Source organism: Candidatus Sulfurimonas marisnigri, from assembly GCF_015265475.1.
GTDB classification, from domain to species: Bacteria; Campylobacterota; Campylobacteria; order Campylobacterales; family Sulfurimonadaceae; genus Sulfurimonas; species Sulfurimonas marisnigri.
Genome location: NZ_CP054493.1, coordinates 749,251 through 806,921 on the forward strand (window position 1 = coordinate 749,251; position 57,671 = coordinate 806,921).

62 protein-coding genes and 2 tRNA genes (2 of these 64 only partly in view) are annotated in these 57,671 nt (G+C 31.8%); 31 read left to right on the forward strand and 33 right to left on the reverse strand.

The features are described 5' to 3' along the window. Positions 1-665: the 3' portion of a CobW family GTP-binding protein gene (locus HUE87_RS03790; RefSeq protein ID WP_194367410.1), read on the forward strand. Its footprint begins 307 nt before the window's first position; the window shows 665 of its 972 coding nt (coding positions 308-972); its start codon lies beyond the left edge, outside the window; the stop codon is at positions 663-665. A 405-nt stretch (positions 666-1,070) separates the two neighbouring features. Here HUE87_RS03790 and HUE87_RS03795 read toward each other — a convergent pair. Continuing rightward, positions 1,071-1,145 (reverse strand) — tRNA-Glu (locus HUE87_RS03795). 15 nt (positions 1,146-1,160) lie between these two features. Beyond that, positions 1,161-1,236, reverse strand: a tRNA-Lys gene (locus tag HUE87_RS03800). A gap of 237 nt (positions 1,237-1,473) precedes the next feature. On the opposite strand from HUE87_RS03800, the gene HUE87_RS03805 reads away from it, so the two are divergent. From HUE87_RS03805 to HUE87_RS03885, 17 genes are all read left to right on the forward strand, one after another. Further along, on the forward strand, positions 1,474-2,313 hold the full coding sequence (locus tag HUE87_RS03805; RefSeq protein ID WP_194367411.1) for a VWA domain-containing protein: 840 nt from the start codon (positions 1,474-1,476) through the stop codon (positions 2,311-2,313). Next, positions 2,310-3,734 carry a VWA domain-containing protein gene (locus HUE87_RS03810; protein WP_194367412.1) on the forward strand — a complete coding sequence of 475 codons (1,425 nt, stop codon included), beginning with the start codon at positions 2,310-2,312 and terminating at the stop codon, positions 3,732-3,734. The genes HUE87_RS03805 and HUE87_RS03810 overlap by 4 nt, the downstream gene beginning before the upstream one ends. Beyond that, on the forward strand, positions 3,715-4,818 hold the full coding sequence (locus HUE87_RS03815; RefSeq protein WP_194367413.1) for a BatD family protein: 1,104 nt from the start codon (positions 3,715-3,717) through the stop codon (positions 4,816-4,818). Before HUE87_RS03810 ends, HUE87_RS03815 begins: the two co-directional genes overlap by 20 nt. Before the next feature lie 51 nt (positions 4,819-4,869). Beyond that, positions 4,870-5,880: a hypothetical protein gene (locus HUE87_RS03820; protein WP_194367414.1), complete on the forward strand. Its 1,011-nt coding sequence runs from the start codon at positions 4,870-4,872 to the stop codon at positions 5,878-5,880. A 27-nt stretch (positions 5,881-5,907) separates the two neighbouring features. After that, positions 5,908-6,783 (forward strand): LPP20 family lipoprotein, encoded by an 876-nt coding sequence (locus tag HUE87_RS03825; protein WP_194367415.1) that lies wholly within the window; start codon positions 5,908-5,910, stop codon positions 6,781-6,783. Between the two features lie 24 nt (positions 6,784-6,807). Then, positions 6,808-8,223 carry a COG3014 family protein gene (locus HUE87_RS03830; RefSeq protein ID WP_194367416.1) on the forward strand — a complete coding sequence of 472 codons (1,416 nt, stop codon included), beginning with the start codon at positions 6,808-6,810 and terminating at the stop codon, positions 8,221-8,223. Between the two features lie 52 nt (positions 8,224-8,275). Next, positions 8,276-10,486, forward strand: a complete 2,211-nt coding sequence (locus tag HUE87_RS03835) for a sensor histidine kinase (protein ID WP_194367417.1) — start codon at positions 8,276-8,278, stop codon at positions 10,484-10,486. An 81-nt stretch (positions 10,487-10,567) separates the two neighbouring features. Then, positions 10,568-10,975 carry a YcfL family putative periplasmic lipoprotein gene (locus HUE87_RS03840; RefSeq protein WP_194367418.1) on the forward strand — a complete coding sequence of 136 codons (408 nt, stop codon included), beginning with the start codon at positions 10,568-10,570 and terminating at the stop codon, positions 10,973-10,975. Beyond that, positions 10,948-11,565: a penicillin-binding protein activator LpoB gene (lpoB, locus tag HUE87_RS03845; protein WP_194367419.1), complete on the forward strand. Its 618-nt coding sequence runs from the start codon at positions 10,948-10,950 to the stop codon at positions 11,563-11,565. Before HUE87_RS03840 ends, lpoB begins: the two co-directional genes overlap by 28 nt. A gap of 28 nt (positions 11,566-11,593) precedes the next feature. Then, a complete protein-coding gene (locus HUE87_RS03850) occupies positions 11,594-12,592 on the forward strand; it encodes a DUF6340 family protein (RefSeq protein ID WP_194367420.1) in 999 nt (332 codons plus the stop codon). Further along, entirely contained in the window at positions 12,589-13,599 is a 1,011-nt protein-coding gene (locus HUE87_RS03855) for an LPP20 family lipoprotein (RefSeq protein ID WP_194367421.1), read from the forward strand. Before HUE87_RS03850 ends, HUE87_RS03855 begins: the two co-directional genes overlap by 4 nt. A 77-nt stretch (positions 13,600-13,676) precedes the next feature. Next, a complete protein-coding gene (locus HUE87_RS03860) occupies positions 13,677-14,624 on the forward strand; it encodes an AAA family ATPase (protein ID WP_194367422.1) in 948 nt (315 codons plus the stop codon). Between the two features lie 7 nt (positions 14,625-14,631). Further along, the gene (locus HUE87_RS03865; RefSeq protein WP_229855216.1) at positions 14,632-15,483 is read left to right on the forward strand and encodes a DUF58 domain-containing protein; all 852 of its coding nucleotides are present in this window, start codon (positions 14,632-14,634) and stop codon (positions 15,481-15,483) included. Further along, entirely contained in the window at positions 15,484-15,897 is a 414-nt protein-coding gene (locus HUE87_RS03870; protein WP_194367423.1) for a hypothetical protein, read from the forward strand. After that, positions 15,890-16,819, forward strand: coding sequence for a VWA domain-containing protein (locus HUE87_RS03875; protein ID WP_194367424.1), 930 nt, complete (start codon positions 15,890-15,892; stop codon positions 16,817-16,819). Before HUE87_RS03870 ends, HUE87_RS03875 begins: the two co-directional genes overlap by 8 nt. Beyond that, positions 16,816-18,711: a VWA domain-containing protein gene (locus HUE87_RS03880; RefSeq protein WP_194367425.1), complete on the forward strand. Its 1,896-nt coding sequence runs from the start codon at positions 16,816-16,818 to the stop codon at positions 18,709-18,711. The genes HUE87_RS03875 and HUE87_RS03880 overlap by 4 nt, the downstream gene beginning before the upstream one ends. A 24-nt stretch (positions 18,712-18,735) precedes the next feature. Further along, positions 18,736-20,148, forward strand: coding sequence for a BatD family protein (locus HUE87_RS03885; RefSeq protein ID WP_194367426.1), 1,413 nt, complete (start codon positions 18,736-18,738; stop codon positions 20,146-20,148). On the opposite strand, the gene HUE87_RS03890 is transcribed toward HUE87_RS03885, so the two are convergent. Next, positions 20,145-20,975: a prephenate dehydrogenase gene (locus HUE87_RS03890; RefSeq protein ID WP_194367427.1), complete on the reverse strand. Its 831-nt coding sequence runs from the start codon at positions 20,973-20,975 to the stop codon at positions 20,145-20,147. The genes HUE87_RS03885 and HUE87_RS03890 overlap by 4 nt on opposite strands. Before the next feature lie 100 nt (positions 20,976-21,075). Between HUE87_RS03890 and bamA the strand changes: the two genes are divergently transcribed. Further along, on the forward strand, positions 21,076-23,346 hold the full coding sequence (gene bamA / locus HUE87_RS03895; protein ID WP_194367428.1) for an outer membrane protein assembly factor BamA: 2,271 nt from the start codon (positions 21,076-21,078) through the stop codon (positions 23,344-23,346). Here the strand turns inward: bamA and HUE87_RS03900 are convergent. The 15 genes from HUE87_RS03900 to HUE87_RS03970 all read right to left on the reverse strand — a co-directional run bounded on the left by HUE87_RS03900 (position 23,343) and on the right by HUE87_RS03970 (position 35,838). After that, positions 23,343-23,762: a hypothetical protein gene (locus tag HUE87_RS03900; RefSeq protein ID WP_194367429.1), complete on the reverse strand. Its 420-nt coding sequence runs from the start codon at positions 23,760-23,762 to the stop codon at positions 23,343-23,345. The two genes, bamA and HUE87_RS03900, sit on opposite strands and share 4 nt — an antisense overlap. A gap of 13 nt (positions 23,763-23,775) precedes the next feature. Beyond that, positions 23,776-24,432, reverse strand: coding sequence for a type II secretion system protein (locus HUE87_RS03905; RefSeq protein ID WP_194367430.1), 657 nt, complete (start codon positions 24,430-24,432; stop codon positions 23,776-23,778). After that, positions 24,432-25,481, reverse strand: coding sequence for a type II secretion system F family protein (locus tag HUE87_RS03910; protein WP_194367431.1), 1,050 nt, complete (start codon positions 25,479-25,481; stop codon positions 24,432-24,434). The genes HUE87_RS03905 and HUE87_RS03910 overlap by 1 nt, the downstream gene beginning before the upstream one ends. Then, complete coding sequence (locus HUE87_RS03915; protein ID WP_194367432.1) at positions 25,471-27,033, reverse strand: GspE/PulE family protein; 1,563 nt, start codon at positions 27,031-27,033, stop codon at positions 25,471-25,473. Before HUE87_RS03915 ends, HUE87_RS03910 begins: the two co-directional genes overlap by 11 nt. A gap of 33 nt (positions 27,034-27,066) precedes the next feature. Beyond that, positions 27,067-27,555, reverse strand: a complete 489-nt coding sequence (locus HUE87_RS03920) for a type II secretion system protein (protein ID WP_194367433.1) — start codon at positions 27,553-27,555, stop codon at positions 27,067-27,069. Continuing rightward, complete coding sequence (locus HUE87_RS03925) at positions 27,556-28,212, reverse strand: type II secretion system protein (protein WP_229855218.1); 657 nt, start codon at positions 28,210-28,212, stop codon at positions 27,556-27,558. Between the two features lie 65 nt (positions 28,213-28,277). Beyond that, entirely contained in the window at positions 28,278-28,718 is a 441-nt protein-coding gene (locus HUE87_RS03930) for a hypothetical protein (RefSeq protein WP_194367434.1), read from the reverse strand. Beyond that, complete coding sequence (locus HUE87_RS03935; RefSeq protein WP_194367435.1) at positions 28,705-29,499, reverse strand: hypothetical protein; 795 nt, start codon at positions 29,497-29,499, stop codon at positions 28,705-28,707. The genes HUE87_RS03930 and HUE87_RS03935 overlap by 14 nt, the downstream gene beginning before the upstream one ends. A 10-nt stretch (positions 29,500-29,509) precedes the next feature. After that, on the reverse strand, positions 29,510-30,955 hold the full coding sequence (locus HUE87_RS03940; protein ID WP_194367436.1) for a type II secretion system protein GspD: 1,446 nt from the start codon (positions 30,953-30,955) through the stop codon (positions 29,510-29,512). Positions 30,956-30,992: 37 nt separating this feature from the next. Next, the gene (locus tag HUE87_RS03945; RefSeq protein ID WP_194367437.1) at positions 30,993-31,394 is read right to left on the reverse strand and encodes a hypothetical protein; all 402 of its coding nucleotides are present in this window, start codon (positions 31,392-31,394) and stop codon (positions 30,993-30,995) included. Positions 31,395-31,477: 83 nt separating this feature from the next. After that, the gene (locus HUE87_RS03950; RefSeq protein ID WP_194367438.1) at positions 31,478-32,944 is read right to left on the reverse strand and encodes a Ppx/GppA phosphatase family protein; all 1,467 of its coding nucleotides are present in this window, start codon (positions 32,942-32,944) and stop codon (positions 31,478-31,480) included. Positions 32,945-32,955: 11 nt separating this feature from the next. After that, the gene (locus HUE87_RS03955; protein WP_194367439.1) at positions 32,956-33,207 is read right to left on the reverse strand and encodes a YfhL family 4Fe-4S dicluster ferredoxin; all 252 of its coding nucleotides are present in this window, start codon (positions 33,205-33,207) and stop codon (positions 32,956-32,958) included. Between the two features lie 112 nt (positions 33,208-33,319). Beyond that, the gene (locus tag HUE87_RS03960) at positions 33,320-34,621 is read right to left on the reverse strand and encodes a sensor histidine kinase (protein WP_194367440.1); all 1,302 of its coding nucleotides are present in this window, start codon (positions 34,619-34,621) and stop codon (positions 33,320-33,322) included. Positions 34,622-34,929: 308 nt separating this feature from the next. After that, a complete protein-coding gene (locus tag HUE87_RS03965; RefSeq protein WP_194367441.1) occupies positions 34,930-35,481 on the reverse strand; it encodes a hypothetical protein in 552 nt (183 codons plus the stop codon). A gap of 204 nt (positions 35,482-35,685) precedes the next feature. After that, positions 35,686-35,838 (reverse strand): hypothetical protein, encoded by a 153-nt coding sequence (locus tag HUE87_RS03970; protein WP_194367442.1) that lies wholly within the window; start codon positions 35,836-35,838, stop codon positions 35,686-35,688. Between the two features lie 200 nt (positions 35,839-36,038). Here HUE87_RS03970 and istA point away from each other — a divergent pair, with 200 nt between their 5' ends. Then, positions 36,039-37,559: an IS21 family transposase gene (istA, locus tag HUE87_RS03975; RefSeq protein WP_229855219.1), complete on the forward strand. Its 1,521-nt coding sequence runs from the start codon at positions 36,039-36,041 to the stop codon at positions 37,557-37,559. A 17-nt stretch (positions 37,560-37,576) separates the two neighbouring features. Further along, positions 37,577-38,323: an IS21-like element helper ATPase IstB gene (gene istB / locus HUE87_RS03980; protein ID WP_194367444.1), complete on the forward strand. Its 747-nt coding sequence runs from the start codon at positions 37,577-37,579 to the stop codon at positions 38,321-38,323. A 74-nt stretch (positions 38,324-38,397) separates the two neighbouring features. On the opposite strand, the gene HUE87_RS03985 is transcribed toward istB, so the two are convergent. From HUE87_RS03985 to plsY, 15 genes are all read right to left on the reverse strand, one after another. Next, positions 38,398-39,150, reverse strand: a complete 753-nt coding sequence (locus HUE87_RS03985) for a hypothetical protein (protein WP_194367445.1) — start codon at positions 39,148-39,150, stop codon at positions 38,398-38,400. Positions 39,151-39,405: 255 nt separating this feature from the next. Then, positions 39,406-39,762, reverse strand: coding sequence for a hypothetical protein (locus HUE87_RS03990; protein WP_194367446.1), 357 nt, complete (start codon positions 39,760-39,762; stop codon positions 39,406-39,408). A 222-nt stretch (positions 39,763-39,984) separates the two neighbouring features. Next, positions 39,985-40,599: a recombinase family protein gene (locus HUE87_RS03995; protein ID WP_194367447.1), complete on the reverse strand. Its 615-nt coding sequence runs from the start codon at positions 40,597-40,599 to the stop codon at positions 39,985-39,987. 117 nt (positions 40,600-40,716) lie between these two features. Next, positions 40,717-41,310 carry a Wzz/FepE/Etk N-terminal domain-containing protein gene (locus tag HUE87_RS04000; protein WP_194367448.1) on the reverse strand — a complete coding sequence of 198 codons (594 nt, stop codon included), beginning with the start codon at positions 41,308-41,310 and terminating at the stop codon, positions 40,717-40,719. A gap of 138 nt (positions 41,311-41,448) precedes the next feature. After that, complete coding sequence (locus HUE87_RS04005) at positions 41,449-41,664, reverse strand: hypothetical protein (protein ID WP_194367449.1); 216 nt, start codon at positions 41,662-41,664, stop codon at positions 41,449-41,451. Positions 41,665-41,919: 255 nt separating this feature from the next. Then, positions 41,920-42,090 (reverse strand): hypothetical protein, encoded by a 171-nt coding sequence (locus HUE87_RS04010; RefSeq protein WP_194367450.1) that lies wholly within the window; start codon positions 42,088-42,090, stop codon positions 41,920-41,922. A gap of 2 nt (positions 42,091-42,092) precedes the next feature. Continuing rightward, positions 42,093-42,404, reverse strand: a complete 312-nt coding sequence (locus HUE87_RS04015; RefSeq protein WP_194367451.1) for a hypothetical protein — start codon at positions 42,402-42,404, stop codon at positions 42,093-42,095. Beyond that, positions 42,394-42,753 carry a hypothetical protein gene (locus HUE87_RS04020; protein WP_194367452.1) on the reverse strand — a complete coding sequence of 120 codons (360 nt, stop codon included), beginning with the start codon at positions 42,751-42,753 and terminating at the stop codon, positions 42,394-42,396. Before HUE87_RS04020 ends, HUE87_RS04015 begins: the two co-directional genes overlap by 11 nt. Before the next feature lie 2 nt (positions 42,754-42,755). Beyond that, on the reverse strand, positions 42,756-43,016 hold the full coding sequence (locus HUE87_RS04025) for a hypothetical protein (protein ID WP_194367453.1): 261 nt from the start codon (positions 43,014-43,016) through the stop codon (positions 42,756-42,758). Continuing rightward, positions 43,016-43,174 (reverse strand): hypothetical protein, encoded by a 159-nt coding sequence (locus HUE87_RS04030; protein ID WP_194367454.1) that lies wholly within the window; start codon positions 43,172-43,174, stop codon positions 43,016-43,018. Before HUE87_RS04030 ends, HUE87_RS04025 begins: the two co-directional genes overlap by 1 nt. A gap of 102 nt (positions 43,175-43,276) precedes the next feature. Then, positions 43,277-43,987, reverse strand: coding sequence for a tyrosine-type recombinase/integrase (locus tag HUE87_RS04035; RefSeq protein WP_194367455.1), 711 nt, complete (start codon positions 43,985-43,987; stop codon positions 43,277-43,279). A gap of 243 nt (positions 43,988-44,230) precedes the next feature. Further along, a complete protein-coding gene (locus tag HUE87_RS04040) occupies positions 44,231-44,368 on the reverse strand; it encodes a hypothetical protein (protein ID WP_194367456.1) in 138 nt (45 codons plus the stop codon). A gap of 162 nt (positions 44,369-44,530) precedes the next feature. After that, on the reverse strand, positions 44,531-45,205 hold the full coding sequence (gene hsrA, locus HUE87_RS04045) for a homeostatic response regulator transcription factor HsrA (protein WP_194367457.1): 675 nt from the start codon (positions 45,203-45,205) through the stop codon (positions 44,531-44,533). Between the two features lie 100 nt (positions 45,206-45,305). Further along, positions 45,306-45,635, reverse strand: a complete 330-nt coding sequence (locus tag HUE87_RS04050; protein ID WP_194367458.1) for a dihydroneopterin aldolase — start codon at positions 45,633-45,635, stop codon at positions 45,306-45,308. Next, positions 45,635-46,249, reverse strand: coding sequence for a glycerol-3-phosphate 1-O-acyltransferase PlsY (plsY, locus tag HUE87_RS04055; RefSeq protein WP_194367459.1), 615 nt, complete (start codon positions 46,247-46,249; stop codon positions 45,635-45,637). The genes HUE87_RS04050 and plsY overlap by 1 nt, the downstream gene beginning before the upstream one ends. 155 nt (positions 46,250-46,404) lie before the next feature. Between plsY and HUE87_RS04060 the strand changes: the two genes are divergently transcribed. From HUE87_RS04060 to infB, 10 genes are all read left to right on the forward strand, one after another. Beyond that, on the forward strand, positions 46,405-48,666 hold the full coding sequence (locus HUE87_RS04060; RefSeq protein ID WP_194367460.1) for a TIGR03545 family protein: 2,262 nt from the start codon (positions 46,405-46,407) through the stop codon (positions 48,664-48,666). Between the two features lie 686 nt (positions 48,667-49,352). Further along, positions 49,353-50,351 (forward strand): quinolinate synthase NadA, encoded by a 999-nt coding sequence (nadA, locus tag HUE87_RS04065; RefSeq protein ID WP_194367461.1) that lies wholly within the window; start codon positions 49,353-49,355, stop codon positions 50,349-50,351. Continuing rightward, on the forward strand, positions 50,348-51,172 hold the full coding sequence (gene nadC / locus HUE87_RS04070) for a carboxylating nicotinate-nucleotide diphosphorylase (RefSeq protein ID WP_194367462.1): 825 nt from the start codon (positions 50,348-50,350) through the stop codon (positions 51,170-51,172). The genes nadA and nadC overlap by 4 nt, the downstream gene beginning before the upstream one ends. A gap of 103 nt (positions 51,173-51,275) precedes the next feature. Continuing rightward, positions 51,276-52,328, forward strand: coding sequence for a flagellar biosynthesis protein FlhB (flhB, locus tag HUE87_RS04075; RefSeq protein WP_194367463.1), 1,053 nt, complete (start codon positions 51,276-51,278; stop codon positions 52,326-52,328). Between the two features lie 28 nt (positions 52,329-52,356). Next, positions 52,357-53,295 carry a DHH family phosphoesterase gene (locus HUE87_RS04080; RefSeq protein WP_194367464.1) on the forward strand — a complete coding sequence of 313 codons (939 nt, stop codon included), beginning with the start codon at positions 52,357-52,359 and terminating at the stop codon, positions 53,293-53,295. Further along, entirely contained in the window at positions 53,296-54,663 is a 1,368-nt protein-coding gene (pgp6, locus tag HUE87_RS04085; RefSeq protein ID WP_194367465.1) for a peptidoglycan metallopeptidase Pgp6, read from the forward strand. A 2-nt stretch (positions 54,664-54,665) separates the two neighbouring features. Further along, positions 54,666-55,550, forward strand: a complete 885-nt coding sequence (gene lpxC / locus HUE87_RS04090; protein WP_194367466.1) for a UDP-3-O-acyl-N-acetylglucosamine deacetylase — start codon at positions 54,666-54,668, stop codon at positions 55,548-55,550. Further along, positions 55,543-56,004 (forward strand): hypothetical protein, encoded by a 462-nt coding sequence (locus HUE87_RS04095; RefSeq protein ID WP_194367467.1) that lies wholly within the window; start codon positions 55,543-55,545, stop codon positions 56,002-56,004. The genes lpxC and HUE87_RS04095 overlap by 8 nt, the downstream gene beginning before the upstream one ends. Positions 56,005-56,011: 7 nt before the next feature. Continuing rightward, positions 56,012-56,893, forward strand: coding sequence for a homoserine kinase (gene thrB / locus HUE87_RS04100; protein WP_194367468.1), 882 nt, complete (start codon positions 56,012-56,014; stop codon positions 56,891-56,893). Between the two features lie 288 nt (positions 56,894-57,181). Further along, positions 57,182-57,671, forward strand: partial view of a translation initiation factor IF-2 gene (infB, locus tag HUE87_RS04110; RefSeq protein ID WP_194367470.1) — the 5' end (the start) only. It continues 2,129 nt past the right edge of the window; only the first 490 of its 2,619 coding nucleotides appear in the window; it begins with the start codon at positions 57,182-57,184; its stop codon lies off the right edge, out of view.

Consider the following 57,671-nt stretch of genomic DNA (forward strand, 5'->3'; position numbering starts at 1 on the left):
TATCTTTACAAAGCCTTGGTATTGCTGTTGAAGGTGTAATTTGTGTTGTTGATTCTAAAAACATAGCTTCGTACATAGATAACTCAACTGCCAAATATCAAATTGGTGGCTCAAATATAATTGTGTTAAATAAGACTGATTTAGTGACAGATGATGAATTAGAAACTGTAAAGAAAGATCTCATTGAAATCAAAAAAGAATACAATATTAGAAATAATCTTACTGGTAAAACTATATTTGATAGATATGTAATTGACTATGCACAACAAGGCATTGTCAACAAAGAAGTTTTTGAAGGTGTGTACAAAGTTGATGAAATTATTGGATTGGCAAAAGATTATAAACATCTTGATCACACCACAAGAGATTCAATAACTCAAAAAGTAGCTTATCTAAAAGAAAATATAGATTTTAAAGATATAGATGAAGTGTTGAATTCTCTTCCAAAAAGCATATATAGAGTGAAAGGTGTCGTAAGAACAAAAGATGTTCCAAACCCTATTGTAATTAATTATTCATTTGGTAATATCTCATATGAAGAGTTGGAAGATTATAACGAACAATCAATCTTGATATTTATTGGAGAAGCAATAGACAATGATGTTAATCTGTTGAATAAAAAGTTTGATTTTTTAAATGTGCCTCAATTTAAAGTAAACAAGTAGTCCTACAAATTTCTAATTCATGTGTAACATATTTCTTATAGGTGGGTGTTAACCTACATTCAAGAGTCTATAGACAACAGCAATCCATACTTATATTACGAAGTGCTAAATAAAGAGGAGCTTAAGCCTACTCTTGACTTCTGATATTTGGATTAATTTATCATCCTTACATGTATAATTTATAATACCTTCGTATTATAACGCCAATTCAAGTAAGTTATTACCCTCCTAGGGCTCTTTAACCCTATATCCTTGTGAATAAACAATAGAAGTCATGTCTTGACATCAATTCAAATTAATTGGCGTTATATGACTGCTAGTATATTAGAAAAATGTCTAACAAGTAGTAATGTATTAAATATTTAATTTGTGAATGTAATTAAAATAGGGAGTTTAAGTATTAAGTGGTGACCCCGAGGAGAATTGAACTCCTGTAACATGGATGAAAACCATGGATCCTAACCGCTAGACGACGGGGCCACAAAATAAAAAAAATGGTGTCCTGTGATGGATTCGAACCATCGGCCACATCATTAAAAGTGACGTGCTCTACCAGCTGAGCTAACAAGACTTGTTACAAACATATTGTTTGTGGATGGGAATTATAGGCAAAAATATTTTCTAAGTCAAGAAAAAAAGTGGTGAATTTGCACATATTTTAAAATTTGTTCTTTATCGTCACAGTTTCGCTTAAAATTGTTACATTTTGGCTAAAATGTTGACAATGAATTACTATAGTTTTGAATATGCATATCTGATACTATTGTTACTCCCTCTCATATACTGTCTATATAGATGTAAAGAGTATATGAAACCAAGATTCTTTGTACATTTGCAATTTTTGTCTTCAAAAAGAAGTTTTTTAAAGCTAGAGTGGATTCTCAAGGTCATTATTTTTATACTGCTTTGTATTGCTCTGGCTTCTCCTATAGTGATAGATAAATTTAACCCACTCAACAGACACGGTAAAGATATAGTTTTGTGTATAGATGCCAGTGGTTCGATGAACTCATCAGGATTTGATTTTGAGAATGAACTTGGTGGAGGTGAACGGCTATCTAGATTTGAGATTACAAAAATAATAGCGAAAGAATTTATTCATAAAAGAGTTAGCGATAATATTGGAGTTGTCTTGTATGGTGACTTCGCTTTTATAGCTTCTCCTATAACCTACGAAAAAGAGATTGTAAGTGATATGCTTAGCTATCTCTCTCAAGGGATGGCAGGGCAAAATACTGCTATTGGTGAAGCAGTGGCTATGAGTGTGAGAGCATTTAAGCACTCAACTGCTAAAACAAAGGTGATAATACTTTTAACTGACGGCGAACATAATAGCGGAGACATTTCTCCAAAAGAAGCAATGGAGCTTGCAAAAGCGCAAAATATTAAAATCTATACAATTGGCCTTGGCAACAAGGGTGAATCTGACGAGAAGCTTTTAGAAAAAATTGCAGATGAGAGCGGAGGTAAGTTTTACACTGCTGTCTCAGCAAAAGAGCTACAGAGTGTATATGAGCAGATTGACATATTAGAGTCATCAAAAATTAAAAGCAGAGAGTATGTGCTAAAAGATTACTACTACTGGATAGTTTTGTTTTTTACTCTTCCTCTTTTGCTCTTCTTGTTGTTTAGAGAGATTGAAAAATGAGTTTTTTATCTCCTGAATATTTTTGGCTTTTGGTACTTATTCTACCTTTGTTTATAAAAAAAGATTTCAGAAACATTAGTATTACTGCATTCGGATATATTTTAACTTTTGTTTTAATAGTTTTAGCTCTCTCTAGGCCAGTTATTGAGCAGGAACCTATTAAGTCAAAGCAGGTGCTTAGTGATGTTGTAGTCGCAGTAGACTTATCTTTTTCTATGTATGCACAAGATATAGAGCCATCAAGACTTGTAAAGGCTAAAGAGATTTTAAAAGAGTTGCTTATGTCGGAGTATAAAACTCGCTTTGGAGTTTTAGGTTTTACCACAAATGCTATTGTTTTATCCCCTTTAACACAGGACAGAGAGCTTCTACTGCATCTTTTTAACTCACTTGAGGAAAAGTTCATCTCTACAAAAGGGAGCAGTGTTATGCCGGCTCTAAAGTTAGCTAGGAAAATGTCAAACTCTAAGACGATGAATGTGGTACTATTAACAGATGGTGCTGATGAGTTTGGTTATGAGAGTGAAGCTTTATATGCAAAAGAGAATTCAATGAGAGTTAATGTGTTTATGCTTGGCTCTGGCATAGGGGCAACATTGCGACTTGAAAATGGGGAACTTTTAAAAGATGAACTTGGAGATATCGTAGTAAGTAGAGAAAATAGCGCTATTAAAGAGATTTCAGATGCAACCGGTGGAGTTTACACCAAAGATTTTAGTGAACTCCTTGAAGCTATTGGTTCACAAAAAGAGAAAGATAAAGAGAGTGAAACAACAATAATTAAAAATTTAGAGCTGTTTTATTACTTTGTATTTTTGGCAATTCTTACATTTTTAGTAAGTGTGACAACTCTTAAGAAGTATGTTTTGGTAGTTTTGCTTCTAGTTGGAGTTAATCTACATGCAGATAGGTACACAAAGCTCTTTAGTGAAGCAAATGAGTTTTATAAAAACGGAAAGTATGAAAAAGCACTAGATGGTTATGATGGTGTAAAATCCCCACATGTAGAGTTTAAATCAATAGTTTATTATAATATGGGCAACACATACATAAGACTTCAAGAGTTTAAAAAAGCAAGAGAGGCATACCTAAAGTCTCTAACACTTATGTATTCTAAAGAAGCAGATGAAAATTTGGCTTATATAAAAGATGTAAGTGAAAAAAAAGAGATGAAAACAGGTCAACAAAAAACAGATAAGAAATCATCTTTGGCAAAAAAAGAGAAGAGCTCAAAAGAGCAAAAAGAGGGTGGTGGCTCAAATATGAAAGTAAGTGCAGCGGCTAGCAGCGGAGATGACGATGGCGGTAAAAAGAGTGAGTCCAAAAGTAAGATTGACTTAAATAGCGGCAAGGCAAAACTAAGCTCAAAGCAGTATGAGCTAATTAATAAAAGGGTAGTAAATGAAAATCAGCCTTGGTAGGGTTCTTTTAACACTGTTAATATTTCTACATGTAGAGCTTTTTGCTTCAACTTATGAGTGGAGTGCAACAGCAAATAAAAGTAAAGCCTATGTAAATGAAGCGATACATCTTAGTTATACATGTAGATTCAGTGATGCTGCTGAACTTTATAGTATTGAGTTTAATCCTGATGGGGAATATGAAAATTACACCATAAAACTTTTAACAAAGAGTGAAAAACTAATAAATAATAAAAAAGTAAATAGTTATGAATTTGTTGCTTTTATAAAAAAATCTGTAGATGTTAACTTTGCCTTTGACACTGTTATGAAAAAAACAAATGAAGACTCTATAAAAAATACTGTTTTAGGCCGTGACAATGCTTCTTATGAAGAGTTTACCAAAATAAAAATAAAACAAAAAAACTTACATGTAGAAGTAGTACAAACAGATATAGCTCTAGTTGGAAGCCTTGCAATTGAACTAAAAAAAGATACTCTACATGTAAAAGCATATGAGCCATACCATATGGAGATAATCATCAAGGGAGAGGGTAACTTAGATGAGATTAAACCAATTGAGTTTAAGATAGATAAAGTAAAAGTATTTGCTGGTAAAGTTATAAGAGATATCAAACTTACAAAAGATGGTTACATCGGAGTGTGGAGCCAAAAATTTGCGTTTGTTGGGAATGAAGAGTTTGTAATTCCGGCGTTGAATATAAACTATGTTAATTTGAAGCTAAAAAAAGAGGATGTTTTAGTTGTTGATGCTATTAAGGTTGAGGTTGAAAAAGGTTTTAAGAGAGAAGAGCTTTTAGATAAGATTGATGAAGATTTTAAAATCAACTATGAATATTTCTACTATATTTTTGCTTTTGTCTTAGGTTTTTTGATTTCAAAAATTAAGTTGAAAAAGCCAAAAAAACAGATGCTAGAAGATGAGGAGTTTAAAGAGAAAATAAAAAATATAGATTCCCTTGGGGAGCTTTCAGTTGTTTTGGCTTTAAAAGATAGAAAAAAATATGAAAAACTGATATTGGACATAGAAACTAAAAAGGCTACTAACATAAATAAAATCAAAAAAGAAATTGGTTTAATATAGTATTAAATGCAATTGAACTAAAATGATTTAAATTTTAATAAAGTGAAGAAAATGAAAATATTTTTAATTATAATTACTCTGCTGCTGACACAATCTTTTGCTGATAAAACGGTTATAAAAACAATAACTGTAAACCAGATGCTATATCCGAATAAAACACTCTCTGAGCTTAAAAAGATAGCTGTGCAAAAAGCAAAACTCTCAGCTGCAAAAGAGATTTTCGGGGAATTTTTACTCTCTGAGACTGTAATGGTGAATGGGAAAATCCTGGATGATGTTGTTCGTGAAAAATCTGGCGGAGTAGTCCATATAAAAGGCGAGCCGAAGTTTCAAAACGGTGAAAATTTTGGTGACTTGCAGGTAACCATAGAGGCATACGCTACAGATGAGGAGATTCAAGATATGACTCCCCAGTTTATTAAAATAGATGATTTTACATACTCTAATCCCGACATCCCAGCAAGAGATCTTAAAATCGCGGCTGAGGGTGCATTTATTGTCGAGGCAATATCATCCAAAAAACCTTCAATTGTTAGTGCATCAGTGGATGAGGCACGTAAACTAGTCCTCTCGGTTGAGATTACAAAAGCTAGTTATGATGAAGAGTCTGCAACCTATACAATGTCTGGAAGAGTAGAGTATATTCCTTCATTTTTGAGAAATGCTGATTTAGACAAGGGTAGAGAAGATATAGTAGATAGAACTAAGAATATTTTATATAGTTCTGTAGAGCGTATACAAAAAGTAAAACGCGGTTTTTATGGAGTTTGGAGTGGATTTATAATGCGTTCAAACGGCGGAAGCGGAGATGTTATGATTGAAATAACAGAGACAGGTATCGGAACAATTGACTACAACTCCTTAAATTGCGGCGGTGAACTTATTATACAAAGCAAAACTGCAAATATAGTGAAATTTAAAGAGGTTCTTACTTATGGTGAAGACAAATGTGTTAACAAACATTTTATAGATTTAAAGAAGCTAAATAATACGCAACTCCTCTTAATGCAATATAATGAAGAAAATAAAGAGGTAGCTAGAGGGACTCTTTATAGAGAATAACAGTTTTTTTAATAATTTAGGAGTTACATGTATAAAGTTTTTTTATTAATTTTAATCTATATTTTTGTGGGGTGTACTCCTTCCGTACATGTAAAGCCTAGTGAGCAACTTCCAAAATGGGTTGATAGTGATGACACTTTACGCGGTGTCGGCTCAAGCGAAGTTAATTTTCAGGGTATCTATACTCAGCGTCTTGCAGCTGTAAATCAAGCGAAAAGTGACTTAGCACATACACTAAAATCATACATCACCTCAATATACAAGAGCAGTGAAAAAGTTAATAAAGATGAAATATCTAATAAAAGTCAGAATAAGATAACAGCTTTTTCAGAAGTTTTTTTAAATGAGAGTTATCAGGTTGATGCATACTTTGATGTAGATAGGAGACTATATGTATTGGTCGAACTTTCAAAACCAAGGCTAAATACTCTTTTGGGTATAAAGGTCGAGACGATAAAAACTACTCAAACTCTTCCAAAGCTAAATACTAGAGTGTTTAATAAAGATGAACTAATGCAAAGCAGATGTTATCCTCAGGATATATTAAAAACAATTGATACAAAAGCTGACCTATACCAAAACAAACCGGTTTGGTTTTTTCGACCAAATCAAAATGGTTACGAAGGAAGTGTTGGTATTGCTGAAAAAGAGAGTTTGAAAAGTTATGAAGAGCAAAAAAAAGTTGCTGTAATCTTGGCAAAATCTGCTCTTTCAAAGCGAAAAAAAACACAAATTGCATCAGAACATGAAGCATTGGAAATCTTACATAATGATACATCAGGAGAAATCTTTGAAACATCGTCAATTGTAAGAAGTGCAAATAGATCACAACCAACGACTGTAAAAGACATATGGCTTGATCCGCAGAGTTGTGAGCTGTATGTTTGGATTGTTAATAATTAAAAAAATAAAATACAAAGTATATAAATGAAATTATTAAAACATTTACTTTTTGCTACTCTCTTGCCTCTGTTATTTGGGGGATGTGTATCTAATCTTGCAAACTCTATAGGTGTTGATTTAAGCAACTCCTCGCAGCAGGACAAAATGTATATTGCAGGTCGTTATGCAGAAGCGGCAACCCTAGCATATGAGAGTAAAGATAAAAGAGCTTCATTAGATGAGGCAAACTTACTCTCAACTCTAAAAGCAGGAAACTCATATTTTTATGCAAAAGATTATATTAACAGCATTAAGATGCTTGATGAATCAGAAGATATTATAAAATTTCACCACGAAGAGACGATTGGGGGAAGTGTGGCAGACTACATGTCACAGTTGATGCTTAATGATGCGGCAATAGATTATCACGCAACAATAAGTGAAGCGATTATGGTGAACACATATAAGTCACTAGATTATATGGCACTAGGAAAGCATGCGCAAGCTAGAGTTGAACTAAATCGCGCTATTGACCGTCAAAGACGTGCAAAAGAGACATATGCAGAGTTGATAGGTAAGCAAAAAGATGCAATCGCAGAAAAAAGGAGAGAGAAAAGAAGTGCTGGATTTGATAAAACACTCTCTAATCCAACAATTAAAAGCATAGCACAAAGAAACTACTCATCTTTGGAGCAGTTTCAGGCTTATCCTGATTTTGTGAATCCATTTACAACCTATTTAGCAGGTCTGTTTTTTGCAATAGAGGGTGACTACTCAAAATCATCATCACTTTTAAAAGAGGTGCATGGGATGGTGCCAAAAAATAAAACCGTAAAAGCTGATTTTGAGATGGTAGAAGATGCACTCTCGGGCAAGCCCATTAGTGAAAAGTATGTATGGATTATATATGAAAACGGTTTAGGAGCTGTCAAGTCTGAGTATAGAATAAATATACCAATGTTTCTCTTCTCTCCTAGATTAGTATATGCAGGGATAGCTTTGCCAAAAATGCATACAAGAGAGCAGGCAACATCAAGTATAACTGTTTTTTCTCAAGGGGAAAAAGAGCAAGAGACATCATTGGTGGCTGATATGGACAGAGTTGTATTAACTGAGTTTAACTACTCGTATAACGATATTTTAACACGGGCTGTATTCTCAGCAATATTAAAAACATATGCACAGTATAGAGCAAATGAGAAAGGTGGAGCGGTTCTTGGTATGGCAGCTGGTATTTTCCAGTCCTTAACAACACATGCTGATACTAGAGTTTGGAATTCTTTGCCAAAAAATTTCCAAATTGCAAGAGTAAAAATGCCTCTGGACGGTAAACTACTCCTTAAAGCGGGAGTGAAAAATTTAGATGTCAATCTTGACACAAATGCTAAATATGCTGTTATTTATGTTAAAATCCCAACAGTAATTTCAATACCAAGCGTTAGTATTATTAACTTTTATTAAAGTTAATAGACCGTGTTTTGATTTAATAACTAATTTTATATAAAAGATTTTTATGTCAATAAGGCCACATAGATACAAAGTCATTCTTATTTTGACTTTTATTATTTCATTTTCTATTATGTTTTTTGTAATCACAAATGACAAAAATAAAAGAATCAAAGAACATTTACGTCAAGTTATATTAACTAATCAAATGAACTATGATGTTAATTTAAGAATGTATAAAAAGTTATCGCAACAGACCTTTGATTTAATAGTTGAGCAGCCAGATGTTTTAAATATTTTACAAGAGGCTCAAAGTGCAAGTGAAACAAAAAGATCTTTATTAAGAGAAAAACTATATGATTTAACAAAAGAGAAATATGCAAAATTAGTAAAACTGGGTGTTTTACAATTTCAATTTGTTTTTCCAAATAATAAAGATTTTTTAAGAGTACATAAGCATGGAAAATTTGGGGATGATTTAACAGGTATTAGATATAGTTTTAATTATGTAAACAAGCATAAAAAACCTATAGAGGGGTTTGAGGGTGGAAGAACTACCCACGCATATAGATTTGTATATCCAGTTTTTTCAAATAAAAGCAACTATCTAGGAAGTGTGGAAATCTCTTTTTCATCCGGGGCTCTTCAAGAATCAATGGAAAAAAATCACAATACACACACCCATTTTATTGTGAATAAAAAACTATTTAATACAAACTTATGGAAACCTGAGATTTTTCAGAAATATCTACCAAGTGTTGAAAATGAAAATTACCTATATACTGTTACTTCAAACATGGATGTAAGTGAAAGAGAAAATGAAAAGAAAATAATAGATAAGTTCATGAAGAAAGATATAGAAAAAAACCTGAAACACGAAAAATCTTTTGCTCTATATCAGGAGTTTGATAATTTTGTTAAGGTTGTGACGTTTATTCCTGTAAGTCATACTGACAATAAAAGTGTGGCTGCATATTTAGTCTCACATACAACCAGTGATGATATAGCGCATCTCCTCAATGATTTTAGAAATATTAACGTGCTGTTGAGTGTTTTTTTATTGGTTTTATTTTATTTTATTTACAGGATTTTAAAATCAAATACTAATATAAAGATTGCTCAGAAGGAGACAAAATCAATCATAAATTTTTTGCCTTCAATAATGATACTAAATAGAAATAAAAATATGATAGAAGTTAATTTAAAATTTCTAATGTTTTTTAATCAACACAAAGATATAGATGATTTCTTAGAGCATTATGAGTGCATTTGTGATTTATTTGAAGAATACGATGATGAAAACTACATTCAAGAAACATACGTTAATAAAGTTTATTGGACAGATTACGTAAAAAATAATAAAGATAAAATACACAAAGCTATGATTATAAAAGATGGTAAGCAACACCACTTTACAGTTAAGGTTAGAGAAGTTATCTATAAAAATGAGACTACAGATATAGTACAACTAATTGAAATAACAAAAGAACTAGAGTTGAACAATAGTATAAAAGAGAAAGAAAAACAACTTTTTCAGCAAGCTAAAATGGCGTCAATGGGAGAGATGATAGGCAATATAGCTCATCAGTGGAGACAACCTTTAAATATAATAAGCGTTATGAATATGAAAGTAGAATTTTTGCTAGAGTTAAATGAGACTATAAATTATGATGATTATGAACCGATTTCAAAATCAATAGCAGGACAACTTGAATATATGACAAAAACTATTGATGATTTTAGAAGTTATTATAATCCAAATAAATTAAAAGAAAACTTCAGTATTAAACAAAGCATACAAGATGTTTATAATCTAATTTACCCTCAATTAAATAGCCATTCAGTAGATCTTATCATAACAGAGGATTCTGATAATGAAGAGTTAATTATATATGGTCATGCAAATGAGTTTAAGCAGGTTATTATAAATATGGTGAATAATTCAAAAGATGCTATTTTACACTGCCAAGAAAATGATAAAGATAAAGCGGGGAAAATAGAAATATCTATTAAAAAAATGAACGATGAAATTATTATTACCATTAAAGATAATGGTGGAGGGATACCTCTTGATATAATCGATAAAATATATGAACCATATTTTACAACTAAACATAAATCTAAAGGGACTGGACTTGGTCTAAATATGAGTCATCAAATTATTACTGATCATATGAATGGAACAATAGTGGTTTATAATTTAGAACACAACAAAGAAGATGCAGGTACAATTTTTATTATAACTTTACCTATAAATAAGAATAATAATATTAGTTGATGGGAAAGATAGTTTATGTTAAAATACAAATAGTAATCTTTAGGTATAAGTGTTAGCGTGATAAACTTTTAAGGAGTATTTATGAGGTCAAGCATATTAATAATTTTAGCATTAGTTGCTTTCTTTGGTTGTAGTAAATCACCGGAACCTGCTGGTACAATAGTCAAAGTTGTTAATGGATGTGGTAATAGTGATATTGTAATTACAGATATTAAAGGTAGAAAAAAGCCTGATGGTTTTATGCAGGCTCAGGTAATTGGTGAAAATAGTTCTAACAATTATCAGGCTCTGGAATATCGTGTCGTTTGGTTTGATAAAGAGGGCTTTAAGATAGATAGTATCCTTTCTATCTGGAAAAAAGCTCCAGCTTATGCAAGTCAACCTTTTTACATTAACGCAACATCACCAAGTACAAAAGCGAGAACATTTCGCCTATATATAAAAAAAGATAAGGAAATAATATGCGACGAACAATACGATGGACATTAATCTTAGGTGTAACTGGCCTCTTATTTAGTGGATGTGCAACAAAAACCACAAATATTGATATAAACAACGATAAGGGTGATGCAGTTATGGGACTTGACTACCGTGACTTTCAAGGTGCAGCTCAAGATATGATTGAGTCACTACTAGCTTCAGGAGCTGTAAATAAACCTAATGGTGAGCGTTATGTTCTTGTAGTTTCTAGAATTATCAATGACACAATGCAACATATTGACACTGATCAGTTAGTTAAAAAAATAAGGGTAGGTCTACTTCGCAGTGGTAAAGTTGTTGTAACAACAGCTGTTGGAGTAAATGGTGCTGAAGATACAATGGCCATGAAAACTAGAAAAGAGCTTCGAGTAGATGACGAGTTCAATCAAAAAACAGTTGCTGGAAAAGGGTCAATGATTGCACCTGATTTGAGCCTTTCAGGAAAAATTCTACAACGTAATATTCGTGTAGATAAATCAACACAACGTGTAGAGTACTATTTTCAAATGTCTTTAACAGACATTAAAACAGGTTTGGCTTTTTGGGAAGATGAGCGTGTTATCGGAAAACGCGGTAGCAATAAATCTGTAGCGTGGTAAAGACTTTTATGAGCTTGGCTAATAAAATATGAACTACTCCATTTTAGTAATTGCAACAGCTACACTGCTTATAAGCGGATGTGCTCAAAAGGCAACAGTTCTCGCAATACAGCCAGCGGAAGTTGACCGTATGGCAAGCACTAAAAAGGTTGCAGTGAGCGCTTTTTCACATGATATTGCAGGGCTTTCAAATAAGATTGAGGTTGAGTTGGCAGGTAAGAAAGTAGATGGGAAGAACTATTTTACAACAATTAGCCGCAGTGATATAAACAAAGTTTTAGAGGAGCAACGTCTCCAAAATTCAGGTCTTTTTGACGATTCAAGCTCTGTTAAAATGGGCAAATTGCTCGGTGCTCAGGCACTTATAAGCGGTAATGTCTCCGTAGTATCAATGAGTGATAAATATTTTTATAAAAAAAGAACAAAATGTTCGGATGATAAATGTAAAGAAACTTATGAGTACAGTGTTCGCTGTACAAAACGTGAAATGTCCATGAGTGCTCAGATGAAAATTGTTGATGTACAAAAAGGAGATATTATCTATGCCGAGACTATAAGCAGAGAAGGAACTTGGAAACGTTGCGTAGACGACAAAAAAGATCTTCCCTCAAAAGCTTATGGTTTGAATATGTTAGCTGATGAGATAAGCGGAAGTTTCGTTCAAAAGCTTGTTCCGTATTATGCAACATATAAAGTTCTCCTTCTTGATGAGCCTGATTTAGAGTACTCAGACATGCAAGAAGATGAACTTAAGTATGCTCTTGAATATATAAAGTATAAACGTTATGACAAAGCAGAAGAGCTTTTAAGCAGACTTTTGGAATCAACTTCTGATAAAAGTTATGTAGCAGCATACAATCTGGCAATAATCAAAGAAGTTCAAGGTGACCTAATGAGTGCAAAGCAACTCTGCGAACTTGCTGATTCTTTAACTATACAACCTGTGGAAGCTGTTGATTTGGCAATATTACGTATAAATCAATCAATATCGTCGCATAGACAGGCTCAAAAACAGATTCAACAATGAGAATATTTACAAATATTTTACTAGCACTGCTGGCTGTTACATTTATTGGGTGTAGTGCCGGTAAAGCGCCTCAGGCTCTACATGTAGAGAAACAACTTCCCAAGTGGTATTTAACTCCGCCCTCAAACAATGGAATCTCCCTTTACGGTGTCGGAGAGGGTATAAACAGAGAAGAATCAATAAAAAGTGCATTGGACAACCTTGTCTCGAAGCTGGGAATTACCATATCGTCTAATTATAATTCTACAACAAACACTAAAAAAGGGTACAGAGAGTATTTTACACAAGCAAGCAGTTCTGATATAAGCAGTGAAGTTAGTAAAATAAGAATTAGTAATTATGAAGTTATAGAGATACATAAACAAAACTATAAGCACTTTATAACTCTTGTGCGTTCAGATAAAAAATTATTTATAAAAAATTTGATAACAACTTTAAATCAGAGATATAAAAAGATTGAAGATAAGCAAAAACATATAATTGATATGAATATACTAAGACGATATTCTTTTTTTAAAGAGTCGCAACAAACACTCTCTCAAACACATTCAACACTTTTGGTTCTTAACTCATTAGATAAAAACTTTGATGATTCTCCTTACTTAAAAATAATACAGACTATTAATAATGATTCTGATTTATTAATTAAAAACATGAGTATCTCTTTTTCAGCTTCTAAAGAATCTAGTGCATTTGTTAATTCTATAAAATCAGTTTTAAGTGAGACTAAAATAGCTATAAAACCAAACAGCCAAAATGATAAAAACAATATTAACATTTCACTCTCACATAAATTAAACAAAGCTTTCTCTCATGGTTTTCATATTGCCAGAACATCTGTACTTATAGAGGTTAAAGATAATAAAAAAAATATTATGCACAGTGAGCAAATAGATGCGGTTGGTCACTCGCCGCAAAGTGATGATATTGCTATGTCTGATTCTATTAAAAATTTCAAAGAAGAGATAGAAAAAAGGGATGTTTTAAAGATTCTTGGAGTCAATTAAAAAAGCAGTTTAACATTGCCATCCATTTACTCCCAATTCGTTATACTTCCCTAACTTTAACACAAGGTCAAATGCTTATGATTTCTAAGATTGAGTTAATAAAAAAAGAAGTTTCTAAAGTAGTTGTAGGACAAGAGAAAATGATAGACTCTCTTCTTATAGCACTTTTATGCGATGGACATATACTTATAGAGGGTGTTCCAGGACTTGCAAAGACTACAACAGTAAATGCATTGGCACAAAGTTTAGGTCTTAACTTTAAACGTGCTCAGTTTACTCCGGACTTACTCCCATCAGATATACTTGGTGCAGAGATTTATGACCCACAAAACAACAGTTTTAAAATCAAAAAAGGTCCAATTTTTACAAACCTGTTATTAGCAGATGAGATTAACCGTGCTCCTGCAAAGGTGCAATCTGCTTTGCTAGAAGTTATGCAAGAGAAACAGGTTACTTTAGGTGATACTACTTTTAAAGTTGAACCTCCATTTTTTGTTATGGCTACTCAAAATCCAGTTGAGCAAGAGGGTGTTTACCAGCTTCCAGAAGCTCAACTAGACAGATTTATGCTAAAACTTATAGTTGATTATAATACAAAAAAAGAAGAACTAGAGATTGCAAGACGTATCTCAAGCGGAAACTTTGAATCTATAAAAGCAGTAGTGACAAATGATGATTTATTAGAGATAAAAGAGGCTATAAAAAATATACATGTAGATGAAGAGGTCGAGGAGTACATGATAGAGCTTGTTAATGCAACTAGAAATCCTACCCTTTATGGTCTTGAAGATATAAAAGATTACATCCAGTTTGGTGCTTCACCTCGTGTCAGTATAGATATGTTTAAGGCAGTAAAAGCAATGGCATTTATGCGTGGGAAAGATTTTGTTACTCCTGTTGATGTGGCATACATTGCAAAAGAGCTTATGAGACATCGTATAGTTTTAACATATGAGGCAGAGGCTGAGGGTGTTACAACTGATGAGATTATTCAAAAAGTTTTAGAGACTGTAGCAATTCCGTAGGTCTTAGATGAGTAAGCTTTCTCCATACGGTTTATCCGTGCAAAAAATATTAGTTCGAGCAAGACGACAAGTCTTTAGCGAAATGGTCGGTAATAACCCTTCAATCTTTCAAGGCGAGGGGTATGACTTCATAGAACTTCGTGAGTATATGCCAGGAGATGACATCCGTCATATCGACTGGAATATAACTGCTAAACTGCAGAAACCTTTTATTAAAATATTTCGTGAAGAGCGAGAGCTAAATATTGTTATAGTTTCTGTTTTAAACGGAAGTGTACATTTTGGTTCTAAAAAGTTTAAGCAAGAGAGTATTGCAGAAGTAGCTGCACTGCTTAGTTATTCAACTCTAAAAAATGGAGATTTACTTAGCTCATATATTTTTACTGACGAGATGATTTCTAGCTCAAAACCAAGCAAAAAACTCCACCAGATTCAAAAAAGTGTAGAAGATATTTTAAGTTTTGATGCAATAAACAAAAAAGTAGATTTTAAAGTTATTGCAGACACTTTGTTTAAGAGACTAAAAAGAAAGTCACTAGTTTTAGTTATTGGTGACTATTTTGAGATTCCAGATTTTAAACTTTTGGCTAGAAAACATGAAGTTCTCTCCATAATTGTTAGAGATAGACTGGAAGAGAACCCGCCGGCTATGGGTTTTGCATCTTTAGTTGACCCTGAGAGCGGGGCTGTTTTAGAGGGAGATTTCAACTCTTCAAGTGTAAAGGCTTACAGCAAAAAAGTTCAGGCGCATGACCATAGACTCTATGACACTCTTAGAAAAGATCAAATTAGATTTTGTAAAATATATACTGACTCTCTTGCAGGTGTAGAACTTCGCAGATTGTTTGAGGGTAGGTAGATGCAAGCACAACAAGCTCAAAGTTATGACATTCCTCTACACGATATTAAGACCATAGTTGATGTTCCTGAGTACTCTTTATACTATCTTTTAGGTGTAAGTTCTGTTGTGCTTATTGTTCTGTTTTTAGGGTTGTACCTTTTATACATGTGGAATAAAAAACGAAAAGCTTTTAATATCAAAAAAGAGCACTACAGACTCCTTCATGAACTAGATTTAAGCGATACAAAACATAGTGCCTATGCCATTACAAGTTATGGTCTGACATTTAAAGATGATAGTCCAAGGCATCAGGAGATGTATACAAATATAACCAACAGACTTGAAGTTTATAAATACAAAAAACATGTTGATGAATTTGATAGTGAAATGCTAGGTTATATAGAACTATACAAGGGTATGATTGATGTTTGAAGGACTTTATTTTGAGTTCCCATATCTGATTTTAATACTCTTTTTTTTCATAGTCTGTGCGAGAGTGTGCAAGATGAAAATCCCCTCTATATATTTTCCACATACAGGCAGTTTTTTAAAGAGTTCTGTTTCAGCTTCTAAGCCTCTTTTGTTTCTTAAATGGCTTGGAATTCTTATGATGATTATAGCTCTTATGTCTCCTGTAAAAGATGAGCCTTATGAGCTTGAGCCAAAAGAGGGGTATGAGATTGCTCTGATTTTAGATGCTTCTCAATCTATGCAAGCTAGAGGATTTGACGTAAACAACCCTGCTCTTACCAGATTTGACGCAGTAAAAGAGATAGTTAGTGACTTTATAAATCAGAGAAAAAGTGACAACATAGGTCTTGTTGTGTTTGGAGCATACTCCTTTATAGCATCACCGCTAACTTATGATGAAAATATTTTAAATAAAATAGTCTCTCAACTCTACATAGGAATGGCCGGGAAATATACAGCGTTAAACACATCTTTGGCTCAAGGTGTAAACCTTTTGAAGATGAGTAAATCTAAAAGCAAGGTGGCAATTTTACTCACTGATGGATACAGTACACAAGAGATAGATAAGATTCCGCTAGATATTGCTCTTGAGATGGCAAAAAAAGAGGGTGTAAAAGTTTACCCAATCGGAATTGGAAATTCTAACGAGTACAACCAAAATGTTTTACTAAAAATTGCCAAGGAGACTAGCGGAGTTGCATTTGGAGCTTCTAGTGCTGCGGAGTTAAAAGCTGTGTATAAAAAGATTGATGAACTTGAAAAATCAGAGATCAAGAGTGAAAGTTTTACCTATATAAACTACTACTTTATGTTTCCTCTGTTTATCTCACTAATATCTTTAATGCTATATATATTTATAAGAAACAAAAGGGGATATGCATGAGTTTTTTACACCCTGAATTTTTATACTACATGTTGCCGCCGTTATTTATACTTTTTGCTCTACTTCTTACACAAAAGGAATCTCAAGCAGAGTACTTTAGTGAAGAGGTAATGAGTAAATTACGCGTAAGTGCAAACACGCTTACTTTAAAAGCAAGAAATGCTCTGTTTTTACTTATGGGAGTGTTTATGATTTTGGCACTTGCTCAGCCTGTTATAAAAGAGGGGACAGTAGAAGTTAAAGCTAAGAGTGCAGATATAATGATAGCACTTGATATATCTGACTCAATGTTGGCTACCGATGTCTATCCAAATCGTTTAGAGGCGGCAAAACAAAAGGCACTTGCTCTTTTAGATGAAACACCAAATGAGAGGATAGGAATAGTAGCATTTGCCAAGAACTCATACCTTGTCTCACCTCTGAGTTTTGATACAGGCGCTGTTGCTTTTTTACTTCGTCAACTAGACACTACCTCTATAACAGAAAAGGGGACTGACTTTTTATCTGTTATTGATATTGTAAGCAAGTCACAAAAAGAGCAAAAGAAAAAGTACCTTTTAATACTGAGTGACGGTGGAGATAAAAGTGATTTCTCAGAGGAGATAGAGCTGGCCAAAGAACAGGGTGTAACGGTTTTTATTTTAGGTATCGCAACTAAAAAAGGTGCTCCTATTAAACTTAGTGATGGCAATTTTATAAAACACAACGGAGACATAATCATCTCAAAACTAAATGAAAATATTATAGATTTAGCAACAAAGACAGGCGGAGTTTACATACAAAGTTCTACATCATCTAATGATATAAAAACAATGCTCAGAGAGATAACAAATATTAGTGATGAAAAAGAGTTAAAGAGTGAAGAGATTCAAAGGTTTATACCTCTGTTTTACTACCCTGTGGCAATAGCACTTATAATTTTACTGATTGCAACAAGTTCAATAAGCAAGAGGCAAAAGTCAAGTCTGCCGTCAGTTTTCGTTCTTTTTATACTGCTGTTTTCAAATCTACATGTAGAAGCTGGGATGCTTGATTTTATGGAACTTAACAAAGCAAAAGAGGCTTATGAGAAGGGTGATTTTGAGAACTCTGCAAAACTTTATGAAGAGTATGCAAAAGAGAGTGGAAGCGGTGAGGGGTATTATAATTCAGGTAACGCTTACTATAAACAAAAAAAATACAAAGAGGCATTACAAGCTTATAAAAAAGCAACTTTTGACACTCCAGATGGCAGAGCAAAGAACTTTTCAAACATTGGAAATGCTTATGTAAAAGAAGCTTCACAAGCTTCTCTTGAAAAAGCTGTTGAGGCTTATGAAAAATCTTTAGAAATAAGTGAAGATAAAAATACAAGAGAGAATCTAGAAGCAGTTAAGAAGCTTATAGAAAAACAAAAACAAGATTCTAAAGAGGATAAAAAAGAAGATAGTGACAAAAAAGAGCAAGACAAAAAAGATAAAGATTCAAAAGATAATGATAAGAAAGATGGTGATAAGAAAGATGGTGATAAAAAAGAGTCTGAAGATAAACAAAAAAAAGAGTCAGATGAGAAAGATGAAAACAAAGAGGAAAAAGATAGTTCAAAAAGTGAAAAGTCAAAAGATAAGCAAAAAAATAAAGATGATATGAAAAGCAAAGAAGAGGATGAGAAAAAAGAGAAAGAGAAGAGTGAAAGAGGGAGTGAAGAGAAGAAAAAAGATGATTTAAAAGAGTTGGAGAAAGATAAAAGTGAGGACTCTAAAAGTACAGCTAAAGAGTTAAACAAATCAAAAATGAGTGATGCTGAGGAGCAGAAGTGGATGCAACAGCTTAATACAGACAGCAATACATACTTGTATCAGCTAAATAAAGAAAAACCAAAAAACAGCGACTCAGATGAAAAGCCTTGGTAAAAAAAACAAATACAAGAGGAAAAAATGAACAATATATTTAAAATACTATTTTTATTACTAATAATTACAAATATAGCATATGCGGCGGTCACAGCAAGGGTAGATTCAAAAACTGTAGAACTCGGAGAGACGGTTACTTACTCTTTAAATGTATCAGGTGAGAATATTGTAAGACCTGTTATTCAAAGATTATGTGACACAGACGTAATATCTACAAGCTCTCAAACAAGTGTGCAGATAATAAATGGAGATGTTAAAAAAAGCTATATACTAAGTTATAAATTCTTACCACTAAAGAGCTGTACGATAGAGCCCATAAAGGTTGAAATTAATTCTAAAACAGAGTTGAGTAATGCAGTAAGTGTAGAGGTTAAGCCGGTAACTGCAGCAAAAGATTCAGACTTTTCGCTAAGACTTAGCAGTGAGAAGCAAGAGTTGTTTGTTGGTGAAACATTTGATTTAACTTTAACCTTTAAACAAAAGAGAGACTCTGGTGCAGTAGATAGTGAATTTTTACCACCTAAGCTAAATGGATTTTGGATAAAAAATGAGTCTAAACCACTTAGCCATCAAGAGGGAAAATACACTATTACCAAACTCACATACACAATGGCTGCTCAAAGAGATGGTAAGTTAAATATTCCAAAGGCTCAGATGCGTATAGCTTCAAGAGGTAGTAAAACTGACATATGGGGTGCTTGGGCTCCTTCAATAAAATGGAAAACATATTTCTCAAATGAGTTGGAGTTAAATATAAAACCGCTTCCTGCTGGAGTAAATTTGGTTGGCGACTTTACTATATCAACAACAGTTGATAAAAAAGAGGTAAATGCCAATGAGGCTGTAAATATAACTATAAAGGTTTTAGGAGCAGGTAATTTAGAAGATATAAAAAGCTTTAAGCCGTCCATAGATGGTGTTAGTGTCTTTGATGAAAAAATATCTATTGAAGGTAACTTACTAACTCAAAAGATAGCATTTGTAGCAGAGAGGGACTTTATTATACCATCATTTAATCTGAAATTCTTTAATCCAAAGACGCAAGAGGTAAAGAGTATTGTTTCAGATGAGATAAGTATAAAAGTTAAAAATGCAAAATTAGAAGAAGAGTTAAATATACAAAGAGAACAGAAGCCTGTTGTTGTACCACAAGTTATTGCTGAAAATGATATATTTACTCTAGTTGTTACTTTTTTAATAGGTCTTACATGTGGAGTATTGATAATTCTGTTTAAGCCATTTAAACTATTTAAAAAAGAGAAAACTTTATCCATAAAAGAGCCGAAAGTTCTTTTGATGAAATTACTACCGTATAAAGATGATGCAGAGGTTAAGGATATAGTTGATATTTTAGAGAAAAACATCTACTCAGGAGAGAAGTTAGATTTAGATAAAAAAGCTTTAAAAGAGCTTCTTAAGAGGTGTAAAATAGACTAATCTAAAACATCATGAAGTCTATTCCCACTCTTGATGTTATTATGTACCTCACTCCAGTTGTCATCTTCTATATTTTTTTTAAGAAGTTTTAGCTCATCTTCAAAAAGTCCTATGGCCTCAAGTAGGTTTGATTTATTCTGTCTGAAAATATCTTCCCACATATTTGCTGAACTTTTTGCTAAGCGGCTCATAGAACGAAAACCACCAGCTGCAAGGGCTAGAATGTTGTGTTTATTCTCTTGGTTCATAACTGTATTTGCAATTGAGTAAGAGATGGCATGCGGCATATGTGATATAAATGCAGCATGTCTGTCATGTTCTTCAGCATCCATAAAATATTTTTTCATTTTCAGTTCTTTAAATATTTTTTTGGCTACTTTAGTCTGTGTCTCTCCACTATTTTTCAAATCGCATAAAACGACAACCTGATTTTCATAAAGACCTTCAATCGCTGCATGTGGTCCAAAGTTCTCTGTTCCGGTCATTGGATGAGCTGCTACAAAATTTTCTCTTATCTCAGCTGGTATAGAGGAGACAATTTTAGCTTTTGTACTTCCCAAGTCTATTATCGTTGTGTCTTTTGAGACATCACGGAGCTTTTGCAATGCTGAGATTACTCCATCAACAGGAATTGCGAGAAATATTACATCATAACTTTTTATATCATCAAACTCTATAATTTTTTCAACCAAGCCGAGTTCTAATGCATCTTTTTGGTGGATTGGATTGTGGTCACTTCCAACAATGCTTTTAATGAAATCTAATTTTTTTAAACTAAGGGCAAGTGAGCCACCCATAAGCCCTAACCCTACTATTGCTACATTCATATCAATTCTTTTATTTTATTTGTCAAATTATACAAAGTTTACTTGACATTAACCTCATAAAAGGTAAAATCCCTTCTTATTTTATAACTATGGAACCTTAATGAGAATATTTTTAGCAACATTGCTAACCCTACTAGCCGTAAACTCTTTCGCATACACAATTGAATCTATTAAATATAATGGCATGGTTCATATATCAGAGCCTGTCGCATTAAGAATGTTGAAGTTTGAAATTGGTGATACAATTAATGATAATACAGTTGATGACTCTATTAAAACGTACTATAATCAGGGCTATTTTGAAGATGTCTGGGTTGAGATAGAAAATGGAAATTTAACATTTAACTTTAAAGAGAAGGCTCTTATCTCCAAGATTGAACTAAAGGGCTGGAAAGAGAATGATGCTGAAATTAATGACACTGTTATTAAGATAAAAAAAGGCTCTTTGTATGATGAGCAAAAACTCGAAGAGGCAAAAAAAAGAATTATTGAGGCAATCAGTCAAGATGGCAAAATAGACAGTGTTGTTGAGATTCAAAAAGAGATTCTTGAAAATGGAAGTATAAAAATCATTTTTGTAGTGAACGAAGGTGAAGAGATTACTATAGAAAATTTAGATTACAGCGGTGTTTTTGGTCTTGAGAGTGACGAGTTTGACGAAGTTTTAGCAAATAAAGAGAGAGAGTTTATGGGCTGGTTCTGGGGGCAAAATGATGGAAAAATGAGACTTCCAGACTTAGCTAATGATCCTCTTAGAATCCGTGATTTGTATATGCAAAATGGATATCTTGATGCTGATGTAAAAGAGCCGTTTGTAAAAGTTAATTTTGATAATTACACAGCTGATATGAGTTATCAGATTAGCGAAGGTGAAGTATATACTATTAGTGCAATAACAATTAACCAGACAAAAAATGTTATTGATGATGAACTTATAAAAGAGTTGATAAAACTAGAAATCGGTAAGCCTTTTAATATTAAAACATTTCGTGATGATTCACAAAAAATCAAAACTCTTATAGCAGATCTTAGTTATGCTTTTGTTCAGGTTGTTCCAGATTTGAAAAAAGATAAAGAGAAACAAACAGTTGAAGTAATTTTTAAAGTTATGCCTGGTGAGAAGGTTATAATAAGAAATGTAATAATATCAGGCAACACAAGGACGCTTGATAGAATTGTTAGAAGAGAGTTGTATTTGGGACCTAACGACATGTACTCACTTACAGACCTTACAGACTCAAGAAATGCACTTGGGCGACTTGGTTTCTTTGATGGTAACACTATTGAAGAGAGAAGAGTTGACAACAAGACTATGGATTTAGTTGTCAAGCTAAAAGAAGCACCTACTGGCAATATTCAACTAGGTGGCGGATACGGTAGTTATGGAGGACTGCTGGTCAGCGTTTCGGTAGATGACAGAAATGTTTGGGGGTCTGGTATTAATGTAGGCCTAAAGGCTGAACGTTCAGAGCTTACTTCAAGCTACTCGTTTAATATTTCTAACTCAAGGTTAAATGATAGTGACTTTAGCGGTAACTTTTCAATATATACAAACGATACTGAATATAATGATTACTCTGTCTCTTCAAATGGTATAAGTACCGGATTAGGACATAGATTTACTAGGCACATAAGTGGTTACCTAGGTTATGGATTTTCAGATAATAGTTACACGTTTGATGAAAATACAACAGTTGATACTACTCTCTTTGAAGATTACTCAAAAAGTTCAGTTACGGCTAGTGTTAAATTTGACAATACAGATGATTTTTATCTCCCTAGAAGTGGATTTACACTAAGTCAAAGTTTTGAAGATGCAGGAATAGGCGGAGATGCCAGTTTTATTAAAGCCAGAACAAATTTTGGTGCTTTTAAAGGTTTAGAGAGCTATTTAGGTTTCGATGCCATAATAAGATATAAGGCTAGAGTTTATTATGCTAAAGAGACAGGCTTTTTACCACTGGCAGAGAGATTTTATATGGGTGGTATTGGAAGTGTAAGAGGGTATGAATCATACTCTCTCTCTCCGACAACAAAGGATGATGCAGCAGTTGATGACTTAAGAAGAGTCGGCGGTGAGTTGACAGCTTCAAATAGTTTGGAGCTTAGTTTACCTCTTGTTCCTAAAGCTAAAATGCGTTTAGTTACATATCTTGACTATGGATATATAGGTGCTTCAGGTAATGAACTAAAGAGCAGTACAGGCACTTCAGTGTATAAATCAAATGACATTACTCGTGGTGGTTTTGGTTTTGGTCTAGAGTGGTTCTCTCCTGTCGGGCCGATTCAGCTAATGTTCTCAAAACCAATAGGACAAGAAGAGGGTGATAAAACAGCAGTGTTTGAGTTCACTATGGGACAGAGGTTTTAAATAATATCGTCTAAACTTTTAAGACCCTGTACAATCCATGTGTCATCTATTTTTTGTACCAATAATGTTATAGTTCTTTCTTTGCTATTTGCTATAACAGTTACTTTAGCATAACCCTTGTCTTCGGACAATAAAGTTATATCAATATCTTTATAACTTAAATCTGCATATTTTTCTACTAAACAGTCATGTGTTAACTTAAGGTTGTCAGTATAACCTTTTTTATTAACACTACACTCTTTTAATGAATTTGATATTAACATAATATTTAAAGATTCACCTGTGTTATTAACTAGTTTAACAATATTACCATCTTGCAATGCATCATACATATTGGATACAGCATCTTTAGGTGAACCACTACAACCAATAAGTAGTAGCGCTGGTAGTATTAGTGATGTTTTCAATAAATTCATAATTTTCCTTTTATTAGTTTAAGTTTGTCCAATTAGTGTCAGTTTGAGAATAAATTTTTAATTTAGAGACGCTGGTATCATACCATAAGGCACCATTAATCGGTGTTGTAGGCTCTGTGGCAGAGACTATCGCACTATTATAACCTCTTGTTTCTGTAATTATTTCAGAGCTTCCATAAAGCTTGAAATGATTAATTTCACCAAGACCAATCTCAAGCATAATATCATCTCCCTGAGAAGTAGTATGTGTAGCATTGGTATCAAGTGTTGAATCCTCACCATAGCTTATTAATCTACCTGCAATATTTGAATTTGGTGATATACTTGTGTTAGTATCAGCATAAGCTGAATCAATCAAATTTACATTACCAAGATCTATAGTAGAATAATAAATTGCTTTGCCCCAAGCATCTACTCCAATCCCTACACTAACTGGCAGCGTATTATTTGCATCTTCTTTTAGTAGTTCAAAGTATGAGTCACTATCTGGATCTGATGATAAATTTATCAACCTACTTCTAATTACCTCTAATAATGTTTTAGTATTTTGTTGTTTAAGTAGATCTGATTGGATTTTAGTATAGTAGTTCATCATCGTAAAGGCACCAGCAACAATACCAGTTATAATGATTGCAATCATTGCTTCGACTAAAAAATATCCATTACGCATTAGCCGAACACCCCTGTTCTGCTAGCGTCTATAAAACCTTTTTGTATAATAATTTGTGTTAGCACGACTGTGTAGTATTCTATAAATACAGCAAATGCCATCATGAAAATTGACATTATAGTAATCAGTCTAAAAAATTTTGTGCTTAGTTTTAATGCATCAGTTCTAGCTCTATTACTTATCTCTATCATCACAGAACCGACTTGTTTTGAAGATCCAACGCCTGTTAGAAGACCTTTTTCTATATCATCATATAGGTGAGAGTGTAAGATTAATTTACCATTGTATTTTATATTATCTAGGGTACTTTTTATTGCTTTTTTAAATTTTGCGACTGTTGTTGTAGATATGGCAGTACTCATTGACTTTTGAAAAGAAATACCACTTTGAAGCATCTCTCCTAGCATACTAAAAAGCATAAATTTTTCAAATTTCATAACAATTGATGATGTTAATGGAAGAATTAAAGCAAGTTGTTTAGAAATTGCTTGCATATTTTTTGATTGACTAAATAAAGAACCTAATAAAATAAAAAAGTAACTTGCTATAACTACAAGTATTATAAATAGTATATCTGTCATTGTTTGTGCTAGTTGAAGGTGATTTTCTACCATATCTCTTACTATTTTATTATATCCTGCAACTTCTGTCATTTGATATGGAACAGCAAAAAACTTTACTCCAAGTACGATGAGCGCTGCAATACTAAAGTAAATTACTGGAAGGGTAGTTTTTTCATTCGATTCTCGCTCAAACTCATCTTTAACTTCAATATAGTGTATGATTTTTTCTAAAGCAGTTTTAAAATCAGTACCTTTTTCAGCCATATTTATAAAGTTAATTACATCAACTGAACCAATTTTATGTTTAGATAATGCTTGAGAAAGGGCATGTCCATTTTTTATATCAGTGTAAATTTTTTTATAAACTTTTTTTTCTTGTTTTGTATTGGAAGTAGTAGAAAGAAGTTGCATGCCACTTGATATACTTTTCCCATTTTTGATAGTAAAATGAAGTGTTTTAAGCATAGTATATAGATTAATCTTCATCTACATACCCTAAGGAGAATAACTCTGATGATAAAGATTCATAGTCACATAAGCCTTGCTCAAAAAGGTATTGAGCTGATTGGTAGTAGCTAAAAGTAATTAGTTGATCCCATGCCTGTAAAACAGTGCTGTTTTTAAGTGCCATATAAAATGTATATCTTGTTTTCATATCTGGTGGTATAAATACTATATCTGTGAGCAAAACTCTACTATTGTAGCCACTAAAATTACACTTAATACATCCTCTTTTGTTGTAACCAAAATCATTGGATTTAAAATATTTTTTTCCAATTTCATCTGTTGATTTTATCTTACATGAACATAGTTTTGAAACAAGTCTTTGAGCAATTACTCCACTAAGGGAGTAGGCTAATATAAATAAATCACCACCTTCATCTCTAATACGCTCTAAAGCCATATATGAGTTTGTAGTATGAAGAGTAGAATAAACCATATGTCCACTATGTGAAGCTTTGAGCGCAATCTCAATACTTAATTTATCTCTCATCTCTCCAATTACTATAACATCTGGATCTTGACGCATTATAGACTTCATAGCAGTGTCAAAATTAAATCCAACAGCTTCATTCACTTGATATTGAGTAATAAAGTCTATTTTATACTCAATAGGGTCTTCAATTGTATAAATAACTTCATGTAGCCTGTCTCGTTGTGTGAGTATCGCATTTAGAGTTGTCGTTTTACCACTACCAGTAGGACCAACAGCTAAGAAAAAACCATTTTTTTGATTTATGTAGCGAAAAATATGCTCACTCATAGGATGATCTTTTGGAAATAGTTGTTCAAGTGATTTAAGATTATTTGATTTATCGAGTATACGAATAACAATATTTTCACCAAAGTGTGAAGGTGCTATCTCAATACGAAAATCTACATTATCAATGCCGATATTTTCTGTAAACCCTCCACTTTTTGGTGATTTTACATCTATAAGGTCTATCCTCGCTTTTTCTTTTAGTATAAGAGAGAATCTATCAGCTAAATCTTTATTTAAAAGGTATTTCGCATTAATTTTCCCATTTTCTCTATATCTAAGCCATGAGAATTCTTCATAAGCATTTATATGAATATCACTTATATTGTTTCTTACACCATGTTTCAATATCATTCTTAATAATTCTAATATTTCAGTATCATCAGAATCAAATGCATTAAATTGTCTGATTTTCTTTTCAATTATATCAGGGTCTATACTAAGGATTACATCGAATTTTTCGTTAAACTCTCTAACAGGAATTGAATGCTGGATTATTTTTTTATGTAGTTGAGATTCTAGTTCTTTTAATCTGTTGGGACCGAGTAGTTCTTTACACTCAATATAAAAGTTTTTTTCATCTTCGTTTATAATTATTATTTCATATTTTTTTAGTAATTCTAAACTGTATTGGGCTTTTTTCTCTTTTTTCTTTATAAAATTATGTTCTATAGCTATTTGTAAAATATTTTTTTTTATACCAATACGCTGATAGTAAGATTTCTCTTCTTTACATATCTCTATTTGTTTTGGAGTTAAAATTTTGTTTATGTTCATAGTTGCTTTTTTTAAATAATTATACCATTATATTTAACGAGATAGATAGAAATTTAAGTAAGCTGTAGTCGCATCATGTGTTAATACATATTGATTTGGAGAAAATGTAGTGTTTAAATCTATTAATACTTCATCATTTGTGGAATTGATAGCTGTAGTTGTAGTAAAATAAAATTCGCTACCTGTTTGTGTAGCTGTATATGCTGTAAAGTTTTTTAAAGCAGGTGGAATAAAACTTCCTTTACCACCATCAAGTAAGTATGGTGTTGATGTATTACATTCTAGTGTATTTAGTAATGTAGAGCTAGCCAATGAGCCGTTATTTTGGATTGGAAAGACATTACTGTATTCTTTACATTGTAAAATAATTGATGTAATAATATTAAAGTGAGATTGTAACTGTGTTTTGACATTTTGTTTTGATATCTCGTTTGTGTCAAGATAAAAAGCTACCGTGTATGCCATAACCCCCGAGAGGGCAATGGCTATAAGCATTTCTATAAGAGAAAATGCTTGTCGCAATTATTGAATCTTTGTTAAGAATACTAACTGTTGCCCAGAGTCAGCTGTACCTGTATCAGAATCCCAACAGAAAAATGTATTGTTACCTAACTCAGCGGATGCATTGATATCAGCACCTAAACCAGCTTCAACAACATCATAACTTAATACACCATTTGAAGCGATATTGTTAAGAGCATTACAGTAATCTTGTCTGTCAGCACCAACTGCTGTACCATTTAAATCATAAGTAAGAAATTGCTCATTCAAAGTTGTTCCACCTTGAGTTTGAATAAAAGTACTATCAATATCTACAGTATTAGTTGATACAAACCAACCTTGATCAGATACATCTGGAATTACCGCAGGAATTGAAGTGATAATTCTTTGAGCAACTAATAAACCTAAACCATTATCAGCATCTGCAGGATCAGCAACTGATGAATTCGCATCTATACCAGTTTTAACAGCATATAATTCAAGACCATTTTTAAGCTGTGCAGCTTGGTCAAGTAAAATAGCAACTTTAATTTGCTTTGCAGCAAGCGCAGTACTATAGTAGTTTTTGTAGTAAGTAAAACCTACTGACGATAAAATTCCTAGCAAAATAATTGCAACTAACATCTCCATTAAAGAGATACCTTTTCTCATTCCCATTCTATTGTGACTTGTTGTCATTTTACGTCCTTGTGTCATGTGTGTGTCCTTTTTTTTCGTTCAAGATGTACCTATATCGGCAACTATTATTTTAACTTTAATAAGTATGGTCTAAATTTGATTAAAAATCCGTAGTCGTTATCTGTACACTCCTTTCCCACACACGCGGTCATTAGATTTACTTCATCGTTTTTGATGATGTTTAGTAGTCTTTTAAGTAGAATATATGAATAATTATTGTGAATTTCACCTCGAACAACCATAAAACTGCTATCTGCCTCAGCAATAGCATCTATATTTAGTTCTTGAATAATTTCATTGTACTTAAAAACTTTTTCTTCAATTTCTGTAGCATTAGAGTAAACCACGATAGGTTTACCAGCTATCCTTGTTAAATCGTATAGTGATTCAACATCTTTTTTAACAAGCTTATCCTTATAGATGATGTCCAAATAAAAGAAGTAGCTGGAGACGCTTATTGTAATCAAAATGAGAATAAATAGAATAACTAAATTATATTGTTTCATAACAGTATTCCACCTTCCCATTAAGATTATCTTTTTGCTTTATATTAGTTTTTTGAGGCAGCATGCCAATGAACTGCTCAATTTCCGGTGTATTTACTTTTACGCATATATCTCCTTTGTTGTATTCTACCTTCTCAAGAGTAGAGTGTGATGATTTTGTTAGGTGTTCAATATTCTCAAGTATGTCAACTAAATCAACTTTTTCAAGAATTTTTTCAGACTGTTTAAATTTGCTTGTCACTATCTTTTTATACTGACTTTCCAAAGATGCTTTGTTTCCGCTATTTATTTTTGTATCTTGCATGTAGTAAAAACCACTATAGAAAATTGTTGTCGTTAAAAGAATTGTAAATCCAAGAGAGACAAAACCTGCTTTTGCTGCACGGCTAGTGTTGTCCAGGTTAAATGATACTAGTTTAACACCATCATCATTGTCAACAAAAGCTGTTTCATAGCCTCTCTCCTGAGCAAATTCTTTTGGCTTATCTAAAATATAATCTATTATTCTTCTATACTCACATACAACACCGACATATTTGTAGTCCAGCTCAAATACAATTACTGTTCGGGCTTCGCATTCTGAGACTTTTTTAAGTATGTTTTCTTGTATGATTTTATCTTTTGGCAAGAAAGCAATAAAGTTTATACATGTAGGCGATTTTCTAACAGATATTTTCATAGCCGGTGAGTCAAGATCATGCTTTGCTAATTCATACACACGATTGCGTATTGTATTGCTATTGTTAGTAGATTCAATGCATCCTGCTGTAAAAATTGCCATAACTAGTCCATCACTTCATCACATACTTGATAACTCTAGGAGTTACAATGATGACCATTTCACTTTTAGACATCGATTTATATTCACTACCACCAAGTATACGTGCATCTGTTGCTGCTAAACCAGGTATTCCTTTATACCCTTTGTCATTTTTGTGTCTAAATAGTCCAGAAATAACAATAGGTACGCCAGGTTGTACTCTTATATTATTGCTAATGGTCTTAGTGCGAACTTTTGGTTGAGTATAAGATGTATCCCCTACACTAAAGTCACTATACCCAACAATATCGTTGACTATTAAATCTATGTTTGTGATTACAGTTCCATCCATGATATTAGAGTTTAGTGTAATTTGCAGACCGCTTTGTGCAGTTGCATTTTGAGTTGTTGTTTGTATTCCAGTGTCTCCAACAGCAGTAGTTGTTAAGCCAGATATGTACTGCTCTGATTGCCCATCAATCAGTGTTACGTCTGTTCCTGCTATTCCAAGAAGTTTTGGTTTTTGAATACTCTCAACAGTTCCAAACTTTGTTAATGCCTCTCCTATCATGGATGCAGAAAAATACTTATTATTAAGCAATGTACCGAATACTGCAGATGTTGCTACTGCTCCTGCCGCACCAAAAGTAGAAGAAGCAGTAGAAGTAAACTCCAAGTTTCTTGCTCCTGTTGGTATCAGGCTCCAATCTACACCTAGATTGTAGTTATCATTAAGGGCTACATCATAAATAGCTATGTCATACTCTATAACATAAAGGTTGTTTCTAAGTATTGTAAGATACTTCATTATATCTTGATACTCTTTTTCCCTTGCAGAAAATGTAACTGTCGAAGTTACGTTATCTAATACAACATTAAGTGCACCAAGAGTTGATAGTGTACCTTTTAATTGTGATGCAAGTTCAGTAATAGATGGAATTTTAAGAGTGACAGTTTTTACATAACCAAGGTAATATGTTCCATCATCATAGTTAATGCTAAGTTTTTCACCAACGGTCTTTTGTAGTAGTTTTCCAAATCCAATATTTGATGCTGATAAGAAAACATTAGCCGTACCTGTTTCTTGATTTCCAACATCTAAATTGGTGTCATTTGTTGTATTGTTTGTATTGTTTGTATTGTATTGATATCTATTATTTGTATTATTTGTATTATTTGTATATTGATTATTAATTCCTGATTGAGTTACTGGAGATTGAGTCTGAAATATTATATCTTGGTTTGTAGCTTCGCTAAGTAATGCAATTACATCATCAAGTGGTGCACCTAGAATTTTTATTCGTTTTATTTGCTCATTATCTGGAATTATATTTTTTCTAACTTTAAAGTTTTCAGCACTAACTTCTATAACCTTTATAGCAGACTCTGCAGGAACTTGTTTTGTTAAGTCATTAAACTCTTGCTTTAACTCTTTTTTTAGTACTTCTTTTTTATATTCATTAGAGCAACCGTACATAAAAAGTGTTACTACAAATAAGATAAATAAATTAGTTTTACTGAACATTATTATTACGCTTTTGATTATTATACTCAGGAGTTTTTGAACTAAAGTATATTGTTTGTGGAGAGTTGTGACCATCTTTTAAGACTATATAGTTGCTAGATAGGGTAAGAACCTTTACAACTTTTTCTCCAATATATACAGAATCTTTTTGTTTTAAGACGATATTTTTACCATTTATTTTTACTAGTGCGAACTTTCCTTTGTTGCTTTCTATAAAACCGAAATAAGTTATTTTTATGTCTGTTCTTTTTATTTCAGGTTTAGGCTTCTGGATAATAACCTTTACTTCTGCTTCTGCAGGCTTTGGAGCCTGTAAATCTGTAAAAAATGGGTTGTATGATGCATAAATAAATATTGGCATAATAATTAATGTTATGAATATCTTTTGCATACACAAATCCCTTTTTTGTTAATTATTTTAAATTAAAGCAATAATTGTACCAAAAATAGTAGGAATGAATAAAATATAAGTTTTTAAGAAGAGAATATTATGTTGAAATTTTTTAGAGGATTTAATTTTTTTATATTTTCTTTTGCTAAATATAAACTATTTTTTGATTCAACAATTAACTCGCCATTGCTAAATTCAAGTTTTAAGTCAATATTTCTAGGTTTATGAGATAGAAGTGCAATGCTTAGTGATAAAATATAACTAAGTGCATTTAGTTCATTATTATTAGGTAGTAATCCCTTGTATTTTTCTACATGTAAGGATGATGGGAATCTCTTTTTTGCATATTTTGCAAGTGTTGAAATAAGCATTATCTGTTTATGTGTAAATCCAAACTCAAGAGCATTTTGTAAAAGATAGTAGCTATGTCTGTATTGTGAGTAAAAGTGCATACTAGAGCCACTCATACAAAGTTTTGCTGCTATTGCTAACTCATAACGGTATTTTATATCTATGCCTAACTCTTCGTATGTTATATCAAACAATTGTTTTGAGAGTTTGCTTAGTTGATTTGAGTAAGCTGTATCATCTACATGTGAGTCAAGTATTTGTCTTACAGAAGTGTTGTAGTTAATCGGAAATTTGTCTTTCGAATTTCTCAGTAAATCTGCTAGATAAACCCCTTCTCTAAGACCAACACCACTTGTAGTTAGATTATCGACTTTGAATTTATTTAGAACTCTGTCTAGGATTAAAGCACCTGGTTTTATAACGTCAAATCTGGCACTTTTAATCCCTAGCTTTTTTAATCCAGTTTCATTAGATTCTAAGACTTTAGTTAAAAACTTCCTAAATTCACTATAGCTTGACTCATAAGCATGTAATTTTTTCATAGGATATTTGTTGTTATTCATAAGAGCAAGTGAAATTGCCCTAAACGTTCCGCCAATTCCAATTATGGTTGATATTTCAATATTATCAAGCTGTTTTAACTGCAAATCAATAAGCTCTTTGGCTCCATTTATGTCATTGTTGTCAAAAAAGAGTTCTTTAAGTCTCACAGTACCAAGATTAAGGGATATATTGTTGTCTATATTTTTTTTAGATATTATTGAAAATTCAGTTGAACCACCGCCAATATCTATGCTTAAGGCTCTATCTTGATCTGGTAATAAGTTTGCACAAGCGATAGCTCCCAAGTAGGCTTCTCTTTGACCGTCAATGATTTTTATTTTTAGTCCAAGGTTATGTCGTGCATTATGTAAGAAGTCTTTTTTATTTGGCGCATCTCTAAGTGCTGAAGTAGCAATACAAAGAGTTTTTCTTGCTTTAAATGAGGATATGATTGTTAAAAAGTTTTCAAGAGCATAAATAGTTCTTTGCATAGCCTCATCTTGAAGTACACCACCGTTTTGGTAGGCATTTTCAGATATTCTAACCCTGCTTTTTTCTTCATGCAATATTCGAAATGCAAAACGAGAAGTTTTTTCATAGACTACCATTCTAACTGAATTAGAACCTATGTCTATGACTGCTACTCGTTGTGCCATAAAATACTCTTCTACTCTTCTAGTTGGAGGTTTTTATATTTAAATTGAAGCTCAGCAATTGATTCTACATTATCTTTGTCTGGTACAATACAGTCAACTGGACAAACAGATATACAAGCAGGCTCGTCATAAATATTTACGCACTCTGTACAGCGATCTGGATCTATATAGTAAATTGGATCTCCCTCTTCAATTGCTTCTGTAGGGCACTCTTCTCGGCATGCATCACATGCAATACACTCATCATTAATAATTAAAGCCATTAGTTCACCTTATAATTTAGAAGTTCATTTGAAATATATATAAGTATATATTTTTTAGTGTTCGATTTATAGCGAAATAAAGCTTTATTATTTTTTAAATTTTAATATTCTATCAATATTGAGGTAAAATACAAGAAAGTTTTGAGTTTAGGTTTAATGAGGCAATAGTTCCATCTATTCCATCGGTTCTATTTTTTATGCTGATTTTTGCTCCAAGGGCGTCTGCTGCACTTTTAGCTAGAAATAGTCCTAGTCCAACCCCTTGTTTATTTCCTTGTCTCGCAAAGGGTGCATATAGATCAACACTCTCATCTACGCCACACCCCTCGTCAATTACTTCAATAAGCAATCCATAGTTATTTAACGAACTTTGTAGTTTTACTTTGCCTTCCGTACGTGTAAACTTGAGCGCATTTTGTAAAAAATTTTGAACTATTTGATTAAGCAAACCTACTTGAAGTATTGCAGTAAAACCATTAGGCATAAAATTCATCTCTAGTAATTTACCTTCATTTTCAGCAAGTAGCCTAAAGTCATCAGCTTTTTGAGAGAGAACAGCTATAACATCTACTTCCTGAGGTTTTTCTAGTTGCATACCTTCTTGTCTGCCTATATTGAGTATATTAGAAACTATGTTGTTCATTTCATCTATAGTTTTATTTGTTACTTTCAGGGCTTCTATATACTCCTCCGGGGAGCGTTTTTTTAATAGAGTTACTTGATTTTTTAATTTAATAACTGCAAGCGGAGTCTTTAGCTCGTGAGCAGTACCAATAAAAAGTTCTTTTTGATATTTGACAAAATTTTGAATCCTTAAAATAAGATGATTTATTGTAGCACCTAGGGATTCAAACTCTTCAGGTAGATTCTCGGTTACTATTGGCCTTATGAGATGCTCATTCATGTTTGAGAGTTTATTACTTAGTGCTTTTACAGGACTAACTAACATTTTTGAAAGGGTGATTGCGTATACTACAGCAAGTAAAAAACCAGCAATATTTATTATAAAAATATAATGAAGTATTTTATCTAATAACTCCCTTGTTTCTGTAATATTGTTTGTTATTTTCAGATAACTTAAGTCGTCTAAATTAAAAGGGTAAATAAGCGTAAGATAGGTTTTTCCTCTCTTGCTTGTTTGATATAAATCTTCTTCAATATATGATTTTTTAAGCTGTACAATTTCAACTTCTAACCCTAGGTATAACTCTGGTACTAAAGGGGTTACGGAGTTATGTAATGATTTATTATGCGCAATATTTTTTGCATGTTTAACAATCTCTTGATATTTCTCTTCTAGAATAGAACTTTCTATGTACAAGTATAAAAAAGATGAAAATATAAGTATGAGAGATGCCAGTGAGAAGATTAATTTAATTAGAAAAACCCGTCTAATACTTTTTTTAGAAAACATTTTTTACCTAGCTATTAAGTGATGTATGTAAGTATAGCAAATTAATTTAAAACTAACTATATATGTGATATTGTGAAATTTTGAATGCAGGTGATTAACGCAAGCAGAGAAAAGGGGTAAGTTCCCTTTCTCGTTAATATTAATTGATTTCTTTTGGGAAACAAAAGAAGTAAACGACATAAGAGTACGAATATACAGTAGTTTAAATGGTATTAAAAATAAGTTATACATAAAGTTATACATTCTAAAATATTTAATATTTTTACTAAACACTCTTTAAACTGCCTACTTTAAGTACTTTACTTAGTTTATCTGTTAAACTCATTATCAAACCATTTTCTAAGTTCATTAGCATTATACTGTATTTTACACCCATCTTTAGAAGATTTTTCTAATCTATTGTGTACTCTATTTCTTCTATTAGTTTGCCAACTTTTTGAGTACCCATAAAGTAAAGTAAACTCATCCGCTGTTATAAACTCTTTAGTACTTATTACATTAACTTTAACTTCATCTAAGTAAGGTACTTTAATATTGTCATATAATTCATATACATTCAAGGCATACTTTAGTAACTCGTTGTATGTCTTTGTGTTTTGTTTATACAGTTCTATTGCTACTGTATTTCCATCTAGTAGTACTTGTATATCATTTTCTTTATTATCACTATCAGTTACTACAATAGTTACTAAGTCTTTGTAAAACTCTTTGTCTTCTTTACTTAGTTCAGTTCTGTTAATATTCTTATTATTAGTACTTGTATAAACTTTATTAAGTATATCTTTTTGTTTCCTTGATAAGTCTTTTATTGTAGTAACTAAATCATCAAGTATTTTCTTTATTTGTTTGTCTTTATTCATTCTAAAATTATAACTAAAAATCAAGTACTAAATAAAAATTGTAAAGTAAAAAATTCAAGTAAAAATACAACTATAAACAGTTATAAACACCCCTACAACACTTTAAACCTCTTAGTAAACATAATGTATTAAGTAAGTTGTAAAAGTGTCTTGTAGGTCTTCTGTCAACTTAACTTAAACTTAAATAACATTAACTATATCTGTTTACAAAAAATCATCTATTTTTGTGTTTGTTAACTTTTCTTCAAATAATTTAAAATTCACAAACTTTTCTAACTTTAGTAATTCATCTTTTACATTACTAATATCTAAAGTGTACATTATTCCGTCACTTACACTTGTACCCTTATTAATCAATCTTTTGCTTACGCCACTCCCATTCGGACACCCAGTCACTTTTCACTCGGACACTCAGTCGGAAAGTATTCGGACAGTTAGCCGTTTTTAGTTCGGACAATTTGTCTAATTTAGCGGCTGGAAATCATAAGTAGAAAATTCTCTAATAATTTAATTACACTTCATAAAAAAAATGAGGTGTGAAGATGGAGAGACTTTCTATGCGAAAAATTAAAGATATATTGAAGTTACGATTTATAACTGAGATATCCTATAGGCAAATAAGTAGAGCTGTAAATGTACCAAGTTCAACCGTATCAGACTATTGTAAAAGGTTTGAAATAAGTAAATGTACAATAGATGAACTTTTAGAGATAGACGAAGATAAGATATATCAGATTCTATTTCCTGAAAAACTGAAAATTGATAAAACTACTAAACGACCACTTCCAAACTTCGAATATATTCACAAAGAGATAGCAAAAAAAGGTATTACATTTGAGCTGCTATGGATGAAATATAAAGAGCAGCATCCAGATGGATATGCACTGAGTAGATTTAAAGAACTCTATTACAGCTTCAAGAATAAAATAAGCCCCACAATGAGACAGACCTATATACCAGGACATCAAATGTTTGTAGACTATAGCGGTCTTAGTGTTGCATATAGAGATGCTATAACTGGTGAAATACATAAAGCACAAATATTTGTCGCTGTGCTTGGTGGAAGTGGATGTGCATTTGTACATGCAACACCATCTCAAAAACAAGAGTATTTTATAAAATCACACATCTTAGCCTATGAGTTTTATGGTGGTGCACCTAAAATAAATGTACCTGATAATCTAAAGAGTGCCATTATCTCAAATAATAAGAATGGAATTGTTGTAAATGAGAGCTACGCAGAGATGTGTCGCCATTACAATTGCGGGGTTGAACCAGCACGTCCAAAAAAACCTCAAGACAAAGGAATAGTCGAACAAGCTGTGCAAGGGATTCAGAGATGGATATTAGCTGTATTTAGACATAGGACATTTTTTAGTGTTGATGAGATAAATCAGGCTATTGCACCATTGCTGGATCAATACAATTCTAAAAAGAGCAGACACTTAGGAGCAAGTAGATATGAACTCTTTGAAGAAGAAAAACTCCAGCTACAGCCATTACCGGCAAATAGATTTATATACAAAGAGATAAAAATTGCAACAGTTGATTTATCATACCATGTCAAATTATTGGATTGCTACTACTCGGTACCATTTAAATACTTGAGTGAAAAAGTAGAAATAAAATACTCTACAGCCTTAGTAGAGATTTATCACAAAAGTAGGCTGTTGGCGACACATCCAAGGATACACAGAGTAAATGCAAGGTCTACACTTCATGAACATATGCCTAAAAACCATCAGTATCAAAATGAAAAAATGAATCCAGCAAGACTACTAAATTGGACAGTATCCATAGGTGAAAACACAAGAGCCTTTACTCAGAAAAAGCTTGATGGTTCAGAGTATCCTGCGAATGCATATACTAGTATCATCGCTATATTAAATAAAGCGAAAGTTTACGGAAGAATTGAGCTTGATATGGCACTTGCATACGCACTCTCAATAAATGCGACAAGTGTAAAATCGATAGAGTCAATACTATCTAAAAAGCTCTATGTGCAGATAGCAAACAATGTAACAAGTACAGTAATTAATAATCATGAAAATATTCGTGGTAAAGATTACTACAAATAAAAAAGGAAATCGAATAAATGAATCAAACTACAGTAATAAATAAACTTAATGATTTAGGATATCAGGGCTTAAAAAATGCATATCTAAGACAGATGGAGGATACAAACTATCATCAACTTAGCTTTGAGGAGAGAATCTATGGTCTCTTAGATGCACAAGATATTTTTTTACAAAACAAAAGAATAGCTACAAATATAAAAGCCTCAAAAATCAAAGACAAACAAGCAGCAATAGAGAATATAGATTATAACTCTAGCAGAAACATTGACAGACAGGCTTTCCAATCGCTTATTAGCATGGATTTTATTCGTAATCATCAAAATATTATCATCACTGGGAAAACTGGAACTGGTAAGAGCTTTACAGCCCAAGCACTTGCAAACAGAGCTCTGTTAGATGGATTTAAAGTTTATTATGTTCGGGTACCTACACTGCTAGAAGAGATTAAAATATCAAGAGCAGATGGGACGTATACAAATTTACTAAAAAGATATTCAAGGTTTCAGCTTCTTATACTTGATGACTTTGGAGTATCGCAAATATCTACAGATGATGTTACAAACCTATTTGAGATTATTGAAGATAGGACAGAGATAAACTCGACTATTATAACTTCACAATTACCTGTTTCTCAGTGGTATGACTATCTCAATAATGATACTGTAGCGGATGCTATGTTGGATCGGGTAGTTCACTCATCTCATCGTGTTGAAATAAAGGGTGAATCTATGAGAAAATTGAAGTCAAAAATAAATCCAAATTAAAACTCATTCGGACACTTGTGTTATAATTTTACACTTAGAGATTTTTTACTTATGCATGTCCGAATGATTTCCGGCTAGCTGTACGAGTGAAGTGGCTGGAGCAATCTTTTTTGGATGTTACATTTATTTCTAGTACCGAAAAGTTTTACATGGTACTTATTTAATTCATTACTTAATTCTTTAATACTATGTATTTTCTTTAGTAGTCTAGGCAGTAATTTAACTTCAAATCTAGTAATGTCCTTATCTATATTATTATTAAGTACTAGTTCTTTATGTGTTTTATCACACAAGTAGGCACTCATCATCATATTACTTCTATCTAAAGTTTTTACACCATTCTTTACTTTATTTTTTATAGTTTCAATATATTGTGTCTTAGTACTAATATCAGTAATAAGTTTATCTATCCTATTTCCTCTTACTTTATCTTTCTGTACTATTACTTTATCATTTGTAGTATTAATATCAGTACAAATATCTATCTGTCTAATATCCCACTTACTTAAATTACATTTTATACTTAAGTACTCTAGTAAACTAAATATGTGTTTAGTTCTATTATTGTCTAGGTCAGTATTGTAAGTTTTTAATCCATTAAAATTAATAATATTACTTACTAAACCATCTTTATTAATTAAAGTCCTGTAATCAAATATTACTTGATTATTCTCTTTTACTAAGTACTTGTTCATACTGTTGTTTGTTTCAATCTTGTGTTTAGTTAATGTGTTGTTTTGTATGTAGGTTTCCATCTGTGTATGGAGTGTATTTGTAGTATAGTTAACAAAACTAATACTATCAATTGTAGTTTGTAAATTGTTCATCCTTGTACCTCTATTTGTTTTCACAAATATTTATACAAATCATTAACAATTATTCAAAAATAGATAAAAAGTACTGAAAAACAGTTAACCTTTTATGGAGAAAAACATAGGGTATACAGTACTTATGGTGTATATTAATATGTACTATAACAGTATTAATACACTAAAATCAAAAAGTATATATACCCTCTCAAAAACAAAAAATCCAAAAAAGTATATATACCCTCTTGTAAGTCTTCTATTTTCCCTATTATTTTATTTTCTAGTTCTTTTCGCTGGTAGTAAATCTTCTTTAGCATTTTTCTTAAATAAACTTCTTAACTGTTCAGCAGTTACAGCATACTCTTTTGCAGTACTTTTCTTACCTTTAATAGTTATCGGTTTATCTGTATATGCTTCTTTAACACTTCCAAATTCAACAAGTATACCACTAGCAATATATCTTAATTTTGACATAGTAAAGTTACCTTTATTATCTTCAGCATAATTAAATAGTACTTCTTTCATAGCATTAAACTCTTCACTATACTTAGCAACTCTAGTACTTACTGTATTATTTGCCTTATCAATTATCTTATCTACATCAATCTTAGTTATATCAAATGTTGCCATTATGTTTCCTTTTGTTTTAATTCGCAAAAGTATATCATATCTATAGTTTATTTAGTAAGTAATAGTGTAGTTTATTTGTTAGTTGTATAAATAAGTGTAGTAAGTTTAAACAATAAGTTTATCTCTCATTTACTTATTTGTTTACTCTTATACCTATTACAGTAGGCTCGAAAGTTTTCATAGTAGACACCTCTACTAACTCCTTGTAGTAGTATAGTTTAACTATACTACTTTTAAATTCCTTGTTTTAATATATTTTCCTAAACTTTGTACACTACCAATATTAATATATTCGTGTATTCTTTTATTAGTAACTCCTAAATTAATTAACTCAGTTATCTTGTCTTTATGTTCATCAAATATACTTTTAACTTGTTGTCCTTTTTGTCTACCTAATTTAGTTCCATTTGCTTTTACTCGTGCTAGTCCTTGTTTAGTTCTCTCACTAATAAAACTTCTTTCAAGTTCTGCTACTGCTGTTAACATTGTTAACATCATTGTATTCATAGCATTAGTATTATTACTATCAATAACTAAATTTTCTTTTATAATAATAAGTTTAATACCTTTGTTTTTAATGTCTTCAATAATTTGTAAAGTTTCAATAGTACTTCTTCCAAGTCTATCTAAAGCATAAACAATTAAAGTATCATTCTTTTGTAATTTTTCTAGTGTAGTATCTATTTGTCTGTCTTTTCTATTATTTCTAGTACTTGTAGTTACTTCAATAATATCATCTATCTTTATTTTATTATTATAAGTATATTCTAGTATTGTATGTTTTTGTGTGTCAGTAGTTTGTTTATCTGTGCTTACTCTTGTGTAACCTATTATCATGTTCTTTCCTAGTAATAAACTTTAGTAGTATTATTATCACTAGAAGAACATGAAAAGAAACTTTAAACTATACCTATATCGTTTATTTTTTCAGTACTTTAGTTGTTCGTTTGTAGTTTACTTAGTACTCTCATCTTCATCTCTTGCTTTAGCGATAAAGTCTAATAAAAAAACTAAAAATATAGAAAGCACAAGTCCTGTTATAAAACTAACAACAACTATTAACTTTTTCTTTGGTTTGTTTATCGCTTCATTACCTATCGTAATGTTACCAATTTGTTTAGTCATAATATACTTCTCAAAAAGTTTTGCTTTTGATTTATGTCTTTCTAAAACATATACTACATATTTTTCTAAATCTCTCTTTATTACTTCTTTATTAACATTAGTAGTTGATAAAGACATTAACCCATTAGATCTTTTTGGAAGTGTTACTAATAGTGAATATTGTTTTTCAAGTATGTGTTTTAAGTTATTAGGATTATCTAAATAAGTTAAGTTTGTTGTATTACTTTTAACTTCTCCAATTTCTAGCATTACATTACCACTATAAACAGGTATTGGATTTTTCATATATACATATACAATTGCTCCTAGTGTAACCAAAGTTGTAACTATAAAAATAACAATTTTCCTATTTACTATAATCTTCCATAACTCTCTCAAGTCTATTTCATCTTCTTCTATATGTCTTACTTGTCCATTATTCATACTAATTCCTTAAAGAAGTCAATACTATTTAAAAATACCATAAACCCAACTAATATAATAAACATTATCAATGACGCTATTCCAAAAAGTTTTTTTCTCATGCTTTTCCTTTATTAATTCTGTTATTGTATCAAAATATTAATACAAATGAGTATTTCGCACACTTACTAAACTGTTACCCTCATTTAAAGTTGTAATACCTCTTAGTATTAAATCAATAGTATATCTATCCGCACCACTTTCAACTAGTGCTTCTCCAAAAGTACTACCTTTTTTTATTCTCTCTTTTAAAAAATTAAAGTTATGTTTACTCTTCATGTACTGTTTAACTGCTAGTTCTTCTGTGCCTGTCATTACATTACTTTTAACAGTTGTATCTTCATTAAGTACTTTATTGTTATTTAACTTTTCTTTTTGTCCTTTAATACTATTTCTTTTAATATACTCTTCTGCTAATGTATTATGCTTAAGTCTTTCTTCTTTCTCGTTAAGTGTTCTGTTAAGTTTACTTATTGTTTCTTCTTGTTTTTGTATTAAGTCTTCATTTTCTATAATAGTGCCTACTTGCTCTCCGTGTTCATGTTTGTATGTATTATTAAAGTACTCATCTTAAATATGGTTGTATTCTCCACTTTCAAGCATTACAGTAACAAAGTTTTTTACCTTTTCAGTTGTAATAGTGCCATCAGTAATACTCTTAATAAAATCACTTTCACTTTCGTTAAGTCCTGTTCCTCTAGTTCTTCTTCTATTTGTTGTATTTCTATTTGTTTTGTTCATAATTATTCCCCTAGTAAATTAATATCTTTGTAATTGTTTTTTTTAATATCTTCTAAAAACATATAATACTGCCCTATTGTTACCCACATATGAAGACTTAATTGTCTAATAGTATAAGACTTACTTTGTTGTACTAATACCATTAACTCTGTTAAGTTTTCTTCTAATTCTGTCAAAGGTTTATCTTCAATGCTTATTGCCAACATTGCTTCCATTAAACCTCTAATACTCTCTGTGTTACTAGTAGTATAATATTCTAAAGGTTTTTCTAATATCTTATTTACTCTCTTAATAAGTTGTTCTTTACTCATCATCTTGTACCCCTTTAGTTTGGAACTTTGCTAATATTTCTTGTGTATCAGCAATAATCATTTTATTGTCCTGTTGTACTTCTTTTCTAATAATTTCTTGTTTAGTTACAGGCATTTCGTACTCTAATAGTTTAAGTGCTATTTTTACTAATAGTTCTTTTTCACTTATTGTATTACTTTCTTTCACTAGTAGTTGCAGTACTACTTCTTTTAATATTTCTTTTGGTTTAATTCCTGTTAAATCGTTATTAAAAAATGTTTCGTACTTTTCTTTAATTATTGTAGTTTTATTCTTAACACCTTTACGACTTTTTATTGTTGTTGGTTGATTATCACTTGTAAATAATGACATTGTTAAAGTTCCTTTTGTATTACAGTAAAAAAAGTTTTATAGTTATGTGTTCCATAATCTTCTTCTAGTACATTAGCAATTGCTTTAGCAAAAGTACTTATGTCTAAACTATCGTCTACCTTTTCTATACTAGTACTAATTAGTTTTTGTAGTTTAGTTGCCTTAGTAGTATCAATCTTAACAATGTAGTTATCTTTTTCATTTATATTTTGTAGTCTTTCTTCCATTGCTTTATAACTATCCATATCTTTATACGAAACCATTACTTTAGTTCCTTAGCAATCTTCTTTTCTAAGTTAAGTTTTTTAATAATATTTAGTAATTCATTAAGTAATGTTTCATTACCTTTTGAGTCTTTCTTAAGTAATTTTGTGTGTGTTGGTTTAAGTAGTAAACTTTGTAGTGTTTGTTCTGTTGTCATGTGTAACTCCTATATTTTATAAGAGTATTTATAAGAGTAGTAAAGTAACGGCAAGTTTCCGTTATTTTTTTTCGTTACTTGAGTGGATTAAGTCTATTTTAACTACTTAATTATATCCGAATAGTATTCGTATAATTCTTGTATATCTTCATTGTTATAAGTTAAGTAAACACTTTTCATTTCATTACTCGTATGTGACAGTACTACTTCATTTACAAAGTCAGTATTAAATTTTGTACATAATGATATAAAAAACTTTCTATTAGTGTGTGAACTTACTTTGTAGTCTGTACCTAATTTTATTTTTTGTATCATTACTTTATAGTTTCTAATATAAGTATCTTTATGACTAGGAAATATTTTTTCATCTAAGTCTTTGTTATGTATTAATAACTCTATTACAACTTCGGGTACAGGATATTGGTATAGGTGAGTATTGTCTTTTCTTGTTTTAGTTGTTTCCGCCCTTACTTTTATTCGTTTAGTTTCAAAGTTAATATCAGTATATTTTAACTGTGTTAACTCTCCTATTCGACGACCAGTTAATAACGAAAGTAAAAATAGTACTTCAGTGTTAACACCACCATGTGATTGAGTAGTAATACCTTGATACACTTTTTTAACTATTTCTTTTAATTCATCTTGTGTTGAATTTAAAAATGTTTTCTCTCTTTTGTAGTTAGTTTTTACAAGTTTTAATGGATTTCTATCTATATTTTGTAGTTCAAACTCTCTTTTAAATATAGGCATTAATAAGTTTTTAACTCCTTCTTTAGTTGAGTTTCCTATTCCTTTACTTTCTATATTATCCATTATTTCTTCTAAGTCTGTTACTCTAATTTTACTTATTTTTATGTGTCCTATTTTATCGTGTACCCATTTATTGTATTGTAAAAGTGTTGTAGTTTTGTAAGGTTCATTTAGTTTTTTATTATATTTGTAATATAACTTATCGAGTATTTCGCCTTTTATGTAAAGAGGGTCTTTATTTTTTACTATTTCTATTTGTATCTCTTGTAGTCTATCGTGTGCTTGTTTTTCACTAGTACATCCATACTAATTAGTCATATTAACCCAACCAATATTTTTACCTTTTGTTATCCTCGCAAAGTAGTCTATACCTCTGTATGCTGTTTGATAAGTGTATATACTAGTATACTTCTTACTCTTTACTTTTTTATTCTTTAGTGCCATTTTATCCCTTTGTTAAAAGTTATACATAAGTTATACATAAAGTTATACATTCCATAGTGTAACAGAATAGGATTAATAAGTAAATATTTAAGGTTAAATTAATTTTTAAGTGAAGTAAACCCCAAGTTTATGGGGTTTGGTGTGGATTGAATTAAGTAAAGATTAACTAATTTCTTTTGGGAAGCAGAAACGGTATCCACGACGACGAACAGTTTCAATTGTTGTGATTCCTAATGGTTTGTCCATTTTTTGACGAATTTGGTTGATAGCAACTTCAATAACATTTGGAGTAACAAGCTCAGGCTCTTCCCAAATCGCGTCTAGTAGTTGTTCTTTAGAAACAATTTGATCACGGTGACGAGCTAAGTGAGTTAGAACTTCAAAAGGTTTACCTTTAAGCTCTATATCTTGCTCTTTGTAAGTTATTTTTTCCTCTTCAGGGTTGATAACTAAATCGTCTATTGAAATAATATTACTTCCTCCAAAACGAAGACGAGCTTCAATACGTGCAATTAGAACATCGAAGTCAAATGGTTTTCTGATATAGTCATCAGCACCACTTCTTAGAGCTTCAATCTCACTCTCGTTGTCATCTCTAGCAGATAAAACTATTACAGTAGTTTTTGGAGTCTTAATTTTTATGTCACCTATAATATCTACAGAGTTTCCATCAGGAAGCATCCAGTCCATTAATACTAGGTCGTAGTTACGGATATCTAAGTAATATTCACCGTCTTTAAGTGTTTCAACAACATCGCTTTGGTAGCCAAATTCTTTTAATCCTTCAGCAAGCATTTTGTTTAATGTAACTTCATCTTCTATAATAAGAATGCGCATTATTTATGTCCTATATTTGAATATTTTGGCGAATGATATCATAATTTTAGAAAACTTTAAAGAAAAATTCAATTTTCTTTAATAAAAATTTAACTTATAATTAAGATTGGGATTTGTAATGATTGCTTACACTTACCACACAGTCGGGTAAAATTGAAGGTTTTGTTATCTTTATTTTTATGCTTTTTATGGAGTTGTATTCTTTAATTAACTTTAAATTTAGGCTGTTTAAAGCATCTTCTATAAGTAGGAATTCACTTTTAATCATATTTTCCTTAACGATTTGTACTATATCTGCGTAATTTATAAAACTATTTTCATTGTTATAATCAATTGTTAAATTTACTATTACATCTTGCTTCGTAATTCTCTCAAAGTCTAAAATTCCAATAATGCATTGGAACTTTAAATCTTCTATATGTATAGTCACTAAACTACTCTTTTTTCTTCACCTTTAAACAGACGAATAAGATTTGGAATATGTTTATAAAATAGAATAAAACCTATAAGGATAACAGGAGCATGAGCCATTTCAGGGTGAAGTAAAAAGCTAGCAATCATTAGAGCAGCCAGTGCTGTTAGTGAAGAGAGTGAAGATATTTTAATAACTTTTGCTCCTATAGCCCAAACTACAAGTGCTATTATTGTCTCTATAGGAAGCATAAACATCATAACGCCCATCCCTGTTGCAACACCTTTACCACCTTCAAAGTTTAGATAAGGGCTAAAACAGTGGCCAATAACAGCCAAAACTGAGATTCCCCAAAGTGTTGCTTCACTAACGCCTGAAAAGTAAGCTACTATTAAAACTAAAGCACCCTTTAGAGCATCAAGCGCTAAAGTTGCAGCACCTAGTTTTTTTGCCAAAGCGGGATTAGTCTCTTTCACTACTCTTAAAACATTTGTAGCACCAATGCTCCCAGAACCGCTAGCCTTTATGTCTACGCCAGCAAACTTTTTTGAAAGTAGTAAACCAAAAGGTATCCCTCCGACTAAATAAGCTACTATAAAAAACTGTACGTTTGGGTTAAATAAAAAATCCATTAATTACCTTATAAATTATTTTTGACATTTTACTTGATATATCATAACAAGGATATAAAATAGATATTTATCTTATTTATTTAATCTCTAGATGTAGATAAATATTTGTTTTTTTTGCTATACTATAAGAGAATATTTTTAAATAGGAATAAACAATGGTAAGATTTTTCATGAAACTTTTTAAAGCACTTAACTCTTCTCAAACACCATGGCAAATGTCGCTTGCTTTATCTTTGGGTATGGCTATGGGACTAACTCCATATAGTGGTATTCAGACAATCGTTTTGATTTTTATAGTCTTGGTGGTCAATATGCATGTAGGCCTTTTCCTGATTTCATCTGCCTTTTTTGCAGGTATAGGCTACTTATTTGACCCTTATTTTGAGCAGTTAGGTTATGCTTTACTAAATATGGAAGCGCTTGATGGAGTATTCACAGCTTTTTATAACTCAGCTCTTCTTCGTTTGACATATTTTAATAACACCATTGTTTTGGGCTCAAATGTAGTTGCGTTTATATTGGTATTGCCAATGTTTTTTATTTTAAACAGAGTTGTGTATATTTACAGAGATAAAATTGCTTCCAAACTACAACAATACACAATTCTTAGAAAACTTGGCATCTCAGTAAGTGACAAAAAAGACAAATTCTTTAGAGTATGGGGTATAGGTCTATTTTTGATTCTTAGTGTTGGTGTTGTACTATTTAGTGTTTTGTTTTTAGATGCACTACTAAAAAATGCAATTGAAGACAACTTAACAAAAATTCTTAAGAAAAAAGTGTCTATAGAAAACTTGGATGTATTATTAACAGAGGGAAAAATCAATATAGACAATCTACATGTAGCAGATGATAAAAAAGCAGTAGTGAGCACTAAAAACATCAATATTGATATAGATTTAAATCAACTTCTATTTAAGCGTTATCATATTGAAAACATAAATGTGTCAGGGATGGCCTTCAGCAAAGAGGTAAAACCTGGGCTTCTATATACTGGTCCGTCAACAACTTCCTCAAAAGTAAGCCCGCAAATAAAAGAAAAAAGCAGTGAAGAGGGGTTTAAGCTCCCATCTCTCTCTTTGGAGGACCCTAAGGCTTTGATAGCAAGAATGGGACTAAGCTCACTTGGCAGTTTTGATGCTACAAAAGAAAAAATTAGCGCAATTAATACAAAATATAAAAACATAATAGAAAATGATTTTTCCAAAGATGAGTTGACTAAGATAAGCAGTGAGATTAAAGATATACAAGAGAGATTAAAATCCAAAGATATTAGCTCAATGCTTCAACTAAAAGAAGACGTCACTGCTTTAAATAAAAAAATAAAGGCTAAAAAAGAGCTTTTAAGCAGAACTAAAAAAGAGTTTTCTCAAGATAAAAATAGCATACAGCAAGATTATAAAGATTTGACTAAAGGTGCTGCAAAGGATTACAATAATTTAAAATCACAATACACTTTTGATTCAGAAGGTGGTGTAAATATTGTCGGTGTACTGTTTGGTGATAAACTAAAAACTTATTTAGGCAGTTTTTTAAAGTACTATGAAATAGCAAAGCCATATCTTAAAAGTGGTCCTAAAAAAACAGAACAACCTATTCCACCTCGCGGCGAGGGACGATGGGTGGCTTTTAAATACACAATCCCAACTGTTGATTTTTTAATCAAAAGTACAAATATTAGTGGCGAGCTTCAAAAGCAAGATTTCAAATTGGCAGTAAAAGACATAAGTTCAAATCAAAAGTTGTTAAAGGCTCCAATGACATTTTTGTTTAGCAGTGATGGGGATGAGTTAAAAGGCTTGGTAGCAAAAGGTGAAGATAATCATCTAAAAGAACATGTCAAAACTACATCGAGTTTTTCACTTGTTCAGGGTGTTTTAGAAAATACAGATATGAGTTTTATGAATTTAAAGAAGGCAAAATACAGTTTTAAGGGAGAATTAAATGCAGAAGATTATATTAAGTTAAATGCTCAGACAAAAGTTCTGTTTTCCAATGTATCTCTTAGTTTAAAAAAAACTGATAGTAAATTAATGAAAAGTCTTGCTGGTGTAGTAAGTAAAATTGACAATTTTGATTTAGATGTAAAACTTAATGGTTCAGTTGAAAATCCCGAAGTGTCAGTAAAGTCAAATCTAGATAAAAAACTATCAGGTGTTTTTTCAAGTGTTTTTGAAAATGAGGTTAAAAAGTACCAAGGTGAGCTTAAAGCCTTAATAGATACTCAGGTAAAAGATAAGTTAAAAGAATTGGGTATTGAGCAAGAGGGCTTTGGTGATATAGATAAATTGTTGAACGCTCAGAGTCTTGGACTTGACAACATGCAATCAAGTACAAACGGTATTGGAGATACTATTAAAAATAAAGCTGGGGATGAGTTAAAAGATAAAGCTAAAAGTCTTTTTAAGGGTTTTTAATAACAGGATCCTGGCATATACTTTTTTTCTCTTTTATTTCAAATAAGAAAGAGTTGATAAAGTTTAATAGATGATGTGTGTCTTAATGTATTGTGTCAAAGATAAAACAAAACAATTGATAATGGAACATTGTATTTAGCTTTTTTGTTTATTTCAATTTGAGAGATACCTATGTTAATGCAAGATAACTGATAGTGCAATCCTTTGTTCTTATAAAATATTAATAATTTAAATATTTCTAACTCTACAAATATAAGATTAAGAAAAAGGTTTTATACTAGAGTGATTTATTATATTTTCAAATATTTCCAAAATATATATGGTCATGTTGTTTATAAACTCAGCGAAGAAAATATAATCATGTTGGGTTATTGAAATAGAACTAGCAAACACTGGCACTAGAATAAGCAATAACAAGGGTAATCGTTTCATTCTGTATCCTTTTATTGAATAAAGCATATATCAAACTAACTTTTTTGATAATGTAATATTATGTTATTACTATGAAGAAACAATGAAGAAACAAATATATTGTGTAAAACTTACTAAATATATAAGCTTATTATGCAGAGAAAATATGCTTTAGTATCACTAATAGATGCGTAAAGTTTATTTCAATATCTCAATAGTAATAAAGTGTTTTTTAATTTTGATATAATTACAAAATATTTAGCAGAGGAATTGTTTTGCAACTTACAAATGAAGAATTAAAAAATAAAATTAACGAATATAAAAAGAAATTAAGTGTGACTCTTGTTGCACATTTTTACCAAAGAGATGAAGTTTTTGATATGGCGGATATTACAGGAGATTCACTTGAACTTGCCATAAGGACTAGAGATGACGACGCAGAATTTGTAGTTTTTTGCGGTGTTGGTTTTATGGGTCAAAGTGTAAAAGTACTCTCTCCAAATAAGCGTGTACTAATGCCAAAAGTAGCCTGCTGTGCCATGGCTACAATGATTGATGGCACTCAGTTTGATGCATCTGTAAAAGCTTTAAATGAGAGTGGCATAACAAATGAGAATATTTTGCCAATTACTTATATAAATTCAAATGCAGATGTAAAAGCTAAAGTTGGCGAAATGGGTGGCTTGGTTTGTACAAGTTCTAATGCCAAAAAAATTATTACAACAGCACTTAAAGAGGGAAAAAAAATCCTTTTTGTTCCAGACAGATGTTTAGGACAAAACATAGCAAACCAAATGGGACTTAGGTCTTGCGTTATTGGTGATGGCAGTAACCCAGCTGATTCTGATATTATTTGCTTTAATGGTTTTTGCTCAGTTCATCAACTTTTTTCAGTAGATGATATAAACTTTTACCGTAAAAAATTTCCAGGAATTCTTATAGCCACTCACCCAGAGTGTGACCCTGCTATTTGTGATGCTTCTGATTTTGTAGGTTCAACTTCTCAACTTATTAAGTATATAACTGAATTGCCAGCAGAACAAAAAGTTGCTGTTGGTACTGAGTTCAATATGGTTAATCGTCTTCGTCCAAATAATACCTATATTCTATCTTCAACAAAACCAGAGTGTCCAACTATGAATGAGACAACTCTTCAGGATGTCTATGATATTTTAAAGTCAATAGATGAGGGCGAACCATTAAATGAGATACATGTAGATGATAACACACAAAAATGGGCAAAAATTGCACTAGAAAGAATGTTGGCATTATGATAGAAGGTTTTATAAAAGAGTCACTTGCTCAAGATGTCGGACGCGGAGATTTATATGCTTTAGTAGAATCGAGTGTAAGTGCAAGCGCTAGAATTATTGCAAAAAGTGATGGTGTACTATCTGGTGCTAAATATATAGATGTTCTGGCAAAACTAGAAGAGTTTGAGATTACTTGGAACGTAAAAGATAGTGAAAGCTTTGTAAAAGGCGATATTTTGGCAACACTTAGCGGAACTTCACATGTTCTTTTGAAAATTGAGAGAACTCTTTTAAATATGCTTCTACATGCAAGCTCAATAGCAACACTTACAAAAAAATATGTAGATATTATAGAGCCTTATGGTGTCAAACTTTTAGATACAAGAAAAACAAGACCACTTCTAAGAGTGTTTGAGAAGTATGCAACAAGATGTGGCGGCGCAGTTAACCATAGAATGGGTTTGGATGACTCACTAATGATAAAAGACACACACTTAAAGACAATCAAGAATTTAAAAGAGTATATACAAAAGGCAAGAAAACATATTCCATTTACCTCAAAAATAGAGGTGGAAGCAGAAACATTTGAAATAGCTAAAGAAGCTTTTCTTAGCGGATGCGACATAGTGATGTGTGACAATATGACGCCAGATAAGATAGTTGAAATTGTAAAATATAGAGATGAAAATTTTCCACATATACTTTTAGAGGCTAGTGGAAATATTTCACTTGAAACTATAGAATCTTACGCTAAAACAAAAGTTGATGCTATCAGTAGCGGAGCGCTTATCCATCAGGCAAATTGGATAGATATATCTATGAAAATGGACTCTATCTATTAAACTGTAAAATAGTCTATTTTACTATGTTTTATAAAGCTACTATGGCTACTAAAGAGTAACTACACTATAGTTACTATATTTTTTAAATTGGGGTTAATTTATTATGGCAGATGATGCTGAAAAAACAGAAGAACCCACCCCCAAAAAGATTGAGGATGCCAGAGAAGAGGGAAATGTACCGAAGTCACAGGATACTTCAGGTGTAATTACTCTCTTTGTCGCGATACTTGCTTTTTTAATGCTTTTTCCATATATGAGCTCTCATGTAGTGTTTTTATTTAAATATTACTTTTCACTTATTGGTTCACCACTCGACAAAGCATTTATGATAGATATAGCGATTATTACAATCAGAGAGTTTCTTTTAATTATCATGCCTCTTGCTATTACGGTTGCCATATCTGGTGTTGTTGCTGCACTTGCCCAGTTTGGTTTTTTATTTACAACAAAAGCGATTATGCCTGACTTTAAAAAAATTGACCCGATTAAGGGGACAAAAAATCTTTTTTCTATGAAAAAACTTATAGAGGGCGTTAAGGTGACCTTTAAGTCTTTTACCACCTTGGGCATAGGATTTTTATTTTTCTTTATATTCATTTTGGAACTTCCAACAGTTGCCCTTTTTGGATTAGGTGATCAGCTAGATTGGCTTAAAGACAAGATGTTGATAATAGCTTTTGTAATGCTTTTAATTATTTTTATTTTTGCAATTATAGATATTATTATTGTTAGAAAACAATACTTTGATGGACTTAAAATGAGTAAGCAAGAGATTAAAGATGAGATGAAAAATATGGATGGAGATCCTCTTATAAAAGCTAAAATTCGTCAAATTCAGATGCAAGCCTCTAGAAAAAGAATGATGTCAGAAGTTCCAAATGCGGATGTTGTTATAACAAATCCAACCCACTACGCGGTTGCTATTAAATATGATGAAGAAAAATCGCATGCACCTATAGTGGTTGCAAAGGGTATGGATAATATTGCTCAGCAGATTAAAAAGATAGCCCGAGAAAGCAATGTACATGTAGTGCAAAACCCACCACTTGCTAGAAGTTTATATGCTCAAGTTGAGATAGATAAACCAATTCCAACCGAGCTTTTTGCAGCGGTAGCAGAGGTATTGGCATATGTTTATAAGATGAATAAGAAATAGTATATAATTTTAAAAATAAAAGAGCTTTATGAATAAAATTATACAAAGAATAAAAAATGCAAAACATATTGTGGTTATCTCACATGTTAATCCTGATGCTGACTCTATTTGTAGCGCGAGTGCTATGTACACTTATTTACTTCAAGAACACAAAAAAGTTTCCTGGTTTTGTAAAACTAAAAAAATAGATAGTAAATTGTCGTTTATTCCATGGTTTGAGAAAATTAGAGACTCATTTCCATCTTCCGCTGATTTAGCCATTTCTCTAGATTGTGGAGATATAAAGAGGTTGGGAGTAGAAGTAGAGTGTAATTTAATAAATATAGACCATCATGCAAGTAATACGAATTTTGCTGCGTTTAATCTTGTAGACCACAATGCTATGAGTACAACTATGGTCTTATTTGATTTGTTTAAAACAAACGGCATTAAGATTAATAAAAAGATAGCAACTGCTTTGTATGGTGGTCTTTTAGATGACTCCAACGGGTTCATGGATGAGAAAGTTGATGGCACAATTTTTGCTGTTGTAAAGGAATTAATAGAGTGCGGCGCAGAGCATAATGTTTGTAATAAATTTATTATGAAGAGTGTCTCTTTAGCCGCACTTAGGTTAAAAGCGATAATGTTTAAAAATATGAGATTAGAAGCTGGGGCACGAATTGCAATCTTCTGTGTAAGTGATGAAGATATGAAATCTACTGGAGCTGTCGGACAAGATTGTGAAAGTCCTCTTGAGGAGTCACTGTATCTTCCACATGTAGAAGTTGCAATGCTTTTAAAGCAAAATAGTGATTTTACTTTAAAAGGCTCTATCCGTTGTAATTCTGGAGTTAATGCTTCAAAAATAGCATCAAACTTTGGAGGTGGAGGACATGCCAGCAGAGCTGGTTTTAACATAAATTCTGTTGTACAGATAGAAGATGTACAAAAAGAAGTTTTAAATTTGATAAAGAAGGAAATGTAATTGAGAAAAAGAAAAAGTAAATTTTCACTAGTCACATCACTGTTATTCGCAGCAATAATTGGTGGAGCATTGTATGTGTACAGTTCTACAATGTTTGAAAGAGATGTCCCTAGGATATCTATGCAAAACAATGGTTATTGGAATCTGAAAAACCCTCTAGAAGTATTGATTGAAGATACTAGCGGATTGAAATCATATAAAATTATTTTGAAAAATGGTAATGATGAGACAACTTTAGAACATGAACAGTTCTTGGTTTTTAAAGAGTCCGCAAAGGCAAAAATTGAAGTCCCACGAAGTGTGTACAACATGAAAGAGAAAGAGATTTCGATTTTAGTTGAGGCAACGGACACTAGTAAATGGAACTTTCTTAGTGGAAACAGTACGGTTACTGAATACAAGTTAAAGATTGATAAAAGAAAACCAAAGCTTAATATAGTTGCACACTCTTATAAAATTAAAAAAGGCGGAGCAGCACTTGTTATTTTTAATGCTGCTGATGAGAATTTAAAAGATATTTATATTCAAACAAACTTTGGAAAAAAGTTTAAAGCACAGCCATTTTATAAAGATGGCTATTATATTTCTCTTCTTGCTTGGCCGGTTAACCAGAGAAATTTCAAAGCTACAATTATAGTCAATGATTTTGCAGATAATGAGTCAAAAAATTATATTCCACTATATTTAAAAAATAATAAATATAAATTGTCAAATATTGAGCTAAGTGAGAAGTTTTTAAATGGAAAAATCGCTGAATTAGCTGCAGAATTTGCTGAAACACAAGGTGTGACAGACAAGATTGAACAGTTTAAGATTATTAATGAGGATATAAGAGCTAAAAACGAAAATCTTATTCATGATATAACATCTAAAGTTTCAGATAGCATGATTAGTGATTTTAAAATTAAAGAGATGTACCCGTTGAAAAATGCAGCTATAGTTGCACATTTTGGTGATCATAGATATTACTCTTATAAAGGTAAACAAGTAAGTGAGGCATATCATTTGGGCTTAGATATGGCTAGCAATGCCATGGCAAAAATAATACCACAAAACAGTGGAGAAGTTATTTATGCTGATTATAATGGACTTTATGGAAATATGCCAATAATATCTCACGGTTTAGGATTGTACACACTTTATGGTCACTGCTCAAGCCTTAATGTTAATAGCGGTGATTCAGTAAAGGGTGGTTCACACCTGGCAAATACAGGCAAAAGCGGGTATGCTATGGGGGATCATTTACATTTTGGAGTAGTGATTCAAGGAGTGGAAGTTCGTCCTGCAGAGTGGATGGACACTACTTGGATGAAATTAAATATAAGTAATGTAATAAAGAGTGCTAAAGAGATTATAGATAGAGGGTGAATATGTATCAAACAACTATAAAAAAACCTGTTGAACTTGTAGGAATCGGTCTTCATAAGGGATCAGCCGTTAAGTTAAGACTAGAACCATTAGATTCAAACAGTGGCATAATATTTTATCGAAGCGATGTAGATGTTGCCATCCCTCTTATTCCTGCAAACGTAGTTGACACAAAGATGGCAACTGTAATAGGAAGAGATGGTTACATTATCTCTACAATTGAGCATATGCTTTCTGCGGTCTACGCATATGGAATAGATAATCTTAAAATCATAGTTGATGCGGATGAGGTTCCAGTTATGGATGGAAGCAGTGCTAGTTTTTGTATGCTTTTAGACGAAGCAGGCAGGCAAGAGCTGGATGCACCTAAAAAAGTAATGAAAATTAAAAAAGATATCATAATTCAAGAGGGTGATAAGTATGTTAAGCTTTCTCCCTCGCCTGATTTAAAGTATGATTTCACTATTAAATTCGCCCACCCAGTTATACAAAAACAAGAGTATGTTTTACATTTTAATAAGCAGAGTTACAGGGAAGAAATTTCACGTGCAAGAACTTTTGGCTTTTTACATGAGGTACAATATTTACGTTCAAAGGGTTTAGCACTTGGTGGATCACTGGAAAATGCAGTAGTTTTGGATGAAAAAAAAGTTCTTAACCCAGAAGGACTAAGATTTCCAGATGAGTTTGTAAGACATAAAATTTTAGATGCGATTGGTGATATGGCACTTATTGGTATGAACTTTGTAGGAAACTATGAGGCGATGGCAGGAAGCCACGACTTAAACCACAAACTTACGTTAGAGCTACTGAAGAATCCGGAAAACTATGAAGTAATAGAACTTGTTGGTGAAAAAACAAAAGAGCTAGAAAAAGCATATGCTTAAGAGTGTTGATTTAGTTTTTATAACCCTGACTTCTCCTATAAAAGTTGGCATATATGAAAACAAAAAGTTAATAGAGACGATAGTCTCTCAAGATAAAAGCTCAGATATTTTGCCGAAAATATTTAATGAGCTTTTGGATAGATACAATATAGAAAAACTTTTCTATGCAAATGGACCTGGCAGCTTTATGGCTATAAAAATTGCGTATATTTTTTTAAAATCGATGAGTATTTTAAAAAATATACCACTTTTTGCAACAGATGCATTTTATTTTAATGATAATACACCAATAAAAGCGATAGCAAAGTTGTATTTTGTTAAAATTTCGTCAGAAATAAAAACTATAAAATTAGAAATAGCACCTGAGCCTTATTTTAGGCTTCCAGATGTGCTTGATTATAATGAGTTTAGCACAACAGCAACGCCTATTTATGGCATAGGGGCTGTAGGATAGGAGAAAAGTGACAATAAGTGTACCAGCAACAAGTGCCAACCTTGGACCAGGATTTGATTCATTAGGATTAGCAGTTGATTTACGAAATATAGTTGAATTTCATCAATCGAAATTTTTTAGCGTTTGCATCAAAGGTGAAGGTGAAAATAACCCAAGGCTCAAGGGTAATAATCTTTTTGTTAGTATTTTTAATGAGCACTACGACAGATTAACTAAAAAAAAGCAAAATTTTAAGTTTACTTTTTATAATCAAATTCCAATGTCGAGAGGACTAGGAAGTTCATCTGCTGTAATTGTTTCAGCAATTGCAAGTGCACATGAGGCTGCTGGAATAAGAGTCTCTAAAAGAAGAATACTTAATCATGCGTTAGTGTATGAATCACATCCTGATAATATCACTCCAGCTGTTATGGGTGGATTTAATGCAGCAACAGTAGAAAAAAATAAAGTATTCTCTCAAAAAAAGCATTTACCAAATTATATTAAAGCAGTTGTAGTTATTCCAAATAAGCCAATAAGTACAGCTAAAGCGAGAACGCTTCTTCCAAAATCATATTCCAAAGAGAATGCAATATATAATTTGTCTCATACCGCTCTTAGTGTTGCTGCATTTTTTAATGAAGATTGGGAAATTTTAAAGTTGGCATCTCAAGACAGATTTCATCAAAAAGCGAGAATGAAGGCTTTACCGGAACTGTTTAATGTCCAAAAAATAGCATATGAGAGTGGAGCATTAATGAGTACTCTCTCTGGAAGCGGTTCAACATTTTTTTCAATGGTTTATGATGAGGACTCGGCAGTTATTGCAAGTAAATTAAAGCAAAAATTTCCAGATTTCATAGTTAAAGAGTTAGATTTTGACAATGATGGTCTAATAATAGAGAGATAAGTTGTTAATATCTTCTATAAATCAAGGAACTTTTGGATACAATGGCGAAAAAATTTAACCAACCTCTTCGAATGTGTATATCTTGTAGGCAGAGAGATACACAAAGTAATTTTCTTAGACTTCAGTGTGATGAAACACAACTCAGTCTTTTTAGGGGAGCAGGTAGAAGTTTTTATTTATGTAAAATTTGTCTTGAAGACCAAAAAAGAGTCTTAAAAGCACTTATGCGACAGTGTAAAAGTGGAGATAAAGATAAATTTTCGAACATACTAAAGGAGATCATCACTGATGACAGAAAAAGTTAGAGTACACGAAATTGCAAAAGAGCTAGGAATAGCTTCCAAAGATGTAGTAAAAAAAGCTTCAGATATGGGTATCGAAGTAAAATCAGCAAATAGTACAGTATCTATGCAAGAAGCTGAAGGCTTAATGAACTATATTCTTAATGGTGAAGTTGCAGAGACTCCTGTATCAATAAATGCAGCACCTGCAAAAGTAGAAAGTGATACTCCTAGTATAAGCGAAACTCCTGTACATAATGAAGTAAAAAAAGAGACTTCTGATGTTAAAGAAGTAGTGTCTAATAAATTGAATGAAGAAGAGATACCTGTTGAGCAAGCTAGTTCTAAAAAAGAAGAAATAAAAGAAGAAATAAAAGAAGAGAGTAAGGCAAAGTTAAGCGAAACAAATAATACTACACTCAACATAGTTGAACCTAAAAAAATGGTGATAAAAAGATCTGGACTTAAGATTGTAAAAAAGAAAAAACCAAGAGTTG

Coding starts and splice junctions, on each gene's coding strand:
- HUE87_RS03940 (WP_194367436.1), bottom strand. CDS start 30,955: ATGTACGGTTGCTCTAATGAATATAAAAAAGAAGTACTAAAAAAAGAG.
- HUE87_RS03860 (WP_194367422.1), top strand. CDS start 13,677: ATGATTTCTAAGATTGAGTTAATAAAAAAAGAAGTTTCTAAAGTAGTT.
- HUE87_RS04025 (WP_194367453.1), bottom strand. CDS start 43,016: ATGGTTTCGTATAAAGATATGGATAGTTATAAAGCAATGGAAGAAAGA.
- HUE87_RS03885 (WP_194367426.1), top strand. CDS start 18,736: ATGAACAATATATTTAAAATACTATTTTTATTACTAATAATTACAAAT.
- HUE87_RS03935 (WP_194367435.1), bottom strand. CDS start 29,499: ATGGCAATTTTTACAGCAGGATGCATTGAATCTACTAACAATAGCAAT.
- lpoB (WP_194367419.1), top strand. CDS start 10,948: ATGCGACGAACAATACGATGGACATTAATCTTAGGTGTAACTGGCCTC.
- HUE87_RS04080 (WP_194367464.1), top strand. CDS start 52,357: ATGAATAAAATTATACAAAGAATAAAAAATGCAAAACATATTGTGGTT.
- HUE87_RS03830 (WP_194367416.1), top strand. CDS start 6,808: ATGAAATTATTAAAACATTTACTTTTTGCTACTCTCTTGCCTCTGTTA.
- istB (WP_194367444.1), top strand. CDS start 37,577: ATGAATCAAACTACAGTAATAAATAAACTTAATGATTTAGGATATCAG.
- HUE87_RS04015 (WP_194367451.1), bottom strand. CDS start 42,404: ATGATGAGTAAAGAACAACTTATTAAGAGAGTAAATAAGATATTAGAA.
- HUE87_RS03810 (WP_194367412.1), top strand. CDS start 2,310: ATGAGTTTTTTATCTCCTGAATATTTTTGGCTTTTGGTACTTATTCTA.
- HUE87_RS03930 (WP_194367434.1), bottom strand. CDS start 28,718: ATGAAACAATATAATTTAGTTATTCTATTTATTCTCATTTTGATTACA.
- HUE87_RS03850 (WP_194367420.1), top strand. CDS start 11,594: ATGAACTACTCCATTTTAGTAATTGCAACAGCTACACTGCTTATAAGC.
- HUE87_RS04000 (WP_194367448.1), bottom strand. CDS start 41,310: ATGAATAATGGACAAGTAAGACATATAGAAGAAGATGAAATAGACTTG.
- hsrA (WP_194367457.1), bottom strand. CDS start 45,205: ATGCGCATTCTTATTATAGAAGATGAAGTTACATTAAACAAAATGCTT.
- HUE87_RS04005 (WP_194367449.1), bottom strand. CDS start 41,664: ATGACAGGCACAGAAGAACTAGCAGTTAAACAGTACATGAAGAGTAAA.
- HUE87_RS03925 (WP_229855218.1), bottom strand. CDS start 28,212: ATGACAACAAGTCACAATAGAATGGGAATGAGAAAAGGTATCTCTTTA.
- HUE87_RS04095 (WP_194367467.1), top strand. CDS start 55,543: ATGCTTAAGAGTGTTGATTTAGTTTTTATAACCCTGACTTCTCCTATA.
- HUE87_RS04060 (WP_194367460.1), top strand. CDS start 46,405: ATGGTAAGATTTTTCATGAAACTTTTTAAAGCACTTAACTCTTCTCAA.
- HUE87_RS03915 (WP_194367432.1), bottom strand. CDS start 27,033: ATGAACATAAACAAAATTTTAACTCCAAAACAAATAGAGATATGTAAA.
- lpxC (WP_194367466.1), top strand. CDS start 54,666: ATGTATCAAACAACTATAAAAAAACCTGTTGAACTTGTAGGAATCGGT.
- HUE87_RS03890 (WP_194367427.1), bottom strand. CDS start 20,975: ATGAATGTAGCAATAGTAGGGTTAGGGCTTATGGGTGGCTCACTTGCC.
- nadC (WP_194367462.1), top strand. CDS start 50,348: ATGATAGAAGGTTTTATAAAAGAGTCACTTGCTCAAGATGTCGGACGC.
- HUE87_RS03905 (WP_194367430.1), bottom strand. CDS start 24,432: ATGCGTAATGGATATTTTTTAGTCGAAGCAATGATTGCAATCATTATA.
- HUE87_RS04010 (WP_194367450.1), bottom strand. CDS start 42,090: ATGAACAAAACAAATAGAAATACAACAAATAGAAGAAGAACTAGAGGA.
- HUE87_RS04020 (WP_194367452.1), bottom strand. CDS start 42,753: ATGTCATTATTTACAAGTGATAATCAACCAACAACAATAAAAAGTCGT.
- HUE87_RS04040 (WP_194367456.1), bottom strand. CDS start 44,368: ATGGCACTAAAGAATAAAAAAGTAAAGAGTAAGAAGTATACTAGTATA.
- HUE87_RS03950 (WP_194367438.1), bottom strand. CDS start 32,944: ATGGCACAACGAGTAGCAGTCATAGACATAGGTTCTAATTCAGTTAGA.
- HUE87_RS03865 (WP_229855216.1), top strand. CDS start 14,632: ATGAGTAAGCTTTCTCCATACGGTTTATCCGTGCAAAAAATATTAGTT.
- HUE87_RS03815 (WP_194367413.1), top strand. CDS start 3,715: ATGAAAATCAGCCTTGGTAGGGTTCTTTTAACACTGTTAATATTTCTA.
- flhB (WP_194367463.1), top strand. CDS start 51,276: ATGGCAGATGATGCTGAAAAAACAGAAGAACCCACCCCCAAAAAGATT.
- bamA (WP_194367428.1), top strand. CDS start 21,076: ATGAGAATATTTTTAGCAACATTGCTAACCCTACTAGCCGTAAACTCT.
- HUE87_RS03840 (WP_194367418.1), top strand. CDS start 10,568: ATGAGGTCAAGCATATTAATAATTTTAGCATTAGTTGCTTTCTTTGGT.
- HUE87_RS03985 (WP_194367445.1), bottom strand. CDS start 39,150: ATGAACAATTTACAAACTACAATTGATAGTATTAGTTTTGTTAACTAT.
- HUE87_RS03870 (WP_194367423.1), top strand. CDS start 15,484: ATGCAAGCACAACAAGCTCAAAGTTATGACATTCCTCTACACGATATT.
- istA (WP_229855219.1), top strand. CDS start 36,039: ATGCGAAAAATTAAAGATATATTGAAGTTACGATTTATAACTGAGATA.
- HUE87_RS03825 (WP_194367415.1), top strand. CDS start 5,908: ATGTATAAAGTTTTTTTATTAATTTTAATCTATATTTTTGTGGGGTGT.
- HUE87_RS04035 (WP_194367455.1), bottom strand. CDS start 43,987: ATGGATAATATAGAAAGTAAAGGAATAGGAAACTCAACTAAAGAAGGA.
- HUE87_RS03820 (WP_194367414.1), top strand. CDS start 4,870: ATGAAAATATTTTTAATTATAATTACTCTGCTGCTGACACAATCTTTT.
- HUE87_RS03945 (WP_194367437.1), bottom strand. CDS start 31,394: ATGCAAAAGATATTCATAACATTAATTATTATGCCAATATTTATTTAT.
- HUE87_RS03995 (WP_194367447.1), bottom strand. CDS start 40,599: ATGATAATAGGTTACACAAGAGTAAGCACAGATAAACAAACTACTGAC.
- plsY (WP_194367459.1), bottom strand. CDS start 46,249: ATGGATTTTTTATTTAACCCAAACGTACAGTTTTTTATAGTAGCTTAT.
- HUE87_RS03955 (WP_194367439.1), bottom strand. CDS start 33,207: ATGGCTTTAATTATTAATGATGAGTGTATTGCATGTGATGCATGCCGA.
- HUE87_RS03900 (WP_194367429.1), bottom strand. CDS start 23,762: ATGAATTTATTGAAAACATCACTAATACTACCAGCGCTACTACTTATT.
- HUE87_RS03855 (WP_194367421.1), top strand. CDS start 12,589: ATGAGAATATTTACAAATATTTTACTAGCACTGCTGGCTGTTACATTT.
- HUE87_RS03965 (WP_194367441.1), bottom strand. CDS start 35,481: ATGAATAAAGACAAACAAATAAAGAAAATACTTGATGATTTAGTTACT.
- HUE87_RS04030 (WP_194367454.1), bottom strand. CDS start 43,174: ATGACAACAGAACAAACACTACAAAGTTTACTACTTAAACCAACACAC.
- HUE87_RS03960 (WP_194367440.1), bottom strand. CDS start 34,621: ATGTTTTCTAAAAAAAGTATTAGACGGGTTTTTCTAATTAAATTAATC.
- HUE87_RS03880 (WP_194367425.1), top strand. CDS start 16,816: ATGAGTTTTTTACACCCTGAATTTTTATACTACATGTTGCCGCCGTTA.
- HUE87_RS03875 (WP_194367424.1), top strand. CDS start 15,890: ATGTTTGAAGGACTTTATTTTGAGTTCCCATATCTGATTTTAATACTC.
- HUE87_RS03805 (WP_194367411.1), top strand. CDS start 1,474: ATGAAACCAAGATTCTTTGTACATTTGCAATTTTTGTCTTCAAAAAGA.
- HUE87_RS03835 (WP_194367417.1), top strand. CDS start 8,276: ATGTCAATAAGGCCACATAGATACAAAGTCATTCTTATTTTGACTTTT.
- HUE87_RS03990 (WP_194367446.1), bottom strand. CDS start 39,762: ATGGCAACATTTGATATAACTAAGATTGATGTAGATAAGATAATTGAT.
- HUE87_RS03910 (WP_194367431.1), bottom strand. CDS start 25,481: ATGAAGATTAATCTATATACTATGCTTAAAACACTTCATTTTACTATC.